The sequence below is a fragment of the Pseudomonas sp. SR18 genome, assembly GCF_023701505.1.
Taxonomy (GTDB): Bacteria; Pseudomonadota; Gammaproteobacteria; order Pseudomonadales; family Pseudomonadaceae; genus Aquipseudomonas; species Aquipseudomonas cyclaminis.
Window position 1 is genome coordinate 457,625 of the sequence record NZ_JAMQAU010000001.1, and the last position, 54,948, is coordinate 512,572.

The 54,948-nt window shown below is 59.9% G+C and carries 57 protein-coding genes, 2 tRNA genes and 4 pseudogenes (2 of these 63 only partly in view); 27 read left to right on the forward strand and 36 right to left on the reverse strand.

Annotation, left to right across the window (positions count from 1 at the left end):
* The 3 genes in view from NDJ82_RS02165 to NDJ82_RS02175 are tightly spaced (each overlapping or abutting the next) and all read left to right on the forward strand, a layout consistent with a single transcriptional unit that may run on beyond the window.
* Positions 1-353, forward strand: partial view of an ABC transporter substrate-binding protein gene (locus NDJ82_RS02165; RefSeq protein WP_250924862.1) — the 3' portion only. 658 nt of this gene lie to the left of the window's left edge; 353 of the gene's 1,011 nt are visible here — the last part of the coding sequence; its start codon lies beyond the left edge, outside the window; it ends in the stop codon at positions 351-353.
* A complete protein-coding gene (locus tag NDJ82_RS02170; RefSeq protein ID WP_099586267.1) occupies positions 350-1,366 on the forward strand; it encodes a FecCD family ABC transporter permease in 1,017 nt (338 codons plus the stop codon). Before NDJ82_RS02165 ends, NDJ82_RS02170 begins: the two co-directional genes overlap by 4 nt.
* Positions 1,363-2,127: an ABC transporter ATP-binding protein gene (locus NDJ82_RS02175; RefSeq protein WP_099586268.1), complete on the forward strand. Its 765-nt coding sequence runs from the start codon at positions 1,363-1,365 to the stop codon at positions 2,125-2,127. The genes NDJ82_RS02170 and NDJ82_RS02175 overlap by 4 nt, the downstream gene beginning before the upstream one ends.
* Before the next feature lie 330 nt (positions 2,128-2,457).
* On the opposite strand, the gene NDJ82_RS02180 is transcribed toward NDJ82_RS02175, so the two are convergent.
* From NDJ82_RS02180 to NDJ82_RS02195, 4 genes are read right to left on the reverse strand one after another with little or no spacing between them, the layout of a single operon-like run.
* Positions 2,458-2,943 (reverse strand): GNAT family N-acetyltransferase, encoded by a 486-nt coding sequence (locus NDJ82_RS02180; protein ID WP_191959867.1) that lies wholly within the window; start codon positions 2,941-2,943, stop codon positions 2,458-2,460.
* Positions 2,944-2,950: 7 nt separating this feature from the next.
* A complete protein-coding gene (locus tag NDJ82_RS02185; RefSeq protein ID WP_178121993.1) occupies positions 2,951-3,397 on the reverse strand; it encodes a GNAT family N-acetyltransferase in 447 nt (148 codons plus the stop codon).
* Entirely contained in the window at positions 3,394-3,933 is a 540-nt protein-coding gene (locus NDJ82_RS02190) for a hypothetical protein (RefSeq protein WP_250924863.1), read from the reverse strand. The genes NDJ82_RS02185 and NDJ82_RS02190 overlap by 4 nt, the downstream gene beginning before the upstream one ends.
* Before the next feature lie 45 nt (positions 3,934-3,978).
* On the reverse strand, positions 3,979-4,860 hold the full coding sequence (locus NDJ82_RS02195; protein ID WP_158878602.1) for a LysR family transcriptional regulator: 882 nt from the start codon (positions 4,858-4,860) through the stop codon (positions 3,979-3,981).
* Positions 4,861-4,960: 100 nt separating this feature from the next.
* Between NDJ82_RS02195 and NDJ82_RS02200 the strand changes: the two genes are divergently transcribed.
* Complete coding sequence (locus NDJ82_RS02200; RefSeq protein WP_250924864.1) at positions 4,961-6,016, forward strand: alkene reductase; 1,056 nt, start codon at positions 4,961-4,963, stop codon at positions 6,014-6,016.
* A gap of 288 nt (positions 6,017-6,304) precedes the next feature.
* On the opposite strand, the gene NDJ82_RS02205 is transcribed toward NDJ82_RS02200, so the two are convergent.
* Both NDJ82_RS02205 and tspO read right to left on the reverse strand, forming a co-directional pair.
* Positions 6,305-7,249: an alpha/beta hydrolase fold domain-containing protein gene (locus tag NDJ82_RS02205; protein ID WP_099586271.1), complete on the reverse strand. Its 945-nt coding sequence runs from the start codon at positions 7,247-7,249 to the stop codon at positions 6,305-6,307.
* Positions 7,249-7,689, reverse strand: a complete 441-nt coding sequence (tspO, locus tag NDJ82_RS02210) for a tryptophan-rich sensory protein TspO (RefSeq protein ID WP_099586272.1) — start codon at positions 7,687-7,689, stop codon at positions 7,249-7,251. Before tspO ends, NDJ82_RS02205 begins: the two co-directional genes overlap by 1 nt.
* A 159-nt stretch (positions 7,690-7,848) precedes the next feature.
* On the opposite strand from tspO, the gene chrA reads away from it, so the two are divergent.
* Positions 7,849-9,060, forward strand: coding sequence for a chromate efflux transporter (gene chrA / locus NDJ82_RS02215; RefSeq protein WP_502941203.1), 1,212 nt, complete (start codon positions 7,849-7,851; stop codon positions 9,058-9,060).
* Here the strand turns inward: chrA and NDJ82_RS02220 are convergent.
* Positions 9,040-9,621, reverse strand: coding sequence for a nucleotidyltransferase family protein (locus NDJ82_RS02220; RefSeq protein WP_099586274.1), 582 nt, complete (start codon positions 9,619-9,621; stop codon positions 9,040-9,042). The genes chrA and NDJ82_RS02220 overlap by 21 nt on opposite strands.
* A 17-nt stretch (positions 9,622-9,638) precedes the next feature.
* Positions 9,639-9,872, reverse strand: a complete 234-nt coding sequence (locus tag NDJ82_RS02225) for a hypothetical protein (RefSeq protein ID WP_099586275.1) — start codon at positions 9,870-9,872, stop codon at positions 9,639-9,641.
* A 214-nt stretch (positions 9,873-10,086) separates the two neighbouring features.
* Here NDJ82_RS02225 and NDJ82_RS02230 point away from each other — a divergent pair, with 214 nt between their 5' ends.
* From NDJ82_RS02230 to NDJ82_RS02240, 3 genes are all read left to right on the forward strand, one after another.
* Positions 10,087-11,238 carry a hypothetical protein gene (locus NDJ82_RS02230; RefSeq protein WP_250924865.1) on the forward strand — a complete coding sequence of 384 codons (1,152 nt, stop codon included), beginning with the start codon at positions 10,087-10,089 and terminating at the stop codon, positions 11,236-11,238.
* Positions 11,239-11,586: 348 nt separating this feature from the next.
* Positions 11,587-11,817, forward strand: a complete 231-nt coding sequence (locus NDJ82_RS02235) for a DUF6124 family protein (RefSeq protein ID WP_250924866.1) — start codon at positions 11,587-11,589, stop codon at positions 11,815-11,817.
* Positions 11,818-12,081: 264 nt separating this feature from the next.
* Positions 12,082-12,492, forward strand: a complete 411-nt coding sequence (locus tag NDJ82_RS02240) for a GFA family protein (protein ID WP_158878596.1) — start codon at positions 12,082-12,084, stop codon at positions 12,490-12,492.
* 522 nt (positions 12,493-13,014) lie between these two features.
* Here NDJ82_RS02240 and NDJ82_RS02245 read toward each other — a convergent pair.
* The 6 genes from NDJ82_RS02245 to NDJ82_RS02270 form a co-directional block, all read right to left on the reverse strand.
* Entirely contained in the window at positions 13,015-13,467 is a 453-nt protein-coding gene (locus NDJ82_RS02245; protein ID WP_158878595.1) for a hypothetical protein, read from the reverse strand.
* Positions 13,468-13,481: 14 nt separating this feature from the next.
* Entirely contained in the window at positions 13,482-15,824 is a 2,343-nt protein-coding gene (locus tag NDJ82_RS02250) for a hypothetical protein (protein WP_158878594.1), read from the reverse strand.
* Between the two features lie 295 nt (positions 15,825-16,119).
* A complete protein-coding gene (locus NDJ82_RS02255; RefSeq protein ID WP_250924867.1) occupies positions 16,120-16,401 on the reverse strand; it encodes a hypothetical protein in 282 nt (93 codons plus the stop codon).
* A 55-nt stretch (positions 16,402-16,456) separates the two neighbouring features.
* On the reverse strand, positions 16,457-17,059 hold the full coding sequence (locus NDJ82_RS02260) for a hypothetical protein (protein ID WP_158878592.1): 603 nt from the start codon (positions 17,057-17,059) through the stop codon (positions 16,457-16,459).
* Positions 17,060-17,267: 208 nt separating this feature from the next.
* Positions 17,268-17,699 (reverse strand): bleomycin resistance protein, encoded by a 432-nt coding sequence (locus NDJ82_RS02265; RefSeq protein WP_250924868.1) that lies wholly within the window; start codon positions 17,697-17,699, stop codon positions 17,268-17,270.
* 103 nt (positions 17,700-17,802) lie between these two features.
* Positions 17,803-18,162 carry a hypothetical protein gene (locus NDJ82_RS02270; RefSeq protein WP_158878590.1) on the reverse strand — a complete coding sequence of 120 codons (360 nt, stop codon included), beginning with the start codon at positions 18,160-18,162 and terminating at the stop codon, positions 17,803-17,805.
* A 377-nt stretch (positions 18,163-18,539) separates the two neighbouring features.
* On the opposite strand from NDJ82_RS02270, the gene NDJ82_RS02275 reads away from it, so the two are divergent.
* On the forward strand, positions 18,540-19,478 hold the full coding sequence (locus tag NDJ82_RS02275) for a hypothetical protein (protein ID WP_250924869.1): 939 nt from the start codon (positions 18,540-18,542) through the stop codon (positions 19,476-19,478).
* Here the strand turns inward: NDJ82_RS02275 and NDJ82_RS02280 are convergent.
* The gene (locus NDJ82_RS02280; protein ID WP_250924870.1) at positions 19,475-19,939 is read right to left on the reverse strand and encodes a GNAT family N-acetyltransferase; all 465 of its coding nucleotides are present in this window, start codon (positions 19,937-19,939) and stop codon (positions 19,475-19,477) included. The genes NDJ82_RS02275 and NDJ82_RS02280 overlap by 4 nt on opposite strands.
* A gap of 71 nt (positions 19,940-20,010) precedes the next feature.
* Positions 20,011-20,739: a hypothetical protein gene (locus NDJ82_RS02285; RefSeq protein WP_250924871.1), complete on the reverse strand. Its 729-nt coding sequence runs from the start codon at positions 20,737-20,739 to the stop codon at positions 20,011-20,013.
* Positions 20,740-20,888: 149 nt separating this feature from the next.
* On the opposite strand from NDJ82_RS02285, the gene NDJ82_RS02290 reads away from it, so the two are divergent.
* The gene (locus NDJ82_RS02290; protein ID WP_150760316.1) at positions 20,889-21,254 is read left to right on the forward strand and encodes a cupin domain-containing protein; all 366 of its coding nucleotides are present in this window, start codon (positions 20,889-20,891) and stop codon (positions 21,252-21,254) included.
* Here NDJ82_RS02290 and NDJ82_RS02295 read toward each other — a convergent pair whose 3' ends face one another.
* Positions 21,255-21,551 (reverse strand): hypothetical protein, encoded by a 297-nt coding sequence (locus NDJ82_RS02295; RefSeq protein WP_250924872.1) that lies wholly within the window; start codon positions 21,549-21,551, stop codon positions 21,255-21,257. It abuts the gene before it with no gap.
* Positions 21,552-21,696: 145 nt separating this feature from the next.
* Here NDJ82_RS02295 and NDJ82_RS02300 point away from each other — a divergent pair, with 145 nt between their 5' ends.
* The 3 genes from NDJ82_RS02300 to NDJ82_RS02310 all read left to right on the forward strand — a co-directional run bounded on the left by NDJ82_RS02300 (position 21,697) and on the right by NDJ82_RS02310 (position 24,119).
* Entirely contained in the window at positions 21,697-22,947 is a 1,251-nt protein-coding gene (locus NDJ82_RS02300; protein ID WP_250924873.1) for a hypothetical protein, read from the forward strand.
* A gap of 22 nt (positions 22,948-22,969) precedes the next feature.
* Positions 22,970-23,431, forward strand: coding sequence for a VOC family protein (locus tag NDJ82_RS02305; protein ID WP_112196285.1), 462 nt, complete (start codon positions 22,970-22,972; stop codon positions 23,429-23,431).
* A 61-nt stretch (positions 23,432-23,492) separates the two neighbouring features.
* Complete coding sequence (locus tag NDJ82_RS02310; RefSeq protein WP_099586290.1) at positions 23,493-24,119, forward strand: glutathione S-transferase family protein; 627 nt, start codon at positions 23,493-23,495, stop codon at positions 24,117-24,119.
* Positions 24,120-24,146: 27 nt separating this feature from the next.
* Here the strand turns inward: NDJ82_RS02310 and NDJ82_RS02315 are convergent, their stop codons facing one another.
* A complete protein-coding gene (locus NDJ82_RS02315; protein WP_250924874.1) occupies positions 24,147-25,883 on the reverse strand; it encodes an OPT family oligopeptide transporter in 1,737 nt (578 codons plus the stop codon).
* 546 nt (positions 25,884-26,429) lie between these two features.
* Between NDJ82_RS02315 and NDJ82_RS02320 the strand changes: the two genes are divergently transcribed.
* Positions 26,430-26,888 (forward strand): REP-associated tyrosine transposase, encoded by a 459-nt coding sequence (locus tag NDJ82_RS02320; protein ID WP_099586292.1) that lies wholly within the window; start codon positions 26,430-26,432, stop codon positions 26,886-26,888.
* On the opposite strand, the gene NDJ82_RS02325 is transcribed toward NDJ82_RS02320, so the two are convergent.
* Positions 26,858-27,760 (reverse strand): hypothetical protein, encoded by a 903-nt coding sequence (locus tag NDJ82_RS02325; protein ID WP_250924875.1) that lies wholly within the window; start codon positions 27,758-27,760, stop codon positions 26,858-26,860. The genes NDJ82_RS02320 and NDJ82_RS02325 overlap by 31 nt on opposite strands.
* Positions 27,761-27,830: 70 nt before the next feature.
* On the opposite strand from NDJ82_RS02325, the gene NDJ82_RS02330 reads away from it, so the two are divergent.
* Entirely contained in the window at positions 27,831-28,988 is a 1,158-nt protein-coding gene (locus tag NDJ82_RS02330) for a lactonase family protein (protein ID WP_284738517.1), read from the forward strand.
* A gap of 3 nt (positions 28,989-28,991) precedes the next feature.
* Here NDJ82_RS02330 and NDJ82_RS02335 read toward each other — a convergent pair whose 3' ends face one another.
* The 4 genes from NDJ82_RS02335 to NDJ82_RS02350 all read right to left on the reverse strand — a co-directional run bounded on the left by NDJ82_RS02335 (position 28,992) and on the right by NDJ82_RS02350 (position 33,064).
* Entirely contained in the window at positions 28,992-31,049 is a 2,058-nt protein-coding gene (locus tag NDJ82_RS02335) for a methyl-accepting chemotaxis protein (RefSeq protein ID WP_191959822.1), read from the reverse strand.
* Between the two features lie 265 nt (positions 31,050-31,314).
* A complete protein-coding gene (locus tag NDJ82_RS02340; protein ID WP_112196290.1) occupies positions 31,315-31,605 on the reverse strand; it encodes a DUF3144 domain-containing protein in 291 nt (96 codons plus the stop codon).
* A gap of 39 nt (positions 31,606-31,644) precedes the next feature.
* A complete protein-coding gene (locus NDJ82_RS02345; RefSeq protein WP_250924877.1) occupies positions 31,645-32,340 on the reverse strand; it encodes a tRNA (adenine(22)-N(1))-methyltransferase in 696 nt (231 codons plus the stop codon).
* A gap of 13 nt (positions 32,341-32,353) precedes the next feature.
* A complete protein-coding gene (locus tag NDJ82_RS02350; RefSeq protein WP_112196292.1) occupies positions 32,354-33,064 on the reverse strand; it encodes a FadR/GntR family transcriptional regulator in 711 nt (236 codons plus the stop codon).
* A gap of 340 nt (positions 33,065-33,404) precedes the next feature.
* Here NDJ82_RS02350 and NDJ82_RS02355 point away from each other — a divergent pair, with 340 nt between their 5' ends.
* Positions 33,405-34,766, forward strand: a complete 1,362-nt coding sequence (locus NDJ82_RS02355; protein ID WP_099586297.1) for an MFS transporter — start codon at positions 33,405-33,407, stop codon at positions 34,764-34,766.
* Between the two features lie 19 nt (positions 34,767-34,785).
* Positions 34,786-36,111: a glucarate dehydratase gene (gudD, locus tag NDJ82_RS02360; protein WP_112196293.1), complete on the forward strand. Its 1,326-nt coding sequence runs from the start codon at positions 34,786-34,788 to the stop codon at positions 36,109-36,111.
* 246 nt (positions 36,112-36,357) lie between these two features.
* Here the strand turns inward: gudD and NDJ82_RS02365 are convergent.
* From NDJ82_RS02365 to NDJ82_RS02375, 3 genes and pseudogenes are all read right to left on the reverse strand, one after another.
* Positions 36,358-36,471 (reverse strand): annotated as a pseudogene (locus tag NDJ82_RS02365) (type II toxin-antitoxin system RelE/ParE family toxin); the annotation flags it as partial.
* Positions 36,462-36,968 carry a peptide-methionine (S)-S-oxide reductase MsrA gene (gene msrA / locus NDJ82_RS02370; RefSeq protein WP_250924878.1) on the reverse strand — a complete coding sequence of 169 codons (507 nt, stop codon included), beginning with the start codon at positions 36,966-36,968 and terminating at the stop codon, positions 36,462-36,464. The pseudogene NDJ82_RS02365 and the gene msrA, both read right to left, overlap by 10 nt.
* Positions 36,969-37,228: 260 nt before the next feature.
* A pseudogene (locus tag NDJ82_RS02375) lies at positions 37,229-37,960 on the reverse strand (zinc-dependent alcohol dehydrogenase family protein); the annotation flags it as partial.
* Between NDJ82_RS02375 and NDJ82_RS02380 the strand changes: the two are divergent.
* The 6 genes and pseudogenes from NDJ82_RS02380 (at position 37,937) to NDJ82_RS02405 (ending at position 42,451) form a co-directional block, all read left to right on the forward strand.
* A pseudogene (locus NDJ82_RS02380) lies at positions 37,937-38,798 on the forward strand (LysR substrate-binding domain-containing protein). The pseudogenes NDJ82_RS02375 and NDJ82_RS02380 sit on opposite strands and share 24 nt — an antisense overlap.
* A 186-nt stretch (positions 38,799-38,984) precedes the next feature.
* Positions 38,985-40,025 (forward strand): alpha/beta hydrolase family protein, encoded by a 1,041-nt coding sequence (locus tag NDJ82_RS02385; RefSeq protein WP_250924879.1) that lies wholly within the window; start codon positions 38,985-38,987, stop codon positions 40,023-40,025.
* A gap of 85 nt (positions 40,026-40,110) precedes the next feature.
* Positions 40,111-40,356, forward strand: a complete 246-nt coding sequence (locus tag NDJ82_RS02390; RefSeq protein WP_099586302.1) for a helix-turn-helix domain-containing protein — start codon at positions 40,111-40,113, stop codon at positions 40,354-40,356.
* 231 nt (positions 40,357-40,587) lie between these two features.
* Positions 40,588-40,836 (forward strand): hypothetical protein, encoded by a 249-nt coding sequence (locus NDJ82_RS02395; RefSeq protein ID WP_250924880.1) that lies wholly within the window; start codon positions 40,588-40,590, stop codon positions 40,834-40,836.
* A 166-nt stretch (positions 40,837-41,002) separates the two neighbouring features.
* Entirely contained in the window at positions 41,003-42,229 is a 1,227-nt protein-coding gene (locus tag NDJ82_RS02400; RefSeq protein ID WP_099586303.1) for an MFS transporter, read from the forward strand.
* A gap of 60 nt (positions 42,230-42,289) precedes the next feature.
* Positions 42,290-42,451 (forward strand): DUF2986 domain-containing protein, encoded by a 162-nt coding sequence (locus NDJ82_RS02405; RefSeq protein WP_099586304.1) that lies wholly within the window; start codon positions 42,290-42,292, stop codon positions 42,449-42,451.
* 1 nt (position 42,452) lies between these two features.
* Here NDJ82_RS02405 and NDJ82_RS02410 read toward each other — a convergent pair whose 3' ends face one another.
* The 4 genes and pseudogenes from NDJ82_RS02410 to NDJ82_RS02425 form a co-directional block, all read right to left on the reverse strand.
* Entirely contained in the window at positions 42,453-43,664 is a 1,212-nt protein-coding gene (locus tag NDJ82_RS02410; protein ID WP_099586305.1) for a YeeE/YedE family protein, read from the reverse strand.
* Positions 43,665-43,758: 94 nt separating this feature from the next.
* Positions 43,759-44,556 (reverse strand): DNA/RNA non-specific endonuclease, encoded by a 798-nt coding sequence (locus tag NDJ82_RS02415; RefSeq protein WP_099586306.1) that lies wholly within the window; start codon positions 44,554-44,556, stop codon positions 43,759-43,761.
* Between the two features lie 56 nt (positions 44,557-44,612).
* Positions 44,613-45,068 (reverse strand): annotated as a pseudogene (locus NDJ82_RS02420) (TetR/AcrR family transcriptional regulator); the annotation flags it as partial.
* 76 nt (positions 45,069-45,144) lie between these two features.
* Positions 45,145-46,362, reverse strand: a complete 1,218-nt coding sequence (locus tag NDJ82_RS02425; RefSeq protein WP_112196300.1) for an MFS transporter — start codon at positions 46,360-46,362, stop codon at positions 45,145-45,147.
* Between the two features lie 122 nt (positions 46,363-46,484).
* Between NDJ82_RS02425 and NDJ82_RS02430 the strand changes: the two genes are divergently transcribed.
* The 4 genes from NDJ82_RS02430 (at position 46,485) to NDJ82_RS02445 (ending at position 51,169) form a co-directional block, all read left to right on the forward strand.
* Complete coding sequence (locus tag NDJ82_RS02430) at positions 46,485-47,126, forward strand: TetR/AcrR family transcriptional regulator (RefSeq protein ID WP_158878663.1); 642 nt, start codon at positions 46,485-46,487, stop codon at positions 47,124-47,126.
* A gap of 88 nt (positions 47,127-47,214) precedes the next feature.
* Positions 47,215-47,736 carry a sigma-70 family RNA polymerase sigma factor gene (locus NDJ82_RS02435; protein WP_112196302.1) on the forward strand — a complete coding sequence of 174 codons (522 nt, stop codon included), beginning with the start codon at positions 47,215-47,217 and terminating at the stop codon, positions 47,734-47,736.
* Positions 47,733-48,683 carry a FecR family protein gene (locus tag NDJ82_RS02440; RefSeq protein ID WP_250924881.1) on the forward strand — a complete coding sequence of 317 codons (951 nt, stop codon included), beginning with the start codon at positions 47,733-47,735 and terminating at the stop codon, positions 48,681-48,683. The genes NDJ82_RS02435 and NDJ82_RS02440 overlap by 4 nt, the downstream gene beginning before the upstream one ends.
* Before the next feature lie 74 nt (positions 48,684-48,757).
* Positions 48,758-51,169 carry a TonB-dependent siderophore receptor gene (locus NDJ82_RS02445; RefSeq protein ID WP_250924882.1) on the forward strand — a complete coding sequence of 804 codons (2,412 nt, stop codon included), beginning with the start codon at positions 48,758-48,760 and terminating at the stop codon, positions 51,167-51,169.
* Positions 51,170-51,250: 81 nt separating this feature from the next.
* Here NDJ82_RS02445 and NDJ82_RS02450 read toward each other — a convergent pair whose 3' ends face one another.
* The 6 genes from NDJ82_RS02450 to NDJ82_RS02475 form a co-directional block, all read right to left on the reverse strand.
* Positions 51,251-51,709 (reverse strand): Hsp20 family protein, encoded by a 459-nt coding sequence (locus NDJ82_RS02450; RefSeq protein WP_112196305.1) that lies wholly within the window; start codon positions 51,707-51,709, stop codon positions 51,251-51,253.
* 336 nt (positions 51,710-52,045) lie between these two features.
* Positions 52,046-52,129: transfer RNA gene (locus NDJ82_RS02455), tRNA-Asn, on the reverse strand.
* A gap of 334 nt (positions 52,130-52,463) precedes the next feature.
* Complete coding sequence (imm2, locus tag NDJ82_RS27505) at positions 52,464-52,805, reverse strand: Imm2 family immunity protein (protein ID WP_250924883.1); 342 nt, start codon at positions 52,803-52,805, stop codon at positions 52,464-52,466.
* Between the two features lie 90 nt (positions 52,806-52,895).
* The gene (locus NDJ82_RS02465; protein WP_158878659.1) at positions 52,896-53,333 is read right to left on the reverse strand and encodes a WapI family immunity protein; all 438 of its coding nucleotides are present in this window, start codon (positions 53,331-53,333) and stop codon (positions 52,896-52,898) included.
* 3 nt (positions 53,334-53,336) lie between these two features.
* On the reverse strand, positions 53,337-54,818 hold the full coding sequence (locus tag NDJ82_RS02470) for a hypothetical protein (RefSeq protein ID WP_250924884.1): 1,482 nt from the start codon (positions 54,816-54,818) through the stop codon (positions 53,337-53,339).
* A gap of 81 nt (positions 54,819-54,899) precedes the next feature.
* Positions 54,900-54,948, reverse strand: a tRNA-Asn gene (locus NDJ82_RS02475); it runs 27 nt beyond the window's last position.

The window sequence follows — 54,948 nt, forward strand, 5'->3', positions numbered from 1 at the left end:
ACCCGTATGTGGCCGGCCACAAGGGCGTCCCCGAATTCATGCTCGAAACCCTCGGCCTGCACAACGTGGTGCAGTCCGATGAAGAGTGGCCCGCCGTCGGCTGGGAAACCATCGCCAAGGCCAACCCGACCTTCCTGGTGATCGCCCGCATGGACCGCCGCCGCTACCCCGCCGACGACCATGAAAAGAAACTCGCCTTCCTGCGCAGCGACCCGGTCACGCGCAACATGGACGCGGTGAAAAACAACCGCATCATCATCCTCGACGCCCTGGCGCTGCAGGCCAGCATCCGCACGTTCGATGGCCTTGAACAACTGGCTGGCGCCATCGACGGCTACGACCTGCACAAATGAATAAAAGCGTGATCCGCACCCTGCTCGCCCTGACGCTGCTATTGATCGCCGTACTCGCCGGCGTGGCCATCGGCGAAACCGCCATCGAGCCGCAAGTGGTGCTGCAAGTGCTCGCCAACAAACTGTGGAACGCCGGCTACCTGCTCGACCCCATCGACGAAGGCGTGGTGTGGAACTACCGCCTGACCCGCGCCCTGGTCGCCGCCGCGTGCGGTGCGGGGCTGGCCACCTGCGGGGTGATCTTGCAGTCGTTGCTGCGCAACCCGCTGGCTGACCCTTACTTGCTGGGCATCAGCGCCGGCGCATCGACCGGCGCGGTATTGGTCGCGCTGATGGGCGTGGGCGGCGGGTTGATTTCGCTGTCGGCCGGCGCGTTTGTCGGCGCCATGGCGGCGTTTGCCCTGGTGATCCTGCTGGCGCGGGCCAGCAGCTCCATGAGCGGCACCGGCCAGATCATCCTTGCAGGCATCGCCGGTTCGCAGCTGTTCAATGCGCTCACCGCATTCCTGATCACCAAGTCGGCCAGTTCCGAGCAGGCCCGCGGCATCATGTTTTGGCTGCTGGGCAACCTCAGCGGCGTGCGCTGGCCGTCGGTGTGGCTGGCGGTGCCGGTGGCGGTGGCAGGCTTGGCGGTGTGCCTGTGGCATCGGCGTGCGCTGGATGCGTTCACCTTTGGCAGCGACTCGGCGGCGTCCCTTGGCATTCCGGTACGCCGCGTGCAATTTGTGCTGGTGGGCTGCGCGGCACTGGTGACGGCGGTAATGGTGTCGATTGTCGGCTCCATCGGTTTTGTCGGTCTGGTGATCCCCCACGCGGTACGCCTGCTGCTCGGCACTGGGCACTCGCGTTTGCTGCCGGCCAGCGCCTTGGGCGGCGCACTGTTTTTGATTGCGGCGGATGTGCTGTCGCGCACCTTGATCAAAGGCCAGGTGATTCCGGTGGGCGTGGTCACCGCCTTGGTCGGCGCGCCGGTGTTTGCGTTGATCCTGATCGGCCGGAGGAATGCGCGATGAGCGTACTCAGTTGCACCGGCCTGGGTTTCAAGGTGCGCGACGCCGAGTTGCTGCGCGACATTCACCTGGAGGTGCAGTTGGGCGAGACGTTGGGGATTGTCGGCCCGAACGGCTCCGGTAAATCCACCTTGCTCAAACTGCTGGCGGGCTTGTGCACACCGGCGTCAGGTGAGGTGCGGCTGGGCGGCGAGCGGCTGGGCGACCTTTCGCGCCGCGCCATTGCGCAGCAGTTGGCCGTGGTGGAGCAACAAGCCGACACCGACGATGCCATCCGCGTGTTCGACGCCGTGGCGCTGGGCCGCACGCCGTGGCTGTCGGCGCTGAGCCCGTGGTCCAGCGACGACAACGCCATCGTCGTCCAGGCCCTGCACGACGTGGACGCCACCCACCTGAGCCAACGCGCCTGGCGCAGCCTCTCCGGCGGCGAACGCCAACGCGTGCACATCGCCCGCGCCCTTGCGCAACGGCCGCAGATCCTGTTGCTGGATGAGCCGACCAATCACTTGGATATCCAGCATCAACTGGCCATCCTGAAGGGCGTGCAGGGGTTGCCGGTGACGACATTGATTGCGCTGCATGATCTTAACCAGGCGCTGACCTGTGATCGCTTGGCCGTGCTGGATCGCGGGTGTTTGGTGGCGTTGGGCACACCGCTGCAGGTGCTGACGCCGCAACGCTTGCAGGACACGTTTGGGGTGCAGGGGCATTACCTGACCGACCCGTTTGATGGGGCGCAGATCTTGCGGTTGCGCTCCAACTGAGTCACTAGGGTTGTTGTGGCTGATGAGTCCTTTGTGACACCTTGGCCTGCTGTGGCACATGAGTTCTTTGTGACATGTGAGTGCTTTGGGGCAGGTGAGTTCTTAGTGGTATGTGAGCTCTCTGTGGTGAGCGGGCTTGCCCCGCGCTGGGCTGCGAAGCAGCCCCAATAAGACCGCCACGATTCTTCAGCAAAACCTCAGCGTTTGGTTGGGGGCTGCTTCGCAGCCCAGCGCGGGGCAAGCCCGCTCACCACAAAAAGCCCGCTCACCACAACAGGCCCGGTGACCACAACAATCCCTGTGACCACAGCAGGCCCGCTCACCACGGCCCTATAAATACCGCTGCATATGCGTCGTGCACCACACCGGATCGTCCTCGACATCCACAACCTCAAACCCCTGGCGCCCCCAAAAATCAATCGCCCCCGGCAGGAACGGGTGGGTATGCAGGTACACCACTGCCACGCCATCCGCCCGCGCCGTGGCCTCCAATGCGCGATAGAGCTGCCCCGCCAGACCAAAGCGGCGAAAGGCCGGACGTACGAACAGGCGCACCACTTCCACGGTCTTGTGGCCCTGGTAATTAAGCTGGGAAAAGCGGCCGTCATAGGGCAAGTAGCCGATGGCAGCGACGATCTGATCGTCATCGCAGGCGATCAGAAATCGCCCGTCGCCCTGAAGGTAAGTGGCTTCGAATTGCACCAGGTCAGCAGGCATGCCGGAGGCGCTGAGCATGGGGAACAGCTCGGCGCGAGCTTGCAGGACGAAGGCCAGCACGTCGGGAATCTCTGCAATGGTGACCGTCTGGATGTTCATCATTCACTTAACTTACTCGTTGATAGCGCAGATACCCGTTGGCAGCTGTTCCCACACACACAAACCCAGCCACTTCATACATCAACCTAGCCGGGTTATCCGCACGCACACACAGGCTCAACCGTGCATAGCCCGCCTGTCTCGCCGCCGCCACGTACGCCTGCAGCAATGCACGGCCAATGCCATTGCGTCGATGTGTCTCCCCAACGTTGATCGTACACAACTCGGCAGCACCGTCTTCGGGCATCCACAGCGAATAACCGGCGAGCTGACCGTCAAGCATCGCTACCGTCAGCCGGTCAAAGTTCTCGACCCAACGGGTGAGATGCCGCTCCAGTTGCCGTTGCCAGGACGCTTCATGAGTTGGCTCCCAACGCTGGATATAGCCTTGTTCCCCCCGATAGATCGCAGGCAGGTCGTTCACGTTGGCGGGCCGCAGCGTCAGCGCGTTCACTCACGCAACTCGCACACCGCACTGCCCTTCATACCCGACGCATGCACGCTCACATGGCGCACAGTAAAGCCCGGTTGTTCGACGATTTTTTTCTCAACCCATGTGTCACCACTGGCCACCTGATAACCGATGGCGCCATCCGCCTGCCAGGTCAGCCGGAGCCTGTACACGCCGTTTTGATCAGGGACTCGATTGAACTGGGTGTCGATGATCGGCTTGGCCTTGTTGAATGTCCGCAGGTTGAACAAGCGCTGGTCGGTGCCGGGAGGCGAATAGCTGGACAGAAACAGTGTGTCGTCTTCGGCCTCATCCTCAGCCGCAGCGAGAATCACCGAGGGCACCCACTTTTCGCCACGGTTCTGGTTGTCGGTGGTGACCTTGCAAGTCAACTGGCCTTTGCCGGTGACGTTCTTGCGCAGCACAGTCTGGTATTGGCCGTAGGGCACGTCGAAGGTCAGGGTTTGTTCAGTGACAGGGCTGCAGGCGGACAGCACAGACAGGGCTGAGAGCCCAAGGGCGCGTTGGAAAATCTTCACGTGCATTCCTTTGCTTGAGTAGGAGTCCAGAGGGTACCGGGCCTGTCACGCATCCTCCAGCCTGTCGCGCAAAAACTCGATAAACCGTTGAGTCTTCGCCGGCAGCAGGCGGGTTTCGGTGAGCGCATAGACAGGCACCGATGTGCCATGCCAATCGGGCAACACTCTACGCAGTATGCCGCTGGCCACATCCTGTTCGGCAATGCCCTCAGGCAGCAGCGCAATGCCCAGATCCAACGCGGCCAGCCGCCGGAGCATGCCTACGCTGTTGAGTTCAAACCGCCCGCTTACGTCGACTTCCACCTTATCCACACCCGACACCAAGCCCCATTGATGCGCCCTTGAACCGCGCATGCGCAAACATTCGTGATGCGCCAGGTCTGCGGGCTGCGCAGGCAGGCCAGCGCGTTCCAGGTACTGGGGCGAGGCGTACAGCGCTCGGCGCATGTTCGCGAGTTTGCGTGCAATCAGATTGGAATTGGCGGGCTCGCCCATGCGAATGACCACGTCCACCGGATCACTGATCAGGTCGACCTGGCGCGGGGTTAAATCGAGTTCGAAGGTGATACCCGGATACAGCCGGGAAAATTCGGCAATCAACGGCGCCAGGTAGACCATCGCGAAATCCACCGGCAACGAGGCGCGCAGCACGCCGTTGGGCTGGGCGAGCATTTCGCCGAGTTGCTCATGGGCCAGGCGGGCCTCATCGACAATGCGCTTGCAGCGCTCAAAGTACAGTTGGCCAGCCTCGGTGGGCTCGATCTTGCGCGTGGTGCGGTGCAACAGCCGCAGGCCGATGCCTTTTTCCAGCTCGCTGATGCGCCGGGACAGCGTCGAGTTCGGCATGCCCAGGGTCTCGGCCGCACGGCTGAAACTGCGAGCCTTCACCACCTCGACAAACAGCGCCATATCGTTGAGAAATTCCACAACATTATCCCATCAGTGGATTAGTCATTTCGCGTTTGAGCCATTTATCCCGAAATCGGATTGATCAATCATAACCCCATCACTGATGAGGAACACCGCCATGAATGCTCTTTTTTCTCCCCTTGCCCTCGGTCGCTACACCCTCGCCAATCGCCTGGTCATGGCGCCAATGACCCGCTCGCGCGCCGACGACGCCGGTGTGCCTTCCGACCTGGTGACTACCTATTATGCGCAGCGCGCCACAGCCGGTTTGATCATCTCCGAGGGTGTGTTCCCCGACGCATCGGGCAAAGGGTATGCGCGCACCCCAGGCATCGAAACCGCCGCACAGGTGGCCGCCTGGAAATCCGTCACCGACGCGGTACATGCCCAAGGTGGCCACATTTTCATGCAACTGATGCATTGCGGACGGGTGTCTCACCCCTCGTTGTTGGCTGACGGTGGGCTACCGCTGGCCCCCTCGGCGATCAAACCGGCGGGCCAGACCTGGACCGCGACCGGCCTGCAGGATTTCGTCACACCCCAAGCACTGAGCGTGACGCAGATCGGTGGCGTGGTTGACAGCTACCGCCAGGCCGCACGCCGGGCAATCGAAGCGGGCTTTGACGGTGTGGAGTTGCACGCTGCCTCCGGTTACCTGCCCGAGCAATTCCTCTCCAGCGGCAGCAACCAACGCGACGATCAGTACGGCGGTTCGGTGGAAAACCGTAGCCGCTTCGTGCTGGAAGTCCTCAAGGCGATGGCCGATGAAGTGGGCGCTGATCGCGTGGGCATCAAGATTTCCCCCGAGATGAACTTCAACGACATCAGCGATGCCAACCCGCAGGAAACCTACACCTACCTGGTCACGCAACTGCGCGGGCTGAAGTTGGCCTACCTGCATGTGGCGCTATTCGGGGCGAGCTTTGACTACCACGCCGCGCTGCGCCCGTTGTTCGATGGCCGCTATTTGGTGGGCAGCGGGCTGACTCGGGACAGCGCCGACAGCTTGATCGCCGAAGGCAATGCCGATGCGGCGGTTTTTGGTAACGCGTTCCTGGCCAACCCGGACCTGCCAGCGCGTTTTCGCAGCGGTGCCGACTTGAATGTGCCCGACAAAGACACCTTCTACGCGCCAGGTGCCGAGGGTTACATCGATTACCCCTTCAGCCACTGAGCAAACCACTTGTGGTGAATGGGGCCCTGTAGTGAATGGGCTTCTGTGGTGAGCGGGCTTGCCCCGCGCTGGGCTGCGAAGCAGACCCATCAGAACCACCCCCGCTTTTCCAGACAAACCGAGTTGCCTGGTTTTAGGGCTGCTTCGCAGCCCAGCGCGGGGCAAGCCCGCTCACCACAACAAGCCCGCTCACCACACAAAAACCGGCTCACCCCAAATAAGCCCGCTCACCACAACAGGCTTGCTCACTCCAACAGGCCGGTCCGACGCAGAGGTTGAGGGCAATCGTTAAAGCGGCATAAACAAGGTTGTCCGCTTGCCATCGATGCGCTCAGTCATCCACTTGCGGCTGTACGCCAACACCGCCTCCCCCATCGCCACCGGAAAATGGATAAACCCATGGGCCGATTCCGGCAGCAGATGGGCCTCGGCCTGGGGCCAGCGCTGCGCAATCAACAGCGTGTCGTCCTTGAGCGGGTCCAGCTCCCCCACAAACATCAATGCCGGAGGCAGGTCGTCGAAGTCGCCATACAGAGGTGACAACGGCGGTTGCCTGCGCTCGTCATCGCTGATCCCCGGCGTCAGCATGCGCAGGGCCTCAACCATGCCCGGCCCATCCAGCAATAAGGTCTCCGGCCCGGCGCTGCGTACACTCGGTGTACCGGTCAAATCATAAACGCCGTAATACAGCACCGCGCCGCTCACACGCTGGAGCAGCGCGGGCCATTGCTTGAGCGCCAGCAACGTGGCTGCCGCCAAATGCCCGCCGGCCGACTCGCCCACGACGATAACGGGCAGGTTCTTGAACTCATCGTCGCTGAGCAACCAGCGCGCCGCCGTCAGGCAATCCTCCATCAACCCCTCGACCGGTGTGTCCACCGCCAGCCGATAATCCACCGACACCACCGCCACGTCGCAGGCGTTGACCATGCCGAGGTTGAGGTCGTCATCCATCTGCGCATTGCCGATCACCCAGCCGCCGCCGTGGATATCCAGCACCACGCCCTTGGGCTTGCCGACGGGCCGCAGGATACGCACGGGTACGCCGTCCACGGTCCGGCTTTCAGCGGGCGTTGCGCGCCTGACCTTCTGGCTCACGCGCAACAGCGCCTGGATCAAGCGCGGTGTCACCCGGTTGCGGATCTTAAAGCGCGGCATCCAGGCAAGCTTTTGATTGAAGCGGCGCATCTGGGCCAGTTCCGGCTCGCTGGCCGGCCAAGGTTGATAAGCCATCAGCGGTTATTGCGCAGGATCGAGAAATTCAACGCCGCCGCGACACACAGCCACGCCAGGTACGGGAACAGGATCAAGCCGGTGATCAAATCCAGGCGCACCGCCAGCACCACCATGGCCGCCACGGTGACCCACAGCAACACGATGATCACCATCCCGGCAAGCAGGCGATGGGCGCCGAAAAACACCGGCGTCCACAACGTATTCAACGCGATCTGCGCGGCCCACAGCGCCAGCACCATTTGGCTGCCGGGGATCAGGCTCAGGCGGTAACCGGCCCAGGCCAGCAGCAGGTAGATGATCGTCCACGCGACCGGGAACAGCCAATTGGGCGGAGTGAAGCTGGGTTTTACGAGGGATTCATACCAGGCACCGGGCTTGAAGATCACGCCGGTGCTGGCGGCGGCGGCGCAGGCGAGCAGGAAGATGAAGAAGGTCATGGTCGGTCCTTGAGGTCGGAGGGAATAAAGCAACGCTATGCTTGAATGACTCAAACTGCTGCGCATAAATTCAATGAATCCCCCAAAAATGGCGCTGGACGTCATGAAAACTGGGTAGGGTCTGCGCCCTACCCGATGATCAAATGTGGAATCTTGACCGTGGCCATCCCCCTCGCCCATCACCCAGACAGCCCCTGGTCGGTGTTCCTTGTCTTCCTGCGCCTGGGCCTCACCTCCTTCGGCGGCCCCATCGCGCACCTGGGCTATTTTCGTGACGAGTTCGTCACCCGGCGCCGCTGGTTGAGCGAACGCAGCTACGCAGACCTGGTCGCACTCTGCCAATTTCTACCCGGCCCGGCCAGCAGCCAGGTCGGCATCGCGCTGGGCCTGCAACGGGCAGGTTACGGCGGAGCACTGGCAGCGTGGGCCGGGTTCACGCTGCCGTCTGCCTTGCTGCTGATCGTATTTGCCTTGGGCATTGCCCAGCACAGCGAAGCCCTGCCAACCGGCGTGCTGCACGGCCTTAAAGTGGTCGCCGTGGCCGTGGTCGCCCAAGCCGTGTGGGGCATGGCGCGCACCCTGTGCCGGGGCGTGGCGCGCGTAAGCCTCATGTTGATTGCCGCGTGCGTGGCGCTGTTGATGACGTCCGCATGGGGCCAGGTCGGCGCGATTGCCGTCGCTGGCCTTGCCGGCCTGCTGTTCTTGACGCCCACGCCGAACACCGAACACGAAGCGCTGCCCATGCCGATCCGCCGGCGCACCGGCGCCCTGTGGTTACTGCTGTTTGTGTTGTTGCTGGTAGGGTTGCCGCTGCTGGCCCAACTGCTACCCAATCGCAGCCTGGCGCTGGTGGACGCCTTTTACCGCAGCGGCGCATTGGTTTTCGGTGGCGGCCACGTGGTACTGCCGCTGCTGCAAGCCGAAGTGGTGGCGCCGCACTGGATCAGCAACGACTTGTTCCTCGCCGGCTACGGCGCCGCTCAAGCCGTGCCCGGCCCCTTGTTCACCTTCGCCGCCTTCCTCGGCGCCGCGATGTACTCGCCCCCCAACGGCTGGCTGGGCGGCCTGATCTGCCTCCTGGCAATCTTCGCACCCGCGTTTTTACTGGTGTTCGGCGCCTTGCCGTTCTGGGAAACCCTGCGCCGTAGCCCGCGCACCCAAGCCGCGTTGGCGGGCGTGAATACAGGCGTGGTGGGTTTGTTACTGGCCGCGCTGTACCACCCGGTGTTGACCACCGCGATCTACACCACCTATGACATCGGCCTGGCGGTGCTTGCACTGGTCGCGCTGATGGTTTGGAGGCTTCCGCCGTGGTTGGTGGTGATCGCCAGCGGTGGACTGGGATGGTTACTAAGCGTGGGCGTCGGCTGAGCCAGGCTCAACAATCCTTAGCCAGGGCCACCGCGCCTGATAACTCCTGGCCTTCTGCGCAAACAACGCCGGTTCCGAATGCAGTGGATTGATCCGCAACAGTCCCTGTTCTACATCCGCCAAGCCATACGGCGCGTACACCTCGCCGGTGGCAATCTCCAAGCCGATACACGTGCCGGCCACCAGATAACGATCAACCCCCTGTTTAGCCGAGTGCAGCTGTGGGTAAGGTCGACCAAACCGCTGCCCATACCAGAGGTGAACCCGCGCCTGGTTTCTGACCTCCACATTCACGCCCAAATCCTGGAACAACCGCTCGGCCCTACGAATCACCGCGTCCTCGGCCTCGTAGGACAAGTCGGTGTCGAAGTAGAAAACGTCGTAGTCCTTTACGCCCTGCGCGGCAGGAAGATTGCACTGGTGATTCCACACCGCCTGGAACAGACACCCCGCCGTGAGCATGCACTGCTCCACACCGAGGTCGGGCAGGCGCTTGGTCATTTCAGCATTGATGGGGTTGGCCATGGCCAGGTGGAGCAAGGTGTCGACGGTCAAGGTCATGGGGATCCCTGATTTAATCAGCCCTTCAACTCACTGGCGCGATGACTCGCGGCATCGTCATAAGCCACATACAGCGACTCAGCGATTTGGCTCTTGATCGCCTTGGACGCTTCCAGCCCCAACACAAAGCCTTCTGCCTTGCCGCCTGCGCGGTTGAGTTCTTCATGGGTGGCGGCGCCGGTGATGGCGTCGAGCAGCTTGGTGGCGTGCGGGCCGACGCCCTTGGGCAGGCTGATTTGGTCGATGGACATGGGCGATACCTTGCAAGAGAGAGATCGGTAGCGCGTGGAACCACTGCCGAGGGGTGGCATGGTAGACCGATATGCCCTGCAACGGGGCGTTTGCGAGTGAACCGGATTGAAACTCCAGATGCCTTCGTCATGGCATTTCACTATCATGCGGCACCCGGCACCGCTTCATTGCGCATGCCCGCCCACCTCATTCAATCAAGACCAGGGACAGGCAATGCCGCCATTCAAAACACTGCTCGCCGCCAGCCTGCTGCTGATCTCGTGCCTGCCGGGCACCGCCAATGCTGGCCTGTACAGTTCGGACAACAACAACTTTGGCATCCTGAAAACCAACCTCACCGACGCCAGCAAGTACCGCTACGCCGCGCTGGTGTCGACCAGCAGCGAAGGCGACAACTTTGAAACCCTGCATCAGCTATCACGCGTCTACGCCGAGATCCTGGAAAAAGACATGGGCGTGCCCGTCGCCCTGTACAACGCCGACACCCTGCACCTGAAAAACATCGACACCTACCGCGCCGCGGCCATCGAGCAGATCCAGCGCAAAAACTTCAGCGCCACGGCCGACACCTGCGCAGTGGCCAGCACCTTTCTGTACCCGTCCACCGTCGCCAACCTATTGCGCATCATGGCCTCCGACATCGTCATCCCCCGCAACGACCCCGCGCTCCGCGCCCAACTGGTCGATGTGTCCAAGCACTTCCTGGCGCAAGACCTGGGCGTGCTGATGAAGATGTGCGAAGCCTCGCCCTCACGCAAACAGACCGCCGCCTTCAAAGAATTCCTGGAAGCCCTGCAAAAAGCGCAGCCCTACATCGCCAGCACCGCACGCCTGAGCCAGCACCGCATACAGGCCAACGCCGAACAAAACGCCGAAGACGCCCGCCGCGCAGACATCGATCGCAAGGCCCTCGCCCGCAAAGCCGAGCAGGACAAAGCCTACCAAGCCGCCGAAGACGCCCGCGACGCAAAAATCCTCGCCGACCAGGCCGCCGTACGCGAAGAACAACGCCTCAAGGCCCAACGCGCCGAACAAACCCGCCAACAAGCCCTGGCCGCCCGCACACCCGAACAAGTGAACCGGGACAACCAACAAAACGAAGACGTGCACTTCTGCTACAAATACGCCGCCATGAACAAAGTGGCCACCGACGCCAACAACCAAGGGATGTCCATCGAACGCGCCGAGCAGGTCCTGGTGGATATGAGAGGCCTCAAAGGCCAGGATGCCGAAGACATGCGCAGCACCATCCGCGTCGTGCGCCTGACCCACGCCAACGACACCCCCAACCAAGCCTTCACCCTCGAATACGACCGCTGCCTGGCACTGCGTGCCAAGAAACGCGCAGAGGGCTCACTAAACTGACCATCCCCAGCACCATCAGCCGCACAGACGAATAACCAGGCGACATCACCTTGCTCCATTGCCTACGCTTGCGTCAGAATCCGCCGGCTTGTGCGCTGGGGTGGCCGTCTTTAAGGTTGCCCGGTCGCTGAATCTCTCAGTGACCGGGTTTAGTAGCCCACGGTTTAACCTAACAAGTACACAAGCTTCATCGATCAGACGTTCCTGTCTGTGCTTGATGGTGGCTGTGCGCAGGGCGTCCCAGGACGCGCCGGTTTTGTTAGGTTCCACCGGTCTACTAACCTGCGTACAGCTACCGCCTTATTGTTTAGTAGCGATGAGGTCGTGGCCCAAGCAAGGAACTTAACAATGGTTACCGATTCAACCACCCTCTTCACCATAGCCCCCAACGCCAGCAACGAAACCCTCATCACCAACAGCTACGAGACCTTCACCTCCGTCAGCACCTTGCTACTCGACCTGTCCGAAGACCTCAACGGCAAACACCGCGACATTGCGTTGGCGATTCACCAACTGAGTGAATTGGGCGTGCTGTTGACGGCCAAACTGCTCGACCGCGAAGTGGCTTGCGCCGGCTGATACCGGGCCCTTCAATGCGCTAGCATCAATGCTCGCCGCGTCGCTGTAAGGCGTTTACAGCGATTCGGCGAGTTAGGTTTTGACAGATTTGATAGATGCTCATGGCCGCGACCTATAGGAAGGGTAAGCAAGGAGTGAAATCACTACTGTGTCCACAGGGAGAAGTTCTTAGCCGCTAGGGACCTGCTATCGGCCAAAAGCTGTCGGTCGACTGATTAGAGTGGGACAGTTACGCTGACGTTTTTCGCGTGACTGGAAATGCGTATGACAGAGGTGTACCAAGGAAGCTGCTTATGTACAGCCGTTAGTTACGAGCTATCCGTAACACCGAAAGCAGTGAGCCATTGTCATTGCCGCCAATGCCGAAAAGGTCACGGAGCAGCATTCGCTTCGTACGGCAGTGTTCCCCGTAACGCATTACGGATACTGTCCGGCGCCACCAGCATCAAAACCTATACATCCTCAGAGGCGGTGTTACGCGAATTCTGCACGCACTGTGGCTCAACACTGTTCTGGTCACGATCTCAAGGCGAGTTTGCTGACTGGGTTTCGATAGCACTGGGCACGCTCGACACGCCCTTCATGCCAGAAAAGCAAAAACACGTTCATGTCGACTCCGCAGTCCACTGGTACACGCCATCCCAATCATGCTCCCAGGTCGGCTTACTGCTTTGAGTCATTTTCAGAGGGTCACGGCGGGCAGAAACCGGCCAGAAGCTGCCGATCAGCAACGGCAAAATTTGGTTAGGGTGGACGTTGATCCATGGACTGCTTTAGGCGGCCAGGTAAGTGGTCAGTCCAAAAAACACATCCCTTCCAAGCTTCAACTGGCGCCCCCCTTGCCCCGCTGCTACGTGTGGCCAACGGCGTGTGGTACTGAGCGAAGGCGGGTCGAAACGGCATATGCTGTTGGTACTGGCCTTAAAGCGTTGGGTCTCGCGGTTGGTCTGTCGCATGACGAGCGAAGCCCCCCCCGTTCGCCGTGACTGCGAACGGTTGCTCGACCGGCTGGACCCGCGTAATCATCTGCCAATCAGCATCTAACTAATCGAGCACAGGACCCGCGACTAGCCTATTGCAATGAGGCGGCGCGGATCACTTGAGCAGTCCGCTACTCGATCAAGTGGACCGAAGTTCCAGGTGCTAGCGCACGTGCGTCGGCTGCGTGTTTCAGGATCTAATGATCAGTCGTCACGTTTACTTGACCAACACTTTATCGATTTCCTGAACCAGGGACCTTGGTGCGGGCGTATCGGCGTACTCCTGAGCCATCTGCATTGGGTCGACCATTGGCGTGGTTACCCCGTCGAAGGAGAAACCGCCGACCACATAACGTGCGAAGGTAGGCGACGCCGGGTCTTCGTCGACCTGCCAATACCCGTCATACCGTGTCGCCAGGTACTCGCCGATGTAATAACCGATACGGGTAATGAACCATACACGGTTGGCCTCACTGATCACTGCACTTCGAAAACCGCTGTCCAATTGGGCCAAAAATTTCCCGGGAGTGTTAAGTACCTCGTGAGGTCGTTCAAACCCAAGGCTGGTGCAGAATTCATGGAGCACCGGCAGGCGCTCGGACTTGAATGCTGAAAAACCAGCCTTGCGACGCGCCAGCAATTGCTCGTCTGCCCCTTCGAAATTATCCATGCAGCCCTCATCAATCAATTATGAATAAGCACATCAATTTTATTTAACTCCAGCATCCTTGATAACTCTTGAGATGGCGGAGCTTCCAAAAATATCCATCGCGGCTCATAGCCTTTTACCGTGTCTCTAAGATAGAGATCCTTTTCAATCTGGCTATGAATCTGCGCGGTCAACGGGACTTCATTCAGTTTACCGTTAGAGGAGATGAGCCGCTGATAGGTCTTGATTTCGTTCGCCACGACACCACCCGCCGCCTTATCGACAGGTGCATCTACAAAACGTCCCCCCGTCCCGGGGACTGAGTAATAACGCTGACCTTCAGACCCGTAAAGCTCCTGAACGTAGGTTTCTCCAGCCTCCCACTTTTCACGACCACCCAAATTACGAACGTCATCGAGCGTAAAGGTTTTAGCCGTGGTGTCAGGCAACAATTTTAACCCTACATTTTTTTCGTAAGACTTGATTGAGCTGGCCCCACTCGGCTCAACTATTTTCATGACGTCATCGCTGACCGTGACAATGCTGCCTTTTGGCACAATAGTGCCTGACGTCAGCGTAACGTCACCGGAGAGCTTAACCGTGGTATTGGGCTGAATAACAAGACTTTCCAAAAACTGCGAGCCACCCTCGAGTTTGAAGTTCGGCTCATCTACCACCAGTCGGCCCGGGCTGCCACCGTCGACTTTATCCAGCACCCGCTCGGTCGCCCCCAGCTCTTCGCTCGTCTTGACCATACCGCCCAATTTCGCCGCTTTTTCCGCGCGGTTGATGGGCAAGAAGGCCAGCGCCCACTCTGTCTTGTACTTTTCGATCACCGCGGCACTGTTGACCGGGTCACCCTGCAACTCGTACAGCTTGCCCAACCCGTAAGCTGTTTGGCCTTCAGCCCAGAGCCCACCGACCAGGGCGACAGGGTGGGAAGCCGTGTTGATCAGCCCAAAAGCGATCTGTTCCGAGGTGTCCACCGGATGGGTCAGCAAGTTCTTGCCGAGGGTAAAGATACCTTCTGCAGTACCCACGAGCGCCTCGCGCTGACCTTTAAACGTACCCTCGGGGCTGGTGTAGCTCACAGGGCCAAAAGGCTGCCCTGTGTTTGCCCCTTCTGCAAAATTCAGGTTTCGGTTGTAGAAGTCCAGCGCCTCGGTTTGATCCGAGTCGAACCTGGCAATCGGCATCAGGTAGTTGAGGTTGATTTTTTCGTCGGCAAACGCCGCCGCGTGAGTGAACTGGTAATTTTGCACCAAGCGCAGGGTTTCTTCAGGCGTGTAGTTTTTAATGGTTGGTGTAAGCGTCGGCACGTCGCTCGTCGGACCTGGATCGTACATATTGCCCAGCGGTGCCAAAGCCTGGCCAAGGTGGGTCAGGGTGAGATCGTCCGGTGGCAGGCCTTTACTGCCCAACAGACTCTGCCACCCGGCGTCGGTGTAGTACGCCAACGCCCTTCCCAAACGGGCCTGCGCTTCTTCCACACTGATACCTGCCGCCAGCGCCAACGCAGGCGCTTCGCTTATAAGCAGAGGGATTTCTTTCGGGTGCAACTGGCGGTTGTAAGCATCGACGGCGTTGCCGGTGTTCGCCGCCGTCACTTGCCCGCCCACATTGCCTCCCGATGCGGCGGCCGCACCAACCCCCGCCGAGATCAAGGTAGCCAGTGAGTTGCGCTCGCTTTCCTTGACGCCGCTGTCTTTGAGCGCCTTGTCCACCATCGGCATAAACGTCGCCGACGCTGCCGCACCCTGTGCGCCGGCAAGCGCATTGCCACTGGACAGCCCCTGCGTGGCGCCTGCCAGCGTATGCAGCAGGATTCGCGCCGCGCCGCCTTCGCCCCAGGCCTGTTTGACCACGCTGTCAGTGGCTTCGAATTCGCGCTGATCGGCGTAGTCGCCAATGGCTTTGTAGGTATGGGCTGCCGTGGTGTTGGCGAGAATGCCGACGCCGGTGGTGCCGCCTGCCCCACCCAACCCTGCAGCTACCAGGCCGGTAGCGATGTCGGCCATGAGTCGCTTGTTGCCGCCTATGGCCCAGCTGTTGGCATCTTCGACGGCACGCGCCGCGCGAGCCTGTTGTTCCGGGGTACTGTCGGGGTTGTTACGGACATTTTCGCTTTGCGCCTCGGCCTCGGCCTGCTTCGCTGTGACGACCGACTGGACGATGCTTTGCCCCAGTTTTACCGAGCTCTGGACCAGGTCCATGCGCTCCTGCAGCGCTTTTTCGTCAGGGCGATCCAATTGCTCGTTGGCATTGGCCGTATCGCGATTGAGGCCGACCAGGTCGCTGGCACCGAGCGGGTTACGCACAATAATCGTGCCTTCACTGACCGCGCTGCGTGTACGGCTCTGTTCCGACTCGCGCAACATCAACGGTATGCTGCCGCCTACCCCTGTTTCGATGCCGCCATTTTCCAGGGCGGTATAGGACGCGCTGAGACCGACCGACTGGCTCTTGATCTCGCTACCTCGGAGCAGAAGGCAAGGAATGTCTGGCGCGAACTGGTGAATGACGTGGGCGCATGATTCCAATAGTCACGAGAGGCCGCTTCGTGCCGACTGCTGCCCTTCTCAAAGGGCAGCTTAGTGTCGATAACTGCCTATCACCAACGCTTAAGATGGGCTGGCCAACCCAAAGACCACAACGCCCAATGACCAAATAAACTCACCCATAACCAACCACCCACGGCTCCTGCTCAATAGTCGCAACATCCCCCTCCGCCAATAACCCCCACAATTCCAGAATCTTGCCTCCCGGTACTTGCCTCATGTGGCGAGGATCACCGGTCTCCAGATTTTCAAAAATGACGGTGCCCGACAGGTTTACAGCGATGCACCACTCTGCATCGTTGGTCACCGACACCTGCCCATGCTCATCATCTTGCCCGCGCGTTTGCAGTTCGGCGAGAAGCTCAGGGAATGTGTGTATGCCAGGATCAGCGTTCATGGCACCGTATCTGTGGCTGACGTGATAGCCCATATTAATCCCGTGGTTAGCCTATTTATAAAACGTCAACGCCGGGATAGAGGTCCGCAGGCGGATGGTAATCGGGATCCTCGAAGCGGCTATTGTTGTAATGGGTTTTGGCTGTCGGCCCTTCGCCCTTGTACGTTATCTGCGAGTTTGGCGTGAGATGCCACCCCTCTCCGTCTTTGTCGCGCTCGATCAGCGAGGGGTACAACGTGCAAGTGCCTGATGAACCTGATGTCAGCCTGAACTGGTAAAAGCGCCCAGCCTGGGGCGTGAACTTCGCCGTGACGAAGCAGGATCGCGTACGTGCGCCCTCCCAGGACATGCCCACGTGCGTTTCGATGCCGGGCCGAATTTGCGTTTCGTAATAGTCAGACGTGAGGTTTTGCCCCGCTTTCGGCATCCCCTGATCCTGGGTATGGATGAACGGAAGCAGCCCGCTGCGAATCACGCCACCCGAACGTTTACCGTTTTCGTATTGGTACAGATCGGCATGCTGCGTGAAGTTGACGATGCGTATCCAGGCGGGGTTGGGCTCGTTTACAGGGGCCGCGAAGTAATCGGTGTGAGGGAAATACTGGCAGCCTGCGAACAACGGCAGGGCCAGCAGGCAGAGCGCAGTGCGTATCGACATGAAGCCTGTCCTTTTGCGGAGTCAGGGTAGAGACCACGAGAAAGGAGGCGCATTGCATAACAGGTGATAAATTCGTGGGGGCCGATAGCGACGCGCTTGATCATTGCTGCGCGCAGGCAGCCACCGCACACTCTGCCGTCGTGAGGGGCGGTGTTCGGCCAAGACTCATGCGCCACAACCCGAAGTTGACGATCGTCTTGGCTCAGACTCAGATTGAGCGGGCCGGTCGCTCGCCCAACCGCTCTACCAACCTTACGAGATAACCGTCGGTATCCTGGACGATAAATTCTCGCTGACCGACTTCTACGTTTTCAGCCCGATACCAGGTGTCTTTGCATTCTCGGTAGAGCGTAAATCCAGCCTGCTCAAGTCTTTGGATGACGGGGGCGACAGCCTCAACATCAATCTGTAGGTTCATGCCTCTTCCAAACGGTCTGGTCAACGGCGCCGTCAGCCATTGACCCGCGTCCGAATCAATTTGCTCAAGCATTACTTGCGCTCCGTTCAAATCAAGGTAGGCAAATCCATCTTCCGGGCGTTGATACGCTACGTTGAACCCCAGGCAAGAAACCCAAAAAGCCAAGCTGCTTTCCAGGTTGGTGACCATTAACTCCGGAACCAGTTTATTACGCTCGAACATGAGATGACTTCCATTTCAAAACGCGAATGTGTGCAGGCGGGCAGTTTCTGACAGCTACAGAAACTCGGCCAGCTTTAATTTATTTTCATAGAAACCACATCACCTACAAAACATAACGCCCCACCGACAACAAAACTATCTGCACAATCAAGTAGTCCGGCCACAGCGCCCAACGCTTGAGGGAAATCGGCACGGAAACAAGCTCTTCTTCACTCACATCACCCAGCCGGGTGTAACTCTTGGGGAACATAAAAAACAATCCGATCTGCCCCATGCGCATGGCTTTATCCCTCGGTCGGTTACCGGGCCAAAGCCGCTTATTGTGTTGAACAATCTTATTGCCCTCAAAATACTGCTCCAGCTTTTCAAGCTTGAAGTAGTACGAATACAGCAGTAACGCGACGGCAATAACGACCTCCACACCCACCAGAAATGTGATGACCTTGTAGCCAGCTATATCCATAGGTCATCGGCCATATAAAGTTCTTCGCCAAGCTGTGCGCCATGACCACCGAATAGGTTCCTCGGTACACCCACCAACTTACCCCCTCTCACAGGCTGCGCCTCACGACACGCCACCTCGCCCCCGTTCGCACACGATTCAGTAGTCAACGATTTTTTGATTGATATACGCCGCTGTCGTGTCGAACTCCGACCTCAACGAAGACAGCATTCAAAATATAAAATCGGATTTTTCTACGTGGGCAGAAATCAATGGGGCAAAAACTCACTTTCAGAAAGAAGCTACAAGCCAGCAGATCAAAACCTACAGGCATCAGGTATTCTGCCCAGCGTCAAACCCGCCCCCGGCCTGCTTTAAACGCGCATCAGGAGAGTTGCATGTTGATTGGCCATCGCTTCGAGCGCACCGCCCAGGATGACTTGCACGTCCACTCGCGCAACGGCGTGCAAAGCGTGTTTGTGCTGCTGACTGGCGCAATGGCGTTCATCCTGCCTTTGGCCTTCGTGCTGTTCTGGTTCACCGACGGCGGCTCGCAGTTGGCAGAGGTGGATCCGCTGAGTTCGCTGCTGATCGTACTCCTGCTGCTGCTTATTCCCGCCCTTGGCCTGCTGCTGATGGTGTACACCGGCACCCGCGAGACATTGCTGTTGTCGCGAGTGAACGGTGAGGGCAAGCGCCGCACCCGAAACTTTTTCGGTGGCCGCGAGCGTGTGCAGTCGGTCTTCAGCATCGATAAACCTCACCACCTCGAACTTCGCCGCCGCCCGCAGGCCGAGCCCGCCTATACCCAGCTGTGGCTGGTGATGCGCGACGGCACCGAGCAACGGTTGACCACCGATAACGTGCCGGTGGTGCCGGGGAGCAAACGCACCGATGTGTGGCTGCGTGAACTGGCCGATTACCTGGGCGTGGCGGTGCCCACTGAGGTGGTCGTGGGGTCGGCAACGCCGGCACCCTATAGGCCTGCGCCAGCACCGGCGAAGGTCGCCAGGCGGCGCAAAGTCGGGGGGCCCACGCCTGCGGCTGAGTCCACCGATAAGCTCGGCATTGCGGCACGTGCCCTGCTTTCACTGCTGGGTGCATTCTTCGCGGTGCTGGAGCTGACGCATGTAGTCGGCTTGGTGCGCGCGCTGTTCACTGGGCGGCTGCGGGTCAGCGGTGTTCGCTCAGGCTCGGCGAGCTTTTACTGGGCCGAGCAGCCGTGGGTGTTTTCATTCAATGTACTGGTGGGTGTGGTAGAGGTGCTGATTATCGGCGTGATCGCCTGGGGGTGTGTGCGCACGGCGATTCTGGGGCGGATGAAGGCCAATCATTAAGAGACGCTGACACGCACATAGTAGTTATCGAACTCACCGCTCTCCACGAACACGAAACCATGACGTGTATAAAAGCGATTGGCAGCGCTTTCCTTGAGAGCGCCCACGTTAAGGGAGCGACGTAGCTGATCAGCTTCTCTAAAAATCTGATTCAGCACGTAAGCGCCAATTCCGGCCCCCTGAGCGTTTGGTATGACGTAAAGGTGCTCAAGCAAAAGCTCGCGCTGATGGTCTTTGACCACCACAAAACCGACCAACTCGCCCGCTACTTCTATGCGGCGCGTGCTCTGGACGTCGAACCCCGCGACAAATCGCTCGCGCGCGCGCCGGGGGTCGAAGCGCCCAACGCGTTCGAGACTCTCGCGCATGGCTTCAATTCTGATGGCGACCAGATCTTCCAGGTCGTCATGGGAAGCTGCGGCCAAGACGACAACAGCGTGTTGATCAGCACAGCGGGGCATTGCACACATCCTATAAGTGGTGACGCAGCGCGGGGCAAGCCCGTTCACTACAAAAAACCTGCTTGCGTGGGTCACGCCTGGGTACTGAACCGCTGCGCTGCCCGCCGCGCCAACATCGCCGCTTCCGTCGCCTCAGTCGCGCGTTCGCCTTTGTAGGCCAGTTGGGTCACAAACTCTGCGTCCCTGAACTCGGCCGGTACCAGGCTGTGCTTGTCTTTGAACAGCGGCGCCAGGTCGATGGTGTTGGCGAAGTTTTCCTGGGTCAGGCTGTAGTAGCCCATGGCACTGCCGGACCAGGGTGAGCTGGCGTCTGTCATGTCGATGGCGGCATCACGGTACGTGACGGCGGCGGTCTTGAGGCCCAGGGATTTGTTGAGCAGATCCGTGAGCCGCTGGGTGTCGGAGCTGTTGAGCTGGCCGGCGGTATTAAGCACTTTCAGACTGCCGTCAGCGTCTACCGTGAAGCCATATTTCTTGCTGGCAAGGTCGGGGGCGGTGGTAGAAAGCGTTGCCTGGAACGCCTGGAACGAGGCTTTAAGCGTGCTGTGCGCAGACCTGAAGAGCTCGGCGTATCGAGGGTACTCGGGCGATTCGGAGCGACCGACCCAGGTGTCGACGACCTCCAACGGTTTTGCCGTGGTGCTGGTGTCTTCACTGGGGTGGTAGATGGCCGCTGGCGCCGCGTTTGCCAGGGCGTCCTTGGCAACATCCGTCAGCGGTTGGGGCACCAGCTTTTGGTCGGACGGTGCGAGGCTGGTGCTGGCTGGGGGGAGATAGGCGGAGCTGACGGAGAGTGCCATTTAATCGGTCCATGATTGGCGGGTTCCTGAAGGTTATCGACGGGAACCGGGCAAGCTTGAATCAAGACGCCTCTGCTTGCAGGATCGTACAAGCCTGCCAACTCGCTACTTGGGTAGCCTTGGGCTTCTCACCCATCCAAGGATCCACCATGGCTCAGCATCCGGTAAATCTCACCCACAAAGCCTCGCTCATCGATCAGCAGTGGAGCCCTAGAGTGGTCGCGGAAATGAACGACTACCAGTTCAAGGTGGTGCGTATCGAGGGTGAATTCATCTGGCACGCGCACCCGGAAACCGATGAGGCCTTTCTGGTGCTGGAAGGCACGCTGCGTATCGACCTGCAGGACGGCCCGGTATACGTGGCGGCGGGCGAACTGTATGTGGTGCCGCGTGGCGTCGAACACCGCACCGCCGCAGAAGGCGAAGCCAAGCTGATGATGATCGAACCACGCGGCATCTTGAATACCGGTCACGAAGGCGGTGAACGCACAGCTGAAAATGATCAGTGGATCTGATCAGCAGCGCCCCCCCACCAGCGCCAGTAATTCATTCACCAACTCAACCGCCTCTTGCTGATAGCCCTCCCGCCAGCGCGCCGACCAATCCTGCGGCCGACCGTCCTCTTCCCAAGCCGATAACGCCAAGCCGTTGACGATTTCCAGCTCAAACCACTGGCGCTGCCACCCGGCAGCGTCCGTTACCAGAGTGGTGTCGTGCCACAGGAACTCGGTGTGGGCGACAAAACGGCTCCAGCAGAACAGATCGTCTGAGGCCTGTTCCGCAAGTCTGATCAGTTGTGCTTTGTTATCCATGACTGGCTATTTGCCCTTGATTTATTCCAACCGCGTGACAGCGCCTCGCACCGCAGCAATTGGCGTGTACGCCTGCAACGCTAGTGGCCACCCTGCAATCTCTGGATAATACCCTCCTCCCGCCCCGATACGGATATCCCGTTTTATGAAGTCGCCCGCGTCCGCCCTGCTCCTCGCGTCTGCCCTGTTGCTGCCAGCCATCGCCCACGCCGACGACGCCGCGCTCGCCGACACACTCAAGGCCTTCACCCGCTGCGACGCAACGTTCTTCAGCCGCCTGAACACCCACCACGCCGCGTGGCAGGCCTATGCGCCGCTCAAGCAGGACAAGGATTTCACCTGGATCGCCGTTAGAAACCGTGCCGACCGCAACGCCAACCAAGTGCCCGTCAGCGCGCCGCCCATTGCGGGCCTGAAGCTGTTGTCGTATGCCGATGAGGCCACCGACCTCGATCAGTTGGGGCGCTACTATTACTGGGGTTTTGTTGTGCAAGGCGGCGTCGACGAAGTTGCCCAACGCCTTGCCCCGCTGCTGGACCAACCTGCACGGCTGCAAAAAATCGACGGGGCCTATATTCGCAGCGAACTCAAGGTCGACGACCACTGGCAGGCGATCAAGCCGCAACCCGGCAAGGCACCGGGCACGCGCCACGTTGAGCGGGTGCTGATCGTCGAGCCGGATGGCGAGCACACACGCGTCAGTTGCTCGGTACAGGGCGGTGTCGATGCGGCGCTGCTGGCGTGGCTGCGGCCGGACATCGCGCCGGTCGACTACCCGCGCACCGTGGTCGAAACCAGCATCAACGATGTCGAGGTACCCGCCAGTGTGCTCCAAGGCCTTGCCGCGCCACTGTTGCAACCGAAGTTCAAGAGGTTGAGCTACACCTACCTGTCCAAGAAAGGCGACGGCAGCCAGGACAGCCCGACCTCGGTCACCTTCACCGCCGACGGCGGCCTGCTGAAGAAGAACGAGGTCTACGGCGACACCTTCAACGTCGATCGCCTGATGCTGGCCGACCTGATCCAGTTGAAGTCAAAAATGAACGGCGTCGGCGATGGGCGCGTGCTGCAAACCCTCGCCGTCGAATTGAACGCGCCGAGCAGTTGGGCCCCTGGCCAAACCTTGCGCGCAGACATGCAGATGCTGAACGTGCCCGCCAAGCCCACCGACACACCTACCGCCACCTCATTGGTGTGCAAGGTGGGTGAACGCTTCCCGGCGCGCCAGGTGTTTGCTTCGCTGACCGGAGACGCCATCAAGCTTGAGTGCGACCAGGGCGACTACAAGACCTCGCGTGCGTTTATCGAGGATTTGGGAGTGGCGTTGACGCTGGAGTCGACGTCGAGCCAGTTCCACTACGTGAATCAATACACTGCGCTGGAAGTCGTGCGCTGATCGAGCTATTGGGAGGCAGGCCATGGAACTGAAATTCAGTCACGTCGATGTGCTGGTCAACGACCTTGAAGAGGCCTGCGCCTACTACGCGCAGATCCTCAAGGCGCGTATCTCCAAGACCTTCGTCTGGGACCGCGGCGGCCTGCATGTGCGCTACGCCGTGGCGCTGATGGGCCAGGAGCGGTTCATGCTGGTACAGCCGATTGCCGGCAATTTACGGGCGCTGTTGGACGCCCACGGCGAGGGCATGATTTACCGCCACTGCTACTCGACGCCCGACATTGAGCTGGCCTACGACGAACTGATCGCGTCGGGCGTACAACCCGAAGATGAAAACGGCCAGCCGTTGGCGCGGGAGAACCTGCAAAGCCCGTCCGGCGGGCGCATTATCTGGCTGCCCAAGCGCTTTGGGCATTTCTCTATGGAGATTCTGGAAGAGAAAGGCTTGGAGGCCTTCATCGAAGAGGCGTTTAGCGCCGATTAAGGGCACTCTACGGCGGCACAGCAGTCTGCTCCTAACACACCCCTTGCCCAGCGGAGTTCCCATGATCATTGTTCACCACCTCAACAACTCACGCTCGCAGCGCATCCTGTGGCTGCTGGAAGAACTTGGCCTGCCTTACGAGATCAAGCGCTACCAGCGCGACCCGAAGACCAACCTCGCGCCGCCTGAACTCAAGGCGATCAACGCCCTGGGCAAGTCCCCGGTGATTGAAGACGGCGCCAACGTGGTGATCGAGTCCGGCGCCATCGTCGACTACCTGATCCGCCGCCACGGCGACGGGCGCCTGCAACCCGAGCCTGCCAGCGCCGACTACGACCAGTACGTGCAATGGCTGCACTTCGCCGAAGGTTCGGCCATGTTGCCGCTGATGCTCAATCTGTATGTGGGTCGCCTGGGTGAGGCCGGGGCGCCGTTGCATCCGCGTATCGAATCCGAAGTGGCCAATTACCTGGGTTATCTGAACGATGCGCTGGGACACACGCCGTACCTGCTGGGTGATGAGCTGAGCGGTGCGGATATCCAGATGAGCTTTATCGGTGAAATCGCCAAGGCCCAGGGCAAGTTGCAGGCCTACCCGCACCTGGCGGCGTGGGTGCAGCGTTTCCAGGCGCGGCCGGCGTATCGCCAGGCGCTGGAACAGGGTGGCGAGTATGCATTTGCCAAATAAGTGAACGCGGGCACGGTGGGTGTGCGACTACCCCACCATCTGCCATAACGACGCCCCAACGCCGGTGATGCTCTCTCCGGCGATCAACCCCGCTGCGGCGGTAATCGCGAAGCGCTCGGTGAGACTCGGCCAACGGCAGCTCACCAGCCAGGTCAGCACCGCGCCCAGCGCCATCATCAACGACACCGAGGCCGGCAGGACAAAGGCCAGCCCCAACGCGGCGGCACTCGGCAAGTAACGGGAGCGATGGGCCGGCAACAGGCTGTCGAGCATGCCCAGCAACACACCTACCCCGCCGCCGATGGCAATCGCCCAGCGGATGCTCGTCGACAAGGACTCCAGCCCATGGGTCAGGGTTTGCGCCACGGCTTTCCACGTTGCCACTGCGGGCGCCGGCCATTCTTCGGTGAGCAGCATGGACTGCGGATCCGGAATCAGCGCCAGGTACGCCAACACGCCCACGATACTGCCAATGAAAATCCCCAGGATCTGCGCGATCACTTGTTTATGCGGCGTCGCGCCAATGGCTTTGCCCACCTTGAAGTCGTTCATCAAGTCCGTGCATTGCCCGGCCGCGCCGCCAGCGGTGTTGGCGCTCATCAGGTTGATCGGCACCTGGCCGGGGGCGACGATGCCGAAGCTCAGCTGGGACAATTGCCCGATGGCGCCAATCGGCGGAATGCCAGTGGCGCCCACCACACGGGCGGCGACGGCGGCCAGGCAGATCGCCAGGGGAATGGTCAGCAGCGCCATCCACAGGTTGATGCCGAACAACAGCGCTTGCAGGCTGACGACCAAGCCTATCGACAGGATAAAACCCGCAGCCGGACCGGGCTTGGGCACGTTCCAGATCTTGCCGCCTTCGGCCTTGGTGGAGGTGCGTAATGCCCACAAGCGAATCGCCAAAGAGGCCAAGGTGGAACACACCATCAGGCTCACCCCCGGCCACAGCAACCACTCCACCAACGCGGCAAATTGCGGGCCGCTGCTGTCGGCCGGCAACGTCACCAGGTTCTGCGCCAACAGCCACGGGCCCAGGCCACCCCACGCGAGCAAGGCGCCGAGCAGCAAGGTCAGGCCAACGCGAATACCGATGATGCCGCCAAACCCCAGCAGCAACAGCGAAGGGTCGGCGGTAAAGGTCAGGCGCTCCAACTGGGCCGTCGGCGACCAGCGCGGGAAGGCCCATATGAAGGTGTCCACCCACTTCACCACCCCGGACAGCAACGCCGCGCTGAGCAACACCTTCAGACGCGTCGCGGCTTCGCGGCCATGGTTGTAGATGTGCAGCAGGGTTTCCAGGGTGGCCATGCCTTCGGGGAACTTCAGCGCCTTGTCATTGAGCAATGACGGCCGCAGGTACCAGGCAATCCAGATGCCCAGGAAACTCACCGAGAACACCCAGGCGATCATCGGCAGCGCATCCAGTTGGTTGCCGGTCAGCAGTGTGTAGGCCGGGATTGGCGCCACCAGACCGCCAGAGATAATCGAGGCGGCGGCCGAGGCGACGGTCTGGTTGATATTGCTTTCATGCAGGGTCCAGGGCAGCTGATCGGTGGAACGTTTGGCCAGGCCTTGCCAGATCGCATATCCCACCAGCAGCGCGATGATCGACATATTGAACGACCAGCCGATCTTCAGGCCGGCGTACACATTGGAAGGGGTCAGCAAGATGCCAAGCACCGTACCGGTAATGACGGCACGCAGGCTGAGTTCGCGTTCGACGGGGGCGTACTGGGGAATGGCGGGCGGGGCTGAAAGCATGCGGATTCCTTTCGGCGATGAAACAGGGCGACCTAACAAGTGAGCCCTCTGGGCCCTGAAGGTTCCTGAATCGGCAAAACAGAAGAGCCGCGTAAAGCCCGTCCGTTTTTTGAAGAGCGGGCTCTGGGTGGTGAGCGTTTTTTGTGGTGAACCGGTTTTTTTGTGATGACCCGGTTCTTTCTGGTGAACCGGTTCTTTGTGATGACCCGATTCTTTGTGATGACCCGATTCTTTCTGGTGAACCGGTTCTTTCTGGTGACCCGGTTCTTTCTGGTGAGCAGTTTTTTTGTGGTGAGCGGGCTTGCCCCGCGCTGGGCAGCGAAGCGGCCCCCATAAGGCCGCCGCGATTTTTCAGGAAAACCGCAGCGCCTGGTTTTTGGGGCTGCTTCGCAGCCCAGCGCGGGGCAAGCCCGCTCACCACAGAAGCCCGCTCACCACAGAAGCCCGCTCACCACAAGGTTACATTCAGCCAACAAGTGATACTTGTTCATCCCCTACTGCGCGCTAGCGTTAAGGCTCTTCAGAAATTCCACCAAGAGCACCGGAATGCGCCCCACACCTCAATCCCATCGTCTGCGTCACGGTCGTTATTCAGAACAGGGTCGTAGCTACCTCATCACCGTCGTCGTTCATCAGCGTCAGCGCTTGTTCACTGACCTTTACCTGAGCCGTCTGCTGGTTGCCGAACTCCGGCAGGTTCATGAGCTGGGGCTGGTTGAGTCTCTGGCCTGGGTCATCATGCCTGACCACATTCACTGGTTGTTTGAGTTGAAACAACAGGATTTGGCAGGCGTGGTGCGACGTATTAAGTCGCGCAGCACGCTGGTCATCAACCGGCGGCGTCAAAGCAAAGAGCGCGTTTGGCAACCCGGCTATCACGATAGAGCGGTGCGTGCGGAAGATGATCTTCGCAAGATGGCGCGGTACATCATTGCCAACCCTTTACGAGCCGGTTTGGTGGATCGGGTGGGCGATTACTCGTTGTGGGATGCGGCGTGGATTTGAGGAGGCGAGTGGGCTTTCTCTAGCAGTTGTTGCACCCACGGCGCATCTTGCTGATTGACCACGCCATATCGGTCCGGCGGGAAAAACCGCCAGTGATGCGCAACCTCAACCAGGTGTGTGAGTTCTTCGGCCGACAGCCAATACTCCGTGTGGGTCAAGGCTATCGGTGCACCGTCAAACCGTCGCCCAAGCAGTACGTTCGTGCGGGGAGCGAACGCCAAGGCCAGGTCACGGCAGGGGTGCATGCGTTTTTGCGCAGCGGGCATGCGCCCCACCCGGTCGTAGGTGAAAGGGCCGGGGTATTCGTCCTTGATCACCAGCCAGCGACCCGTCGTGGTCATGGCCACGACCCATTGCGCCACTCCGCTGCTCTGGGCCTGTTCAAGCCGGCCGTTTTTCCATTGCATGAGGGTATTGCAGTCCGGGTCGAAGTCCGAAGACCACAGGCTGGTGCCCGATACCAGCGTGTGACGCTCCAACTCGACCACGCCTTGGCCCGGCATCGTCTGCCAGTAACGCTTGATCGGGTCGCGGGTGTCGCGCAGGTAGTTACGCAATGCCCACGCCGCCATGAACACCAGCGTCGCCAGGGCCTGCCATGCCCATGAATGGCCGAGGATGCCGTCAACATCCAACCCCGGTGAGAAGACGGCGCGATACAGCAGCAGGCTGAGCAAAAAAACCAGACTGGGCAGGAACACGCCGAAACACAGCGGTGGCAGTAACACTGCGATCCAGTTGAAGCGATGCCCGCTTGCGTGTTCATGCGCCCAGGCCAGTTCCTCGGCGCGCATCGGCCTGCGTTCACGCGGGCCAATGCCGGGATCAGGGGTGTGGAAGCGCCAGTACCGTTCGTTGGGGTCGAGATTCATGCTGCGCATCATGCCCGTGACGCGCCGCAAGATACACCGTCTATTGCCCAGATCGAAATACAGTCATACGATGACTGACCACAACCATAACAATAAAGGCTCACTCGTGAATAAACCCCTCATCATGGCCGCCGCTATTGCCTGCGGTCTCAGTGCACACGCCAACGCCGCAACCTTCGCGTACATTTCCAGCCCCGGCGATGGCTTGATTTCCCAGTACCGCCTGGACGAGAGCAACGGCGCGTTGAGCCTGGTAAACCAGGTGACCGCCGGTGACCAGGTCAACCCCATGGCGCTGAGCCCCGACGGTAAAACCTTGTATGCCGCGTTGCGGGTCAAGCCGTTTCAAGTGCAGGGCTTCAGCATTGACCCGGCCAGCGGGCGTTTGACGCCGCAATCCAAAGCGCCCTTGGCCGAAAGCATGGCCTACCTCGCCACCGATCGCGCCGGACGTTTCCTGCTCGCGGCCTCTTACGGTGCCGACGCCCTCAGCGTGCAGCCCATCGACAAGCCGGAACCGATCCTCACCTACAAAACCGGGCTCCACGCGCATTCCCTGCGCACCGACCCAAGCAATCGCTTTGCCTACGCCGGCAACCTGGGCAACGACCACGTGCTGCAATACCGCTTCGATGCCAACACCGGCGCACTCACGCCGATCGGCAGCGGCTACGTGAGCGTGCCAAGCAACACCGGGCCTCGACACCTGGCGTTTTCGGCCAACGGTAAATACCTGTATGTGGTCGGCGAAATGAGCGGCACGGTCACTGCGTTTGCCATCGACGACAGCACCGGCGCGCTGACGCAGATCGGTGTCGCCAATGGCATTCCCGCTCGCTTGAAGCTGGCCCACGGCGAAGTGCGCGATGCACGCAACAATGACTTGAAGGACGACCCAACACCGCGAATCTGGGCTGCCGACCTGCGCCTGTCCCCGGATGGCTCGCTGCTGCTGATGAGCGAGCGCACCAGCAGTTCGGTGTCGGCGTTTGCGGTGGACGCGGCGACGGGCGCGTTGAAGTTCCTCGACAACTACCCGGTCGAAGAGCAGCAGCCGCGCAATATCGCGTTTTCGCCCAATGGCCGGTGGTTGCTGGTTACCGGCGAGAAAAGCGACAAGGTCGGCACTTACGCGGTCAGCAACACCGGCGCCTTGAAGCGCGTAGGTGAGGCGGCTTCAGGCAAAGGTGCGCTGTGGATTGAAGTCCTGCAGACCGCGGCCCAATAGCACTCAGCTCAAACGGAACCGCGCGGTGTTGTCACTCAACGCCTGACTGCCCTTGCTCAAGGTGTCCGCCGCTCGGTTGACCGCCCGTGCGCCATCCAGCAAACGCCCTGCCGCCTGGTCGACTTGCTGGATGTTGCCACTCACTTCATCCGCCGTCGCCGCTTGCTCTTCCACCGCTGTGGCGATTTGCGCCAGGGTGTCGGTGACGTTCTGCACCGCGCCGGCAATCTCGCCCAAGCGCGTGCCCAAGCCGGTGACGGACTCGGCGTCGGTCAACGCTTGCTCGCACGCGGCGCCCATCAGCGTCACCGCCTGGCTCACGGTCGCGCGCAGGCTGTCGACGGTGCCGGCGATCTGCGCCGTGGACGCCTGGGTGCGCTGGGAGAGGCTGCGCACTTCATCGGCCACCACCGCAAAGCCCCGCCCCTGCTCACCGGCGCGCGCCGCTTCAATGGCCGCGTTGAGCGCCAGCAGGTTGGTTTGCTCGGCAATGCCGCGAATGGTGTCGACCACCGACTGAATCTGCTGCCCCTGCTGGCTGACTTGCTGCAACGCGTCGGCGGTGTCGGTGAGGCGTTGGTTGAGCTGCTGGATGCTGGCCGTGGTGCGCTGGCTGTCGCGGCTGCTGTCTTCGGCGATGCGTCGTGTTTGCTGGGCGCTGCCCGACGCTTGTTCACAGCTTCTGGCGACGCCCATGGAGGTCGCGGCCAACTGGGTAGCAGCGGCGGCGATCTGGCTGATTTGATGCTGCTGGTCTTCGACTTCGCTGAGGGTGCTGCCCGATTGGGAATTGAGGGTGAGCACCGCCGAGCCGAGCTGCTGGGTTTCGTGATTGACCCCCAACAGGCTGGTGCGCAATTGCACCACTGCGACGTTCAGCGCGGTGCTGATCAGCGCCAGTTCGTCACGCCCTTGCACCGCCACTTCGACGCACAGGTTACCGTCGCGCAGGGATTCGGCCAGGGTGGTGATGCCGCTGGCACTACGGCGGATGGAGGCCTGCAGGCACATGAACAAGTACAGCGCGGCCAGGGCCAGTACGCCGAAGACCAGTGCAAGAGGAATAAAGCGTTTGTTCGCGTCGCGGTGGTAGTAGCTCAAGCGCTCGTCCAGGGAGGTCAGCGACTGCACGCGCAGTGCGCTGAGCGAACCGAGCATGGCGTCGACACTGCGTTCGAAACCGGCGGTATCGAGCTTGATGGTGCCACCGAACACGCCGTCATCCAGCACTTTAAGCTCGTTATCCAACAGTTGCAGGCTGTTGTCGTACTGTGCAGTCCAAGGCTCCATGCCCTCGAACTGCTTGGCCTTGAGCGAAGCCGCCGCCTTGACCAACTGGTCGCGCGCGTCGCCAATGCGGCTGCGCAGGTCGCGCATTTGCAAACGACTTTGCAGGGTGAACTGCCCCGACGCGATGGACGACTGCCCGACGCCCGCCATACGACCGATACGCTCGATCAGGTCAGGCGTCTGCTGTGTGCCCATCTGCATCAGCATGTAGGTTTCCAGCCAGGGATCGAGGATCAGGCCGGCGTCCAGAGTGATCTGTTCGCGCAGGGTTTGCATCGCGCTCAGCGCCGAGGTGAAACGGTCGTAGCCATCCGGCCACCAGCCCACCGTGCGCAGGGAAGCGGAGTCCATGCCTTTGACGGTGGCCTGCAACGCCTCGTAGCGCGCGAGGATGTCGGCGCTGGCGTTCTGGGCGTTGAGCGCATCGCCCAAGGCTTGCAGGCTTTGCTGGATCAGCGGGAAATTCGTATCGACCTTGTCCATCGCCGCCTTCGCCGCCGGCGTAGGCGCGTGCAGGATGTCTGCCGCTTTCCAACGCGCAGCCAGGTTGCGCTGGGCCGTCAATTGGCCGTCCAGTGCATCCAGGGCCAACAGTTGGCGCACGCCGGACTGCTCGGTGGAAATCACGCCTAATTTATCGCGATAGTCCTGGCCGATCATCCAGAGGCTCCCGACCAGGGGCAGCATGAACAGGAAAAACAACAATTGGAATTTGCGTGCAAACCCCATACGTCCGAGCAGGCGGATACCGGGTGATAACAAGCTGTGCATGTCCGACTACTCCCTCAAACAACCCACGTGGTGCACGGTGGGCGAAGCCTTGAAATGACTAACGGCAAAGTGCCATGTCATTGATTGGCTTGGCTCTAGCAAGATACGGGCCGTTGGCGCGCAGCCCTGAAACAGGGCGTGCTGTGCGTTAATGGCGCCCGCAGCGTGCTCGAAAATGGGGCAAAAGCACTCACGGTCAAGGACACACCTGTAACCGATGGCGCAGGCGCCCCACGGACATGATCAAAACACCCGTGCCGCCGGCCTACCTGGCCTGCATGTACTGGTCAAAATTTTTGATGTGATCATCCAGATTATCCTCAAGCATCATCCGGTACTGGTCACAGCAATACTTGAGCATCGCCTCACGCTCCTCGGCCATGTGCGCACCGGACTTGAAGTTGCGCGCGAGGGCCCAGGCATTGAAGCGGGTGGTGCCGAACATCATCGAGGCGCTGACCTGGCCGAGGTTTTCGAAGGTTTTGAGCTGTTCGTTCGACAGTTCGATATGCGCGTCGGCGCGCTCATAGAAGGCTTGGTCGATAGCGTCTGCCATTGCGGGGTTCCTGGGTAATCACGATTGAATGAAGGGTTATCAAGCCAGCAGTGTGGTGATCCATCTGATCTGCCGGCTGATTTCTTGCAGCTTCGCCTCGGGCACGGCTTGCGACGCCTGCTCAAAGCCCGCCAGGGTCTGGTGTTTCAGGCGCAACGCGCGCTGCCACTTGGCCAAAAATACCGGACTGCGGGCCTGCAGTTGCAGCGGGCCGAAATACAGCTCCTCGGCGGTATAGCTCACCGGTCCTGCACGCTCGGCCACGATGATTTCATAATAAAAGCGGTTTTCGTGCAGCAGCTCTTCACTGACGATGCGATAGCCGTTGTTCATCAACCACAGGCGCAACGGTTGCTCACCGCCGTTGGGTTGCAGGACCAGGCGCTCAAGGCCGTTCAGGTGGGCTTTGCCAGCTTCAAGGATGTCGCGAATCGTCTCGCCGCCCATGCCACAGAGGCTGATGGCCGTGATGCCGTCACTCGCCTGGACGGCCGCCAGACCATCGGCCAGCCGCACGGTGATCTGCTGCTCCAGGCCGTTTTCACGTACGGTCCGTTCGGCCGCCTGGAACGGCGTAGCCGCCACCTCCCCCGCCACCGCCGCCTCGATCACGCCACGGCGCAGCAACGCCACTGGCAGGTAGGCATGGTCAGAGCCGATATCGGCCAGCCGCGCGCCGTGCGGCACCTGCGCGGCCACGCGCTCCAGGCGCATGGACAAGGTGTGTTCGTTCAACCTGTGTTCCTTATCATTCCCCGGAAAATCGATCCCGGCTGTTAGTCAGATGCAACACCATGGCGGCGCGTGCGGCGTCCGGGTCCTGGCGTTTGATTGCATTGAAAATCGCCTCATGCTCCCGGTTCGCCAGTTGCCCGAGCTTGGCAAAATCCGCGCCGCCACGCTCGTCACTCTTCACCTGGGTGCGCGGAATCATCGCATTGCCCAGGTGCTGCATGATTTCGGTGAAGAAGGTATTGCCGGTGGCTTCGGCGATCAACTGGTGGAAGCGTTTGTCCTCTTCCACGCAACTGTCGTTGTTGGCCAGGGAGGCCTGGTAATCGTCCAGCGCTTCGCGCATGTGGGCCAGTTGCGCGTCGCTCCTGCGCAGCGCCGCCAGCGCCACCGCTTGCACTTCCAGGCCCAGGCGTAGCTCCAGCATGTTGCGCACGCTGGCGACCGTATCCACGTGCAGGCGCAAGCCTTGCTGGGCGCTCTGCTCCAGCACAAAGGTGCCGATGCCGTGACGGGTCTCCACCAGCCCGGCCGCCTGCAACTTCGACAGCGCCTCACGCACCACCGTCCGGCTGACGCCGTGCTCCAGCACGATGGTGGATTCCGACGGCAGCTTCTCCCCCGGCTTCAACTGACCGAGCAGGATGCGCTGGGTCAGGGCATCGACCACGCCCTGGGCCAGGTTGGTGGAACGTTTACGCACGGGGATCGGGGCTTCACTGGGCATTGCTGCAGGTCCACAGGGTTGGGCTGGGGGGAGCTTAACACCCAGACCCGGCACGCCGCCGAGGTTGATTGAATAACCACCCAGCTTGTATGACAACTAATCTGGCGGACAGGTATCTCGACAGCTCCCACCACCGTCAACGCTGGGTTCTTTCACCGCCTGCAAACCCACAAAAAACCCAATAAACACTGATAAATAACCAAAACACTTACTCAACGAAAGGCCTTATAAGCACAAAAACATCGAGCGCCGGATTGCGGACTACAGAAACGCACTTGTATGATGTCTATCAACAAGACACGCAAACCCACATAAAAATAACCAGGGGGAGTTTTGAATTGTGAACAATTCAAGCCATGCATCTGCCGCTCCACACAGTGATCCGGTCCTCGCGCGCGCCGTGCGCAAAGTGAAGAGCCATGTGCTCCCACTGTTCGTGATCATGTTCATCCTCAATTACATCGACCGGGTCAATATCGGCTTTGTGCGCACACACATGGAGCATGACCTGGGCATCGGCGCAGCGGCCTACGGGTTCGGTGCCGGGTTGTTCTTCATCGGTTATGCCCTCTTCGAAGTGCCCTCCAACATGCTGCTGCAAAAGGTCGGCGCGCGTATCTGGCTGACCCGCATCATGTTCACCTGGGGCATCGTCGCGACGATGATGGCGTTCATCCAGAACGAAACCCACTTCTACATCCTGCGCTTTCTGCTGGGCGTGGCCGAAGCTGGCTTCTTCCCTGGCGTGATCTACTACTTCACGCGCTGGTTGCCGGGTGTGGAACGCGGTAAGGCGATTGCGATTTTCCTCAGCGGCTCGGCGGTGGCCTCGTTGATCTCGGGCCCGCTGTCGGGCGTGTTATTGCAGATCGAAGGCTTTGGCTTCCACGGCTGGCAATGGATGTTCGCCATCGAGGGCCTGGCCTCGGTGGTGATCGGTTTTTTTGTGTGGTTCTGGCTGGACTCCAAGCCCCACGACGCCAAATGGATGACCCGCGAAGAACAGGACGCGCTGGTCGGCGCCATCGACGAGGAACAACGCCAGCGTGAGGCGCTGACCAGCGTCAAGCCCACCATCGGCAAGCTGCTCAAAGACCGCCAGATCCTGCTGTTCTGCGCGCTGTACTTCTGCATCCAGCTGACCATTTACGCGGCGACGTTCTGGCTGCCGAGCATCATCAAGAAGATGGGTGACTTGAGTGATGTGCAAGTCGGCTTCTTCAACTCGATCCCGTGGCTGATCTCGATCATCGCCATGTACGCCTTCGCGTCGCTGTCGGGCAAGTTCAAGTTCCAGCAAGCGTGGGTCGCGGCGGCGCTGTTGATTGCGGCGGCGGGGATGTTCATGTCCACCACTGGCGGGCCGGTGTTTGCCTTTGTGGCGATCTGCTTTGCGGCCATCGGATTCAAGTCGGCGTCTTCGCTGTTCTGGCCGATCCCACAGGGCTATCTGGATGTGCGCATCGCGGCGGCGGTGATCGCGCTGATCAACTCCATCGGCAACCTGGGCGGCTTCGTCGCGCCGACCACGTTTGGCTTTCTGGAGCAGACCACCGGTTCGATCCAGGGCGGCCTCTACGGCCTGGCCGGCACCTCGGTGCTCGCGGCGATCCTGGTGTTTTTCGCCAAGACCGCGCCCTCTGCCCCATTGACCTCGCCCAGCGTGACGCCAACCGGCGCCGCCCTCAGCAAACCTCTTTGAGCCTCTTTAGGAACTTGCCATGACTACTCCCGTCGTTACTCACTTGCAGGTCATCCCCGTGGCCGGCCACGACAGCATGCTGCTCAACCTCAGCGGCGCCCACGGCCCGTATTTCACGCGCAACATCGTGATTCTCAAGGACAGCTCCGGCAACACCGGCGTCGGTGAAGTGCCGGGCGGCGAACGCATCCGCGAAACCCTGGAAGATGCGCGCAGCCTGGTGATCGGCCAACCCATCGGCCAGTACCAGCGCATCCTCAACCAGATGCGCAGCACCTTTGCCTCGCGGGATTCGGCCGGCCGCGGCCTGCAAACCTTTGACCTGCGCATCACCATCCACGCCGTCACCGCCATGGAAGCGGCCTTGCTCGACCTGCTGGGGCAGTTCCTTGAAGTGCCGGTGGCCGCTTTGCTCGGCGAAGGCCAGCAGCGCGACGCGGTGAAGATGCTTGGCTATCTGTTTTATGTGGGCGACCGCAATGCCACCGACCTGGCCTACCGCAACGAAGCGGACGCCGACGACGAGTGGTTCCGCCTGCGCCATGAAACAGCCCTGACAGCCGAAGCCGTGGTGCGCCTGGCCGAGGCTGCCAAGGCCAAATACGGCTTCAACGACTTCAAGCTCAAGGGCGGCGTTTTAAGCGGCGACGAAGAGATCGAAGCCGTCACCGCCCTGGCCGAACGCTTCCCCGATGCACGCATCACCCTCGACCCGAACGGCGCCTGGTCACTGAAAGAAGCCATCCGCCTGTGCCGCGACCAACACCACGTGCTCGCCTACGCCGAAGACCCGTGCGGGGCCGAAAATGGTTACTCGGGGCGTGAAGTCATGGCCGAATTCCGCCGCGCCACGGGCCTCAAGACCGCCACCAACATGATCGCCACCGACTGGCGCGAAATGGGCCACGCGATCCAGCTGCAATCGGTGGACATTCCCCTGGCCGACCCGCACTTCTGGACGATGCAAGGCTCGGTGCGCGTGGCGCAGATGTGCAACGACTGGGGCCTGACCTGGGGTTCGCACTCCAACAACCACTTTGATATTTCCCTGGCGATGTTCACCCAAGTGGCCGCTGCGGCACCGGGCGAGATCACCGCCATCGACACCCACTGGATCTGGCAGGACGGCCAACGCTTGACCAAGGAACCGCTGAAGATCGAAGGCGGTTATGTGAAGGTCCCGGCCAAACCGGGCCTGGGCGTGGACATCGACATGGACGCTGTGGCCAAGGCTCACGAGCTTTATAAAGGCATGGGCCTTGGGGCGCGGGATGACAGCGTGGCGATGCAGTTCTTGATTCCGGGGTGGCGCTATAACAACAAGCAGCCTTGCCTGGTGCGCTGAGCGCTCAAGACAAAGTCGGTCAAATGTGGGAGGGGGCTTGCCCCCGATAGCGGTGTATCAGCCAGACATGTATCGACTGACACTCAGCCATCGGGGGCAAGCCCCCTCCCACATTGGTCCCCGGTGTATTTCAAGGGTTGTGGTCGCCCGCCACCGCCGCAATCGGCCTGCGGGTCTTGAGACTTCATGCTTTGTGCAAGGTATGCACTGATGATCTCCGGGCTGTCGAGAAAGCGCGACGCTTCAAAAAATTCTGTAGCCCGGCCCGACAAACACACGCGTTTCACTCATCCCGTCGCCTACAGGCTCACAATCGCCAAAATTGTTTTCCTCGGCTCGGTCCAGCCGCGTCAGCACCGCTTTGGCAATTTCCAGTTCGGCCGTATGAAGTGGCAGGTATACCCGTTCGGTATCCGCTCCAGATAATCCTGATGCTCCGGCTCCGCCTGCCAAAACTCGCTGGCGGGCTCAATTTCCGTGACCACAGGCCCCGGCCACAGGTTGGAGGCATCCACGTCAGCCGCGGTATCTTCGGCAATCTCCCGTTGCTGTTCGCTCAGGTAGTAAATCGCCGAACGATAGCTTGGCCCCAGATCATTGCCCTGCCGGTTCGGCGTGCTCGGATCATGGATCTGGAAAAAGAACTCAAGGATCTGCCGGTAGGTGATCACCGCCGGGTCAAACACGATCTCAATCGCTTCAGCATGGTTGCCATGGTTGCGGTAGGTGGCATTCGGCACATCGCCACCGGTGTAGCCGACTCGCGTGCGCAGCACGCCGGGGTAGCGTCGCAACAGGTCTTGCATGCCCCAGAAGCAGCCGCCGGCGAGGATGGCGGTTTCGGTTGGATTGGTCATGGTTTGTCCTTGCGGTTAATGGAGACAGGGTAGTTATGGGGTGATGTTGGGCAATACCAAGGTGAATCAAGGAAAAACAGGGCAGCAGCCGGGTATCAGTCAGTCAAGGACGAACACCTGCCCTTCCGTTCCTCGAAGACACCGCCTGCCATCGCAGCGGGCGAATGAGATTGCCGATCTGCTACCACATAACTGGGTGGCTATCTGACCGCACATATTTCAATGCGGAAATTTGCGGCGTAACTCCAAGTGGATTAATCCTATGCAATTTTGATTACCACCTTACCAAAGGCGCCTCTGGCCAAATGTTCGTACGCTTCGCGTGCTTGATCGAATGGATACACGTGGTCGATTACCGGGCGAATCTTGTGCTCATTCAAGAACTCGTTCATTCGGTCAAATGACGAGCGTGGAGCAACGGCTATGCCGCGAATCGTTGTTTGTCGAAAAATCATAGGCATCAGGTTCAGGGCAGAGGTTTGGCCTGTCAGAAAGCCGATCTGTGCGATACGTCCACCTACCTTTGTTGCAGCAATCGATTGATTGATGCCGTCACCGCCTGCCACATCCAGCAGAAGATCCACTCCCTTGCCGTCAGTGAGCTTTAGAACTTCCTCCGCCCACTCAGGGGTAGTGCGATAATTCACACCAGCCACAGCGCCGAGCTTTTTTACAGCTTCCAGATTGTCATCACGGCTGGAGGTGACGATAACCTTGGCCCCCAGAGCTGTGGCAATTTGTGCTGCAAAAACAGAAACACCTCCAGATCCCTGAACCAAAACGGTTTGGCCGGCCTCGATCCGGCCATAATCGACGAGCGCATACCATGCGGTCAGCGCGGCAATTGGAAGGGTCGCGACTTCCTCATCTGACATGTTGTCGGGGGCACGTACCGCGCTGTCTTCATGGATGATCATGTATTCCGCCAGTCCACCAGGCAATGGCGAGCCGAAGCAGTAGTTGGGCTCATCTGGCCCGGGCATACCGTCCAGGCCGGACGCCCGCACGTCACGCGCACCATTCAGGATCTGGAAGCCTCGCTGGGTGTCCGTCTGTTCCAGCGCACTACGCGTAAAGTAAAACTGACGGCTGAGGGCGAGCGGTTTTACGAACGCGTCAAAGAGATTTTGGCAACCATTGCAGAAACCACTTCCATGTTCGACCGTAGTGGGCCGACCTTGCGCGGACGACTTCGAATTGACATTCCCACTGCATTTTCCCAGCGCAGCTTCATGGAAAGCCTTAGGAAATTTAAAGCGGCATTTCCCGAAATCGAGCTTGCGCTAGGCGTGACCGACCGTACGGTAGATCTCGTCGCCGAGGGCATCGACTGTGTATTGCGAATTGGTGACCTCCCGGATTCAAGCATGGTGGCCAGAGAAATTGGCGCCGCCACCATGGTGACTTGTGCGTCTCCAGGTTATCTCCAAGCCTGCGGGGCACCCATAACCCTGCAAGATCTGGCAGACCACCAATGTGTCAGCTTCCTTTCCGGTCAAAATAACAGACCACTGCCTTGGCACTTCTCGGTAGACGGCGAAGATCGGCCACACACGCCTCATGGTGGAATCACGGTGAATGAGTCGAATGCCTACGTTCAATGCGGTGTTGCAGGCTTCGGCATTGTTCAAGCTCCTGGAATAGCCGTTGAGACATTCCTCGCAAGCGGAGAACTGGTTGAAGTGCTCAGGGCATTTCGTCCAAAGCCTCGCCTGGTATCGGTGCTTTATCCAAGCAGAACGCATCTTGCGCCTCAGGTCGACGCATTCGTGGATTGGCTGAAGGAACATTTTTCCTGTGCTACACCCCAGTTGGTTCACAGCGCATTAACCTGTAAACCATGTCCCCGGTTAGATATGTAAACGATGTCCCCGGTTTGTACCGGGGCAAGCCCGCTCACCACAACAAGCCACGGCGCCCCGTGCCCCAAAAGACGATACGATCGCGCTCGCCCGTGAGGTTTACGCAATACCGTAAACCCACGAAGCTTCGACCCTATCAAGGAAGATAAAAACAATGAGAACGGCTTTCTGCGCCCTGTTCCTGCTGTGCCTGACCGCTCCTGCCTTCGCTGACGAAAGCCCCATCGGCTTCAAAACCAGCGTGCTTCCCGACCCCCACAACCAACGTCCACTTGAGTTGGCCGTCTGGTACCCCGCCACTACCACCGCTCAACCGCAGCTGATTGCCGACAATGCGGTCTTTATCGGCGCCCTCGCCGTGCCCGATGCGCCGCCGGCCAGCGGTGAACATCCACTGGTCGTGCTCTCCCACGGCTACGGCGGCAACTGGGGTAAACAGGTGTGGCTGGCCAGTGCGTTGGCCCATCAGGGTTATATCGTCGCGGCGGTCAATCACCCCGGCACCACCACCAAGGATCGCAGCCCGCAAGCCGCCGCGCAGTTATGGCAACGCCCGGCGGACCTGAGCCGGGCTATCGATGCGGTGTTGGATCAGCCAACCCGATTTGGCGCGGTAGCGAGCAAACAGATCGCCGCCGTGGGCCACTCCCTCGGCGGCTGGACCGTGCTGGCAATCGCCGGGGCGCGCTTCGATCCTGATCTCTTCGCGAGGGAGTGCAGCACCTACCCCAAGCTGGGCGGTTGCATCGGTTACCACGAGATGAACCCCGCCGCCACGCCAGCGGGCAAGGCCAAGTTGGCGGCTGATTTGAGGGACAAACGTGTCACCGCCATTGTGTCGCTGGACCTGGGCCTGTCGCGCGGCTTCACCGACGCCAGCCTCGCCGCCTTGCCAGTGCCGGCGCTGGTAATTGCGGGGGGTGTGCCAACGGAGGATATGGCGCCTGAATTGGAGTCCGCCGATATGGTCCGGCGCATGGCAAAAGCTTCAACGCAGTATGTGGAGATTGCCGACGCTACCCACTTCAGCTTCATGTCGATCTGCAAGCCGGGGGCGATTGCCTTGATTGAAGAGAGCTCGCCGGGGGATGGCATGATTTGCCGGGATGGCGAAGGGGCTCGGGCGCGAGGGGTAATTCAGCAGCAGATTGTGGGGCTGATTACTGGATTTTTGGGGCGACCACACAACAATTAAAAGAAAGTGCTACCCAAGCAAAAATGCATCGAATACGATGCATTTAATTGGTTAAATCAAAAATGCACCGTATAGGATGCAAAAAATGAATGACTTGGGGACCCTTATTAAAAATCTGCGCAAGGCAGCCGGTCTTTCACAAAGCCAACTCGCGCAACGGCACGGAATGAGCCGTGCAACTATTTCAGGCATCGAGAACAACACCATACCTGAAGTAGGGATTCGCAAGGTCGCAGCAATCCTTGAGGGTTTGGGGTATGAATTGACCGCGACACCCAAGCGCCGACGTAAGACGCTCGATGAACTGAAATCAGGAAATATCCATGACTAGGCAAAATGACAGGCTGTATATCGGTGCTGGAGGAGTGGATGCGGGAACGCTGGGGATTGTCGGCCCACACCAGCTTGGTCGCATCAGCGTCTCCCACGACAGCGATGGCAAATCACTGCCTGAGATCAAACTCTCTGAGCTGTTGGTCTATGACGGGGCGAAAGATCTATTCGCCGATCTGATGAAAACTTATGCGGCCTACTCAGGTGTCTCTACCAGGAGCAGGACATCATGGGCCTCTTGCTTGGCGGTTCAAAGGCTTGGCCCAAACGTAAGATGCTGCTCAAGTTCGGTCGCAGCTCATGCAATTTGACGGAGTCTCGTTGCAACGAATTGCTTGCACGAGTGCACGGTGGAATGAGCCGCGCCATGGGGGAACTTTCTGATTATCGAATCGCCCATCACGAGTTTGACGCCGTGGGGGAAAAAATGATCTGCGCATGGGAGAAGGGGCTGGCGAGGAGTATTGAGCCGGAGTGATTGTGTTTGCTTGATAAAAGTTCCAGCGCAGTGCCGTCACATCGATAGCACTGATGATTACTATCGAACCACTCGCCTATAGGCTCACCAACCCCCGTTCCTATAATCGCCTCCCACGTCTTCCTGCGCCTGTCTTAAGGCCACATCCCCTCTTGGAACTCCTCACATGCCAAGCGCGAGCCAGGCCCCTAGCGGCCTTCCCGAACATAATCAACAAAGCGTCAAACAGCAGTGGCTGGCGATTCTTTCGGTTGCCGTGGGTGCCTTTGCCCTGGTGACCAGTGAATTCCTGCCGGTGGGCGTGCTCAACGACGTCGCCGCCGACCTCGGTATCAGCGCCGGCCACGCCGGTTTGATGGTGACGCTGCCCGGCATCATGGCGGCCCTCGCGGCGCCGTTTCTGTCGGTGAGCATTGGCACCATGGATCGGCGGTATCTGCTGATCGGCCTGACGTTGATCATGATCATCGCCAACACGGTCGTGGCCTTCGCCAGCGACTTCAACCTGCTGCTGTTCGGCCGTGTGTTGCTGGGTATCAGCATCGGCGGTTTCTGGGCGACGGCGATTGCCCTCAGTGGCCGCCTGGCGCCCAAGGGTGTGGGCGTGGCGAAGGCCACTTCGATCATCATGATGGGTGTGACCCTGGCCACGGTACTCGGCGTGCCCGTCGGCACCTGGCTCAGTGGTTTGATGGGCTGGCGCATGACGTTCCTGGTGACGGCGCTGGTGGGCATTCCGGTGTTGTTGGCGCAGATGTTCCTGCTGCCGAAGCTCACGCCGGAGAAGGCCATTCGCGTCAGTGATCTGCCTGCGTTGTTTATCAACCCACAAGCGCGGGTCGGGTTGATCGCGGTGTTGCTGATCGGCTTGGCGCACTTTGCGGCCTACACCTATGTCGCACCGTTCTTCAAGCACAGCTCCGGTTTTGATGGGCCGACCATTGGTTCGCTGTTGCTGTTGTATGGCGTCGCAGGGGTGATGGGCAATATTTTCGCCGGGTTCGCCGCTAACCGCAGCGTGCGTAACACCTTGCTGCTGGTGGCGCTGATGATCGGTACCAGCACCGCGCTGTTCCCGTATTTCGCCACTGGCATGACCGGCGCCGCGATGCTGATCGCGCTGTGGGGCTTTGCCTTTGGCGCGTTCCCGGCCTGCGCGAGTATCTGGATGTTCGTGGTGGCGCCCAAGGATGTCGAGCGCGGCATGCCACTGTTCGTGGCGTTGTTCCAGGTGATTATTGCCCTGGGCTCGTTCTTTGGCGGGCAGATCGTCGACCAGATGGGCAGCGCGGTGCTGCTGAGCCTGGCCACGGCGCTGGTGGCTTGCGGGTTTGTGACGGTCCTGGTGTTGGGTCGCAGCGTCAGCAACAGCTTGGCGGCGCAGCCTTGCTAGCCATTGGCTGCGGTTTTTAAGCTGGTATCATCCGGGCACGTTTAACCCAGGTAGACACCCATGAATCGCCAGAAAAAACTGCAGCAGTTGTTCAAGGCCAAGGCCAAAAAGGCCAGCGCCAAATTGGCGCCCAAATCCAAGGACAAATACATCAGCAAGGCGGAGCGGGAAAAGCTGGCGGCTGAAGCCGATCAGGCGCCAGGCGTTTCCCCGCAGGACTGACTCAGCAGCCGCTCAGCGCCACCGGCCGGCGCTCGCCCGCAAAGAAAAACGGCCGCAGGCGCACGCCCACGCTGTTGCCGATAAACGCCGCCACCAACCACACCCAGCCATGCAGGCTGCCCGAGGCGATGCCGCTGAAGTACGCGCCGATGTTGCAGCCGTACGCCAGCCGCGAACCATAACCGAGCAGCAGGCCGCCGATCACCGCAGCGATCAGCGAGCGGGCCGGGATCTTCAGGCTGGGGGCGAAACGCCCGGCCAGGCCGGCAGCCAACAGCGCGCCGAGGACGATGCCGATGTCCATGACACTGGTGATGTCTTGCCACACCGGCGCCGCCAGGGCCTTGGCATTGCCCGGCATCTGCCAGAACGCCCAGGCGCTTACGTCCACCCCCAGACCACTCGCCACCTTGGCGCCCCACAGGGCGAAGGCCGAGGTGATGCCCCACGGCCGACCGGCCAGTGCCAGGGTGGCGTAGTTGAGCAGCGCCAGACCAATCGCGCCCCACACCAAGGGCCACGGGCCGCGCAGGAAACGGCGCAGGCCTTGGTGTTCACTCTTCACGCCTTCTTCAAGCTGGCCATGACGGCGCTTTTCCAGGCGTACGGTGACGGTCGCGATGAGGGCGAACATCGCCAGGCTGGCGAGCAAGGCCGGCATTACGCCAAAGCTCTTGACGATGGACACCGCCGGGAACGCCGGCAGGGCGAACCACCAATCCACATGGTGCGTGGCGATCAACGAGCCGCAGATAAAGAACAACAGCGTCACCAGCATGCGCGCATTGCCGCCGCCCACGGTGAACAGCGTGCCCGAAGCACAGCCACCGCCCAACTGCATGCCGATGCCGAAAATAAACGCACCGAACACCACCGACACCCCGGCCGGCGCTACCAGCCCAACCACCGGTTGCCCAAACAAAGTGCCCGCTCCCAATGCCGGGAAGAACAGCAGCACCGCCAGCGCGAGCATCACCATCTGCGCGCGCAAGCCGGCGCCACGGCGTTCGTTGATGAACACGCGCCAGGCGGAAGTGAACCCGAAGGCCGCGTGATAAAGCGTCAGGCCCAATGCGGCGCCAACCACCAGCAACAATACCTGGCGCGAGCCGACGCTGTTTTGCAGGAACAAGGCGCCGAGCACCAGGATGATAAAGGCCACCAGCGGCGCGACGGGTTTGCGCGTGGGGGTTATGGAAAGAGAGGTGCTCATCGGGATCTCAGTTCATTTGAAGAGGATGGAATACGAGGCCGTAGAGTATAGACCCAGAACCCAGTGGTGGGCGGGCTGGCCCGTTCACTACAAATCAGCCGCGCCCCACCGACCCCGACACCGGAAGATTGCCCAGCAATTTAAGCCCGGTCGCCTTCACAAAGGTGTCGTAATCCATCGGCCGCTGAATCCGCGTTTCAGCATTGGGCAACACATACGCCCAGGCCCGCTGGGACGAGGCGTCGTACACCAACTTGAACAGACGCGTCGGCACCCACACTTGGTTGTCGCCCATGGTGCTGTAGCCCGAATCAAACAACGGCCCGGTAAACACAAACACATCGCCACCGGCGCGCACGGCGAATTTGCGCACGTCGGCCTCGACCTTGCTCCAGATCTTGCGGTTGTTGGTGGGGTCCTGGGGCACCATGTTCGACAGCGCGAACGACTGGGCCATGGCCTTGGCGTCCGGTGCATCGGCGGCCGGAGATTGGTGGCCACGGTCCATGGCCGGTTGCTGGCCACGGTAGTCACTCAACTCGGCGCGCGCGCCCTTGGGGATGCGCGGGTCGGCGTAGAAGTGGTTGGTGCGCTCTTCGCCTTTGGCGTCCTTGAGCTGGCGGGCGTTGAGGCGTTCGACCACCACCAGCGGCGTCTTGCTGGTTTGCGAATAGAGCACCGCAAAATGGTCGGAGCACAGCGCCAGGGGTTTCATGCTGGCGGGAATGGTGGCGGTTTTGATGGGTGTCGCGGCGGGGAAAATATCGGCGCAGCTGTCGAACGAAAGGCGCTGTTCCTGGCTGGAATAGAGGTCCATCGCACCACGGGCCTGCGCCCCGGTGGACAGCAGCAAAAGGGTCGAGAGCGCGGCGGCAATATTGCGTAAGTGCATGTTTTTAAATCTTTTCGTGAGGATCAAGCGGGACCTATGGACCCTCACATTGCACTTTAGTGCCGACCCTGAAGAATCGAATTCCACGCGGCTTCGGCCAGCGGCTCTCGATACGCCTGAGGGCTCTTTTTAACCTTGCCCGAAAGCCAGGCCCGCGAGTAGTTTTCTGCCGCGCCGATGATCAACGAGGGGATCAATTCGGCAGGCAAGTGGCCGAAATACTCCTGGCGTCCCTCGGCGCTCATCCAGTCCTTCAATTGCTTGTTTCGCTGCTTGTTGCGCGACACCAGTTCGTCCTTGAACGGGCCGTTGGACACCGCAAAGCGGCTCTGAAAGACAAAGCGCGCCCAGTCCGGCTGTGCGTCTACCCACTCCACGTAGCTGTACACCAACGCCACGATGCCCTCGCGTGCGGTGTTCGCCTCTTGCAGGTAGCGATCACGCAGGGCGGCCTGGTCTTCAAGCGCGGCAAAAAACAGAGCGGCCACCAGCCCTTCCTTATTGTGCCGGTGGACATCTTCGATGAAAGCGACGTCAACGTGTTTACCGCGCGTATCACCATGAACGTGAAGCTGGCTTAGGCCCGGCTCAATGTCCCACTGCTGCGGGCCCATCGGCGGACCGCTTACCCGGTTTGAACCCATGGACCCGCGCCGTCCACGCAATGCACAGCGCCACGGCCACCAACCCCAGCATCGCCCACGGAAACGACCCCACTCCCCACGTGTCCAGCAGCACCCCGCCCACTACGCCGCTGCCGGCAATCGCGCTGTTCCACGCCACCACATTCAACGACAACGCCACATCCGCGCCCTCGCCCGCCGCATCCGCCAGGGCGGTTTGCAGCAAGGTCGCGGCGCCGCCGAAGCTCAGGCCCCACACCGCCACGCCGCAGTAGATCACCTCAGCCATTGAGCTCAGGCAGCCAAACACCACACAGACCAGCGCAAAGGCCGCCAGGCTCACCAGCACGGTCTTGCGCAACAACGGCTCGACCAGCCTGGCCGTGATCCAGATCCCCGCCAACGCGGCACTACCGAACACCAGCAGGACCAGGTCGACGCGCTCCGCCAACCCCGCCGACGCCACGAAGGGGGCGATGTAGGTGTACAGAATGTTGTGCGCCAGCATCCAACTGATCACCACCGCCAGCACCGGGCGCACGCCTGGCGTGGTCAGCACTTGGCCCAGCGACAGTCGCTGGTGTGCGGGTTGCGGCGCATAGTCCGGCACTTTCACCAACACCCAGACGATCAACACTACGGTGAGCCCAGACATCAGGCCGAAGGCGGTACGCCATCCCACCAGCCCGCCAAGCCAGGTACCCAGCGGTACACCCAGCGACAGCGCAATCGGCGTGCCGACCATGGCCAGTGCCAGCGCCCTGCCCTGTTGATGAGGCGCGACCATGCGCCGGGCGTAACCGGCGAGCAGGCTCCAGGCCAACCCCGCCGCGACTCCGGCGAAGAAACGCGCCACCAGTGTCACGCCGTAGTGAGATGACAACGCGGTGATCGAGTTGAACAGCAGGAATCCGACGATGGTCAGCAGCAACACATTGCGCCGCCGCCAGCCACGGGTAGCGATGGTCATGGGAATCACCGCCAGCACCGAACCCAATGCATAGGCCGTGACCATCTGCCCGGCCATGGACGGCGAAATCGCCAGCCCTTCGCTGATCAACGGCAACAGGCCGGCGGGCAGGGTTTCGGTAACGATGCAGATGAAGCCGGTCATGGCCAGGGCGAGCAAGGCGCCAATGGGCAGGCGTTCGGACGAGGCCGGTAGAGTGAGTGAAGGCGTCACGGGAAGCTCCTTGGAAACAGACTTAAATACTGATCGATACAAATGTTGCAGGTGACCGGCGCACATTGTCAACGACTTATGTATCGACTAGTATTTATCTCGCTTTCCACCGGAGTCTTCATATGGCACAAATGGGCCGCCCGCGTAATTTCGACCGTGCACAGGCTGTGGAACAGGCATTGCACCTGTTCTGGCAGCACGGCTACGACGCCACCTCTCTCGCTCAGCTCAAGGCGGGCCTGGGCGGCGGCATCTCCGCGCCGAGCTTTTACGCCGCGTTCGGCTCCAAGGAAGCCTTGTTCGACGAATGCGTGCAGCGCTACCTGACAACCTACGCCCAAGTCACCGAATGCTTGTGGGATGAAACCCTGCAACCGCGTCGGGCGATCGAGACCGCGTTGCGCCAGTCGGCGCGCATGCAGTGTGAAGACGGTCATCCCAAAGGCTGCATGGTGGCGCTGGGCGTGATGAGCGCGCCAAGCCCGGAGAACGCACGGGTGGCAGATGGCTTGACCCAATCGCGGTTGCGCACACGGGCCGGGATCGTGGCGTGTGTAGAGCGGGCGGTGCGCCAGGGGCAATTGCCGGCGCATACCCAACCGGTGGTGATGGCGACGGTGTTTGACAGTTTCCTGCAGGGGGTGTCGATCCTGGCACGCGATGGGATGGCGCATTCAGCCATCGATGCAGCGATCAGCCAGATTATGCTGACATGGGATGTCGCCGCGTCTGTCACGCCCCCGTTATCCAAACCGAAGGCTTAAATACACAATCACTGCTGGCCACGCTTGCTTTCGCTGATGGCACACCGCTAATCTTGCGAATAATTCTTATCCGCAGACGTAGCCTCCCATGTCGGCCAGCGACCTTCCCTTGAATCAGGCTGTCCATGTGCTCTACACCGAGCACCATGGCTGGTTGTTCGGCTGGCTGCGAAAAAAACTCGGTTGCCCACAGAACGCTGCGGACCTTTCCCACGACACCTTCGTACGCATCCTTACGTCCCGGGACGCCCTCGGCGCCCTGCGTGAACCGCGGGCGTTCCTCACGACCACCGCGCGCCACCTGATCATCGACCGGGCGCGCCGCCGTCAGCTGGAAGACGCCTACCTGCGCGAACTGGCGCTGACCATCGACATGATGGAGCACTGCCAGCAGTCGCCGGAGCAGATCCTGGTCACCCTCGAAGCGCTGGAGCAGATCGCCTTTGTGCTCGACGGCCTGGCCCTGAATGCGCGACAGGCGTTCCTGCTGTACTTCCTCGAAGGCCTGCGCCAGAGCGACATCGCCAGCCGCTTGGGGATTTCCGAGCGCATGGTGCGCAAGCACCTGATGAATGCCCTGCTGCACTGCAACCACGTGCTGGACGTATGAGCGCCGACCTCGACCAACAGGCCGCCAACTGGGTGATTCGCCTGAATGAAGGCAACCTCAGCGAGCGCGAGCAGCAGCAATTCGAACGCTGGAAGATCGCTGACCCACAGCACGCGGCGGCCTTTGAGCGCTTGCAGGGGTTTGTCGGGCGCTTGCAGGCCTTGCGGCCGCAACAGGCACCGGTGCAAGCCGCACTGGAAGCGGCCCGGGTACGCCGGCGCAACCCGGCCGGCCGCGTCCTGCTGGGCTTGCTGATGGCGTTGCCGGTGGCCCTGGCATTGCGGGCTTATCCGTCCAGTTACCTGCTGGCCGACCAACGCACCGCCCCGGCGCACTGGCAGCGAATCAATCTGGAGGACGGTTCGCAACTGACCCTCAGCGGCAACAGCGCGGTGGACCTGACTTTCAACGGCCAGCAACGCCAAGTGCGTTTGCTGCGCGGTGAAATACTGGTGCAGGTGGCCCACGATGCCACGCGGCCGTTTACCGTGGTGACTGACGACGGCCAGATGCGCGCCCTCGGCACACGTTTCACGGTCAGGCGCGAAACGCCGGGCACGCTGCTGACCATGCTCGAATCGACCGTCGCCGCCACCGATGCCGGTCAACACACGGCTGTGAACGTCAGTGCCGGCGAACAGGCACGCATCACGCCAGACGCGGTGACGCTGCTGGGCAAGGTCGATCCCCGCGCCACGAACGACGCCTGGCAACACCACCAGTTGGTGGTACAGGACCGGCCGTTGCCGGAAGTACTGGATGAGTTGGCACGCCAGTACGGCGGCCATGTGCAGTTCAATCGCGAGCAATTGGCCGACCTGCGTGTGTCTGCCGTGTTGCCGCTGGACAACCCGCGTCGCGCCCTGCAATTGATTGCCGATGGTCTGCCGGTGCGCCTGCGCTCGTTCAGTCCGCTGTGGTTGCAGATCGAGCGTCACGAAAAATAGTTTCGCGTGCCGGGTTCCGCTTTTCAGCACTGCCCCGTCAAGGAAGAAAGCACCTCAATAACAGGAATTCTTCCATGCCGCGCCACCTCAAGCGTTCTCCCTTGCCTCTCGCCCTGGCGATCAACCTGGCCAGCCTTACCGCACTGAGCGTGGGCCTGTGCAGCCCGGTGGCCGCACAAGAGGCGGCGCGGTATGCCATCGCCGCTGGCCCGCTGGGCCCGGCACTGAACCTGTTCGCCCAGCAGGCGCATGTGGCGTTGCTGTTCGACAGCACGACCGTCGCCGGTTTGAGTACCGCGGGTTTGCAAGGCGATTTCCCGATCAACCAGGGCTTTGCCCAGTTGCTGCGTGGCAGTGGCTTGCAAGCGGTGCAAGGCGCCAACGGGTATGTGTTGGTGCCGGTCAACACCGGCGGCGCCCTGGAATTGGGGCCGACCTCGATCACCGGTTTGAGCGAAGAAAGCAGCACCGAGCACGTCAAGGGCTACGTGGCCACGCGCAACCTCAGCGCGACCAAGACCGACACACCGATCATCGAAACCCCGCAATCGTTGTCGGTGGTCACCAGCGACGAGATCCGCGACCGGCAATCGGAAACCCTGTCGCAAACCCTCGACCTGACGCCGGGTTTCACCAGCCAACCCACCAGTTTCAACCGCACCTCGGACCGCTTTCGCATTCGCGGTTTCGATGTGGAATCCGCCACCGGTGGTTCCCTGCGCGATGGCCTGCGCCTGCAAAACAACTCCTACGATGGCGTGCAGGAACCCTATGGCCTGGAACGCGCCGAAGTGATTCGCGGCGCGGCGTCGGTGCTGTACGGGCAACTGTCGCCGGGCGGCCTGATCAATACCGTGAGCAAACGCCCGAGCCAGATGCCTTACCATGAGGTCAACCTGCAAGCCGGGCAGAACAACCGCAAGCAACTGTCCGCCGACTTCACCGGCCCCCTGGGCGACAGCGACACCTTGAGCTACCGCCTGACCCTGCTCGACCGCAAGAGCGACACCGCCGCCGACCATATCCAGAACGATAAGGTCTATGTCGCCCCGGCCCTGACCTGGCGACCGAATGACGACACCTCGCTGACCTTGCTGTCGTTCTACCAGAAGACCGAAACCGGCTTCTCCGCGCCCCTGCCCTATCAATTGACCAAAGGTGTGGGCAGCGGCAATTTCCAGATCGGCCGCCACGACTTTATCGGCGAACCGGACTACGACGAGATGAACGGCGAGATGTCGGCGCTGGGCTACGAGTTCGAGCATCGCTTCGATGAGCACACGCGCATCAGCCATAAGCTGCGGTACTACCAATCGGATGTGACCTGGCGCTACCTGCAGGTCAACACCTCCGGCACCAACATCGCCACTGCGCAGACCTCCGGCCTGCTGCGTCGCCAGTACAGCGACCGCGAAGAACGCTCACGGGGCCTGGCCAGCGACACCCACATCGAAAGCAAATGGCAGTTCGGCGACTGGCAGCACACCTTCCTGCTGGGCTTTGATGGGTATGACACCAGCTACGACTCCCATAACTTCCGGGGCACTGCGCAGCCGCTGAACCTGGCGACCTACCAGTACGGCCAGCCGGTGGTGGTGAATAAAAACCCTGCGACCGACCGTGGCTCGCAAATCGACACGCTGCAAAAAGGCATCTACTTCCAGGACCAGATCAAGTTCGACGAGCGTTGGATCCTGCTACTCGGTGGCCGTCATGATTGGGCGGACCAGCACACCGAACTGTTCCGCAATGGCGACGACAGTGGCAAAAGCAATGAAGCCACCACCTGGCGCGCGGGCCTGGTGTACAAGGCCGACAATGGCCTGGCGCCCTACATCAGCTACAGCGAATCGTTCTTCCCGGTAGCCGGCACCAACAAGGCGGGTGAAAGCTTTGTGCCCACCCAGGGCAAGCAGTATGAAATCGGTATCCGCTATCAGCCCGAGGGCAGCGCCACGCTGCTGAGTGCGGCGGTGTACCAGTTGGAACAGCGCAACGTGTTGAGCCAGGACCGCACCGATATCAATTTCTCGGTGCAGGTCGGCGAGGTGCGCTCCCGAGGCTTCGAATTGGAAGCCAAGAGCGAAGTCACCCCCAACCTCAGTCTGATCGCGTCCTACGCCTACATCGACGCACGCATCACCAAAAGCGATATCGCCAGCGAAGTCGGCCAACGCAGCGAAGACACGCCTTATCACCAGGCCGCCCTCTGGGCCGATTACCGCCTGGCCGCGTTGGGCGTGCCGCAACTGCGCATCGGCGGCGGCGCGCGTTACAAGGGCACCACGCAGGCATCCGGCGTGCCGTCTTCGATGCCGGCTTACACGCTGTACGACGCCCGCGCCAGTTACGAGATCGACCCCAATTGGGAGGTCGCGCTTAACGCCAATAACGTCACCAATAAGCGCTACACCTACTGCGAGTTTGCGATTTGCCGCTATGGCGATGAGCGGCAGCTGGTCAGTTCGGTGACCTACCGCTGGTAACCGGGCGGGAACAAACACCGTTAATCATCGGTGGCACAAATAATAAAGGCGCTCCGAAGAGCGCCTTTATTCATCGCGGCATTATTGCTCGCTGATGGATTTCACCTCAGCCTTGGCTGCACCGCCAATCGCAATGCGCTTGGGTTTCGCTTCCTCCGGGACCACACGCAGCAGGTCAATGCTCAGCAACCCGTTGGCGAGCTGCGCGCCCTGCACTTCAATGTGGTCAACCAGGCGGAACGACAACCGGAACGCACGCTGGGCGATGCCCTGGTGCAGGTAAGTAATGCCCTCATCGTGTTCACGCTTGCCACCGGCGACGGTCAACACGCCTTTTTCCACCTGGATCTCCAGGTCATCCTCAACCAGCCCTGCAGCCGCGATGACGATCCGGTAATGATCATCGCCGTGCTTTTCGACGTTGTGAGGTGGATAGGTGGTACCGGCCTCGCTGCGAAGCGCCGATTCAAAAAGGTCGTTGAACCGGTCAAAACCAACGGAATGACGGAACAGTGGGGCCAACGAGAGAGTAGTAGCCATTGCGAAATCTCCTGAGTTTTCTCCAAGTGATTTGATCCGCGACCCGCATTCGGCATCGCGTAAACCCTAAGTAGGATCAGGGGGGAAAATTTCAAGCGGCATCCACAAAAAAATTTTCGCGACGATGGGAGGGGTCGATTCTGAGCTAGGGCAATTCGTGAAAGGCACATAGCGAAACAGCAATTGCGGACTAGACAGATGAGCGCACGGGGCCTTGCCAAATCTCTGAATCGTAGGATTAGAGACGCGTTCATGCTGGGTCACGCTGTGCGCTTTGATCACCCCGGAGAAATCCGAGGCAAAAAAAAGCCTGCATCGCTGCAGGCTTTTCCTATCTGGCTCCACGACCTGGACTCGAACCAGGGACCCAATGATTAACAGTCATTTGCTAGCTGTTAGGCGCACCGGGGCCACGGCGAAATGTGGCGAAGGGATAGAATTGCTGCATAGCGTGGATCGCAAAAATGCGTCACGCCAGGAAAGTTAGTCGGGTTGGGTTAGCTTGTCAAAGCGAGACAAATCAATGACTTGTAGGAAAAGGAGACAATTACTGTCGGCTACACGAGGCCAGACAAAGCTTCTGCGTAGCACTCAAACCTTTTCGATCGCCTTTTAAAGATCTGGCGTGGATGGAGCCACTCAAAAATCACCCCCTTCATTGCTGACGTATGGCGATTAAAAAGAATCGAGTCCTTACATTTAGATCGCTGGCCTGCGCTATGCAGTATTATCGACATTACTGTTCGTACAGAGCCTAACAAATCTCTAATAATCGAAGATCCTCAACAAGATCTGCGGCCTCTTCCGGAGGCAGCTCTTTCAGCATAGAGGAAAGGTCAATCTGCTCGACCAGCTCTAAGGCAGCATCCATATGATATTTCTTGACACTCTCAGAAGATCGACCCGCAGAAAGAATAAGGGCTGAAACTTCAAGCATCAATTTCTCAACTGGCAGGCCGAAGGAACTTTCAAGTTCGCTATAGGCAAAGCCTACTTCGCTTTCACCGTCACCCCAAGCGCTTCGATGCCTAAGCTTTAGTCTGCAGTAGCTGTAGTAGCTGCCTAAAAACCAAGCTCTAATTTCAGCGTAATTCACTCTTTCTTCCATCACAGAGTCTTCCTTGGTGGACGCAACATGACGCCCTAACATAAAAAGCGAAGGCAATATGCCTGCTTTATACCGTCCTTAGCGTTTCGGAAACACCCTTATAGCTTTTTCAACAGAACAAATCAATTCAGTTATTGTGTTCTCATCAATACTAAAATACAAAGGAAATTCTCGATCACTTGAGTAATCGTATACTGCACTTCTAGGATGGAAATTAAAATCGAGCATCACTACAAATTTCATATCACCTGAAAACTCGAACGCTAATTCACCCTCCATAAATTCAATCCTCGATGGCAGCATTTCAACCTGCAAGCTTTTAAGCCATTTCGACAAACTTACTAACTCATGAGTGCGTAAATAAGGTCCACACGCAGTCCAAGAGCCCTCGACTTCCTGCTCCGCCTTTATACAAATTATCAACCAATTAGCATCTAAGTCATCTTTCGCGTTAGGAAACTCGTATGTTTTTACTTCGCACGAAAATTTATTACCTCGGTCGGATAGACTGATCATACATTACTCCCTATTTTTTGCCGGCCTAAAGGTAATAATCTTATTAGTCACTGGATTGACTATCGCCTCAAGTCCTTTATACCCATACCCTACGGTACCATCCCCTGCGTCAAACCTAATTCCATTGTTGAATATCTGCGCAATATCATTGGGTGTTTCAAATCCGATATTTTTCGTTCTGGAATCTTTTAGCCTAGTAATAGCATGGTTCGACAAATCTATTCCTGCGTTACCGAAGATACCCATCAACTCCTGATGAGTAAGATCCTGTAGGGGTCGATTTTGTGCTAAGCCCTTTAGCTCCACTCTATCACTGTACATATTACCAGGATCGAGTCGATGCTCAGGCGTTACGTATTTCCCATCGTCCCGCTGCCCGTCCAGCGGGGTCCCACCGGTATTGGTAGCAGGGTTAACAACGCCGCCATTAGCGAAACCACCACTGCTCGGATTTGCTCCGTTAATCTCAAGAATAGGGGTGATATAGGCCAAATGCTCAGGGTCGAGTTGATGAATCGGAAAGGAGGTGCCAAGCAAAATCTCCCAAACAGCGGCGGAAATCCTGATCTGTTGGGCCGCATCCTTTCCAGCCTTCGCACCTGACTCCACCAGCGAATTCGCAGCAATACGTGCCTTTTCCTGAAATGTCGCATCTGACGCTACCAGAACAGCACCGACAGCCACGACGACTGCTTCAGCCGCAACAGGAATCGCCACTAAATTGCTTGCGCCAGTTTTAGGACCGTTCAAGGTCGTTAACAAGCTCATAACGATCAGAGCTTTGTTGGGATCATCGCCCGCAATTTGAGTAAGCTTATCAATCAGCGCTTGGTTTTCAGGTGCCTGTTCTTTTCCGGTGATTCCCCCTATCGCTTTAGTGATCAGCGCTGCGCGATCTTCCGCATGACGACTACCTAACTGCCTAACCAAAGCTTTGCCGAGCATCTCTTTGGAGACGTCATCAGGGTTCATCACTACGGTAATCTCTGCACCCGCGCCCAAAAGATCCAGCAATTGGTGAATGGTTTCCTCACCCCGGTCTCCAATTTTCTTAGCGTCAGTTGTCCATTGCGCAATCGTTGCAGTGGGGTTTGTCACCGCCGTCAATGAAGAGTCAGTTATGTAAAGATCTGTGCGCTTTTCTTTATCCTTGGTGACTTCGTAAGCTTTACTTACATCACGATTGAGGCCTGCGACAGCCGAAGCCGCGTCAGCAGCATCTCGAACAATTATCTCTCCCGAGCCAACCGTCGCACGGACCGACTGTTCACGTTCCTTGTCGTACTTCCAGCCCGAAACACTCCAACCGCTATCGCCGGCCTTCCCCTTACCCACTTGGCTTGGGTCTTGTGTGGTGCTCTGACCCTCTTTGTAGGAGCCGCCAACACTCAGGTAGTAACCATGCTCATTATCTTTTCCTGCGATGTCGTTGAACCCAAGCGTCCCTGTATCCAGTTTGAGATTACCGGTGTCTGAAGCGATCATGCAGGTCACGCTGTGCGCTTTGATCACCCGGGAGAAATCCGAGGCAAAAAAAAGCCTGCATCGCTGCAGGCTTTTCCTATCTGGCTCCACGACCTGGACTCGAACCAGGGACCCAATGATTAACAGTCAT

What these genes read in the sequence shown, in the direction of transcription:
- NDJ82_RS02450 (WP_112196305.1), bottom strand. Translation starts at nt 51,709, where the DNA reads ATGGCTACTACTCTCTCGTTGGCCCCACTGTTCCGTCATTCCGTTGGT.
- gudD (WP_112196293.1), top strand. Translation starts at nt 34,786, where the DNA reads ATGACTACTCCCGTCGTTACTCACTTGCAGGTCATCCCCGTGGCCGGC.
- NDJ82_RS02410 (WP_099586305.1), bottom strand. Translation starts at nt 43,664, where the DNA reads ATGAGCACCTCTCTTTCCATAACCCCCACGCGCAAACCCGTCGCGCCG.
- NDJ82_RS02290 (WP_150760316.1), top strand. Translation starts at nt 20,889, where the DNA reads ATGGCTCAGCATCCGGTAAATCTCACCCACAAAGCCTCGCTCATCGAT.
- NDJ82_RS02260 (WP_158878592.1), bottom strand. Translation starts at nt 17,059, where the DNA reads ATGTCGATACGCACTGCGCTCTGCCTGCTGGCCCTGCCGTTGTTCGCA.
- NDJ82_RS02280 (WP_250924870.1), bottom strand. Translation starts at nt 19,939, where the DNA reads ATGCCCCGCTGTGCTGATCAACACGCTGTTGTCGTCTTGGCCGCAGCT.
- NDJ82_RS02395 (WP_250924880.1), top strand. Translation starts at nt 40,588, where the DNA reads ATGGGCCTCTTGCTTGGCGGTTCAAAGGCTTGGCCCAAACGTAAGATG.
- NDJ82_RS02340 (WP_112196290.1), bottom strand. Translation starts at nt 31,605, where the DNA reads ATGGCAGACGCTATCGACCAAGCCTTCTATGAGCGCGCCGACGCGCAT.
- NDJ82_RS02465 (WP_158878659.1), bottom strand. Translation starts at nt 53,333, where the DNA reads ATGATCAGTCTATCCGACCGAGGTAATAAATTTTCGTGCGAAGTAAAA.
- NDJ82_RS02350 (WP_112196292.1), bottom strand. Translation starts at nt 33,064, where the DNA reads ATGCCCAGTGAAGCCCCGATCCCCGTGCGTAAACGTTCCACCAACCTG.
- NDJ82_RS02430 (WP_158878663.1), top strand. Translation starts at nt 46,485, where the DNA reads ATGGCACAAATGGGCCGCCCGCGTAATTTCGACCGTGCACAGGCTGTG.
- NDJ82_RS02400 (WP_099586303.1), top strand. Translation starts at nt 41,003, where the DNA reads ATGCCAAGCGCGAGCCAGGCCCCTAGCGGCCTTCCCGAACATAATCAA.
- NDJ82_RS02435 (WP_112196302.1), top strand. Translation starts at nt 47,215, where the DNA reads ATGTCGGCCAGCGACCTTCCCTTGAATCAGGCTGTCCATGTGCTCTAC.
- NDJ82_RS02440 (WP_250924881.1), top strand. Translation starts at nt 47,733, where the DNA reads ATGAGCGCCGACCTCGACCAACAGGCCGCCAACTGGGTGATTCGCCTG.
- NDJ82_RS02330 (WP_284738517.1), top strand. Translation starts at nt 27,831, where the DNA reads ATGACTGACCACAACCATAACAATAAAGGCTCACTCGTGAATAAACCC.
- NDJ82_RS02470 (WP_250924884.1), bottom strand. Translation starts at nt 54,818, where the DNA reads ATGATCGCTTCAGACACCGGTAATCTCAAACTGGATACAGGGACGCTT.
- NDJ82_RS02230 (WP_250924865.1), top strand. Translation starts at nt 10,087, where the DNA reads ATGCCGCCATTCAAAACACTGCTCGCCGCCAGCCTGCTGCTGATCTCG.
- NDJ82_RS02270 (WP_158878590.1), bottom strand. Translation starts at nt 18,162, where the DNA reads ATGGATATAGCTGGCTACAAGGTCATCACATTTCTGGTGGGTGTGGAG.
- NDJ82_RS02175 (WP_099586268.1), top strand. Translation starts at nt 1,363, where the DNA reads ATGAGCGTACTCAGTTGCACCGGCCTGGGTTTCAAGGTGCGCGACGCC.
- tspO (WP_099586272.1), bottom strand. Translation starts at nt 7,689, where the DNA reads ATGACCTTCTTCATCTTCCTGCTCGCCTGCGCCGCCGCCGCCAGCACC.
- NDJ82_RS02445 (WP_250924882.1), top strand. Translation starts at nt 48,758, where the DNA reads ATGCCGCGCCACCTCAAGCGTTCTCCCTTGCCTCTCGCCCTGGCGATC.
- NDJ82_RS02285 (WP_250924871.1), bottom strand. Translation starts at nt 20,739, where the DNA reads ATGGCACTCTCCGTCAGCTCCGCCTATCTCCCCCCAGCCAGCACCAGC.
- NDJ82_RS02320 (WP_099586292.1), top strand. Translation starts at nt 26,430, where the DNA reads ATGCGCCCCACACCTCAATCCCATCGTCTGCGTCACGGTCGTTATTCA.
- NDJ82_RS02335 (WP_191959822.1), bottom strand. Translation starts at nt 31,049, where the DNA reads ATGCACAGCTTGTTATCACCCGGTATCCGCCTGCTCGGACGTATGGGG.
- NDJ82_RS02225 (WP_099586275.1), bottom strand. Translation starts at nt 9,872, where the DNA reads ATGTCCATCGACCAAATCAGCCTGCCCAAGGGCGTCGGCCCGCACGCC.
- NDJ82_RS02245 (WP_158878595.1), bottom strand. Translation starts at nt 13,467, where the DNA reads ATGGATAATTTCGAAGGGGCAGACGAGCAATTGCTGGCGCGTCGCAAG.
- NDJ82_RS02295 (WP_250924872.1), bottom strand. Translation starts at nt 21,551, where the DNA reads ATGGATAACAAAGCACAACTGATCAGACTTGCGGAACAGGCCTCAGAC.
- NDJ82_RS02315 (WP_250924874.1), bottom strand. Translation starts at nt 25,883, where the DNA reads ATGCTTTCAGCCCCGCCCGCCATTCCCCAGTACGCCCCCGTCGAACGC.
- NDJ82_RS02305 (WP_112196285.1), top strand. Translation starts at nt 22,970, where the DNA reads ATGGAACTGAAATTCAGTCACGTCGATGTGCTGGTCAACGACCTTGAA.
- NDJ82_RS02405 (WP_099586304.1), top strand. Translation starts at nt 42,290, where the DNA reads ATGAATCGCCAGAAAAAACTGCAGCAGTTGTTCAAGGCCAAGGCCAAA.
- NDJ82_RS02275 (WP_250924869.1), top strand. Translation starts at nt 18,540, where the DNA reads ATGTTGATTGGCCATCGCTTCGAGCGCACCGCCCAGGATGACTTGCAC.
- NDJ82_RS02255 (WP_250924867.1), bottom strand. Translation starts at nt 16,401, where the DNA reads ATGAACGCTGATCCTGGCATACACACATTCCCTGAGCTTCTCGCCGAA.
- NDJ82_RS02385 (WP_250924879.1), top strand. Translation starts at nt 38,985, where the DNA reads ATGAGAACGGCTTTCTGCGCCCTGTTCCTGCTGTGCCTGACCGCTCCT.
- NDJ82_RS02250 (WP_158878594.1), bottom strand. Translation starts at nt 15,824, where the DNA reads ATGTTGCGCGAGTCGGAACAGAGCCGTACACGCAGCGCGGTCAGTGAA.
- NDJ82_RS02200 (WP_250924864.1), top strand. Translation starts at nt 4,961, where the DNA reads ATGAATGCTCTTTTTTCTCCCCTTGCCCTCGGTCGCTACACCCTCGCC.
- NDJ82_RS02240 (WP_158878596.1), top strand. Translation starts at nt 12,082, where the DNA reads ATGACAGAGGTGTACCAAGGAAGCTGCTTATGTACAGCCGTTAGTTAC.
- NDJ82_RS02300 (WP_250924873.1), top strand. Translation starts at nt 21,697, where the DNA reads ATGAAGTCGCCCGCGTCCGCCCTGCTCCTCGCGTCTGCCCTGTTGCTG.
- NDJ82_RS02415 (WP_099586306.1), bottom strand. Translation starts at nt 44,556, where the DNA reads ATGCACTTACGCAATATTGCCGCCGCGCTCTCGACCCTTTTGCTGCTG.
- NDJ82_RS02310 (WP_099586290.1), top strand. Translation starts at nt 23,493, where the DNA reads ATGATCATTGTTCACCACCTCAACAACTCACGCTCGCAGCGCATCCTG.
- NDJ82_RS02390 (WP_099586302.1), top strand. Translation starts at nt 40,111, where the DNA reads ATGAATGACTTGGGGACCCTTATTAAAAATCTGCGCAAGGCAGCCGGT.
- NDJ82_RS02325 (WP_250924875.1), bottom strand. Translation starts at nt 27,760, where the DNA reads ATGAATCTCGACCCCAACGAACGGTACTGGCGCTTCCACACCCCTGAT.
- NDJ82_RS02170 (WP_099586267.1), top strand. Translation starts at nt 350, where the DNA reads ATGAATAAAAGCGTGATCCGCACCCTGCTCGCCCTGACGCTGCTATTG.
- NDJ82_RS02220 (WP_099586274.1), bottom strand. Translation starts at nt 9,621, where the DNA reads ATGACCTTGACCGTCGACACCTTGCTCCACCTGGCCATGGCCAACCCC.
- msrA (WP_250924878.1), bottom strand. Translation starts at nt 36,968, where the DNA reads ATGACCAATCCAACCGAAACCGCCATCCTCGCCGGCGGCTGCTTCTGG.
- NDJ82_RS02205 (WP_099586271.1), bottom strand. Translation starts at nt 7,249, where the DNA reads ATGGCTTATCAACCTTGGCCGGCCAGCGAGCCGGAACTGGCCCAGATG.
- NDJ82_RS02235 (WP_250924866.1), top strand. Translation starts at nt 11,587, where the DNA reads ATGGTTACCGATTCAACCACCCTCTTCACCATAGCCCCCAACGCCAGC.
- NDJ82_RS02265 (WP_250924868.1), bottom strand. Translation starts at nt 17,699, where the DNA reads ATGTTCGAGCGTAATAAACTGGTTCCGGAGTTAATGGTCACCAACCTG.
- NDJ82_RS02180 (WP_191959867.1), bottom strand. Translation starts at nt 2,943, where the DNA reads ATGAACATCCAGACGGTCACCATTGCAGAGATTCCCGACGTGCTGGCC.